The 57,671-nt window shown below is 52.2% G+C and carries 48 protein-coding genes, 2 tRNA genes and 1 riboswitch (2 of these 51 running past the window's edge); of the genes, 24 read left to right on the top strand and 26 right to left on the bottom strand.

The annotated features are described in order from the left end of the window. The 5 genes from IPQ00_04255 to IPQ00_04235 form a co-directional block, all read right to left on the bottom strand. Window positions 1–1,630, bottom strand: partial view of an NAD(P)H-hydrate dehydratase gene (locus tag IPQ00_04255; protein ID MBL0239770.1) — the 5' portion only. It extends 68 nt beyond the left edge of the window; the window shows 1,630 of its 1,698 coding nt (coding positions 1–1,630); the start codon lies at window positions 1,628–1,630; the stop codon falls past the left edge of the window. A gap of 343 nt (window positions 1,631–1,973) precedes the next feature. Continuing rightward, window positions 1,974–2,050 (bottom strand) — tRNA-Arg (locus IPQ00_04250). Window positions 2,051–2,083: 33 nt separating this feature from the next. Continuing rightward, a complete protein-coding gene (locus IPQ00_04245; protein ID MBL0239769.1) occupies window positions 2,084–2,605 on the bottom strand; it encodes an adenine phosphoribosyltransferase in 522 nt (173 codons plus the stop codon). Window positions 2,606–2,607: 2 nt separating this feature from the next. After that, window positions 2,608–2,883 (bottom strand): acylphosphatase, encoded by a 276-nt coding sequence (locus IPQ00_04240; protein ID MBL0239768.1) that lies wholly within the window; start codon window positions 2,881–2,883, stop codon window positions 2,608–2,610. Next, on the bottom strand, window positions 2,883–3,638 hold the full coding sequence (locus tag IPQ00_04235; GenBank protein ID MBL0239767.1) for a chlorite dismutase family protein: 756 nt from the start codon (window positions 3,636–3,638) through the stop codon (window positions 2,883–2,885). The genes IPQ00_04240 and IPQ00_04235 overlap by 1 nt, the downstream gene beginning before the upstream one ends. A gap of 225 nt (window positions 3,639–3,863) precedes the next feature. Between IPQ00_04235 and IPQ00_04230 the strand changes: the two genes are divergently transcribed. Continuing rightward, a complete protein-coding gene (locus IPQ00_04230) occupies window positions 3,864–4,655 on the top strand; it encodes a hypothetical protein (GenBank protein ID MBL0239766.1) in 792 nt (263 codons plus the stop codon). A 7-nt stretch (window positions 4,656–4,662) separates the two neighbouring features. Here IPQ00_04230 and thiD read toward each other — a convergent pair whose 3' ends face one another. The 4 genes from thiD to IPQ00_04210 all read right to left on the bottom strand — a co-directional run bounded on the left by thiD (window position 4,663) and on the right by IPQ00_04210 (window position 8,499). Beyond that, complete coding sequence (thiD, locus tag IPQ00_04225; GenBank protein ID MBL0239765.1) at window positions 4,663–5,469, bottom strand: bifunctional hydroxymethylpyrimidine kinase/phosphomethylpyrimidine kinase; 807 nt, start codon at window positions 5,467–5,469, stop codon at window positions 4,663–4,665. After that, window positions 5,466–6,095 carry a thiamine phosphate synthase gene (locus IPQ00_04220; GenBank protein MBL0239764.1) on the bottom strand — a complete coding sequence of 210 codons (630 nt, stop codon included), beginning with the start codon at window positions 6,093–6,095 and terminating at the stop codon, window positions 5,466–5,468. The genes thiD and IPQ00_04220 overlap by 4 nt, the downstream gene beginning before the upstream one ends. Next, entirely contained in the window at window positions 6,092–6,388 is a 297-nt protein-coding gene (locus IPQ00_04215; GenBank protein MBL0239763.1) for a hypothetical protein, read from the bottom strand. Before IPQ00_04215 ends, IPQ00_04220 begins: the two co-directional genes overlap by 4 nt. Window positions 6,389–6,450: 62 nt before the next feature. After that, on the bottom strand, window positions 6,451–8,499 hold the full coding sequence (locus tag IPQ00_04210) for a tetratricopeptide repeat protein (GenBank protein MBL0239762.1): 2,049 nt from the start codon (window positions 8,497–8,499) through the stop codon (window positions 6,451–6,453). 279 nt (window positions 8,500–8,778) lie between these two features. On the opposite strand from IPQ00_04210, the gene IPQ00_04205 reads away from it, so the two are divergent. The 4 genes from IPQ00_04205 (at window position 8,779) to IPQ00_04190 (ending at window position 13,669) form a co-directional block, all read left to right on the top strand. Beyond that, on the top strand, window positions 8,779–9,819 hold the full coding sequence (locus tag IPQ00_04205) for an NDP-sugar synthase (protein ID MBL0239761.1): 1,041 nt from the start codon (window positions 8,779–8,781) through the stop codon (window positions 9,817–9,819). Window positions 9,820–9,828: 9 nt separating this feature from the next. After that, window positions 9,829–10,662 (top strand): bifunctional DNA-formamidopyrimidine glycosylase/DNA-(apurinic or apyrimidinic site) lyase, encoded by an 834-nt coding sequence (gene mutM, locus IPQ00_04200; protein MBL0239760.1) that lies wholly within the window; start codon window positions 9,829–9,831, stop codon window positions 10,660–10,662. A gap of 111 nt (window positions 10,663–10,773) precedes the next feature. After that, window positions 10,774–10,849: riboswitch (SAM riboswitch) on the top strand. A 38-nt stretch (window positions 10,850–10,887) separates the two neighbouring features. Then, a complete protein-coding gene (locus tag IPQ00_04195; GenBank protein ID MBL0239759.1) occupies window positions 10,888–12,744 on the top strand; it encodes a bifunctional homocysteine S-methyltransferase/methylenetetrahydrofolate reductase in 1,857 nt (618 codons plus the stop codon). 100 nt (window positions 12,745–12,844) lie between these two features. After that, window positions 12,845–13,669, top strand: coding sequence for a hypothetical protein (locus IPQ00_04190; GenBank protein MBL0239758.1), 825 nt, complete (start codon window positions 12,845–12,847; stop codon window positions 13,667–13,669). Window positions 13,670–13,676: 7 nt separating this feature from the next. Here IPQ00_04190 and IPQ00_04185 read toward each other — a convergent pair whose 3' ends face one another. The 4 genes from IPQ00_04185 to IPQ00_04170 all read right to left on the bottom strand — a co-directional run bounded on the left by IPQ00_04185 (window position 13,677) and on the right by IPQ00_04170 (window position 19,127). Beyond that, window positions 13,677–14,639 carry an NADPH:quinone reductase gene (locus IPQ00_04185; protein ID MBL0239757.1) on the bottom strand — a complete coding sequence of 321 codons (963 nt, stop codon included), beginning with the start codon at window positions 14,637–14,639 and terminating at the stop codon, window positions 13,677–13,679. 160 nt (window positions 14,640–14,799) lie between these two features. Continuing rightward, window positions 14,800–16,662 carry a glutamine--fructose-6-phosphate transaminase (isomerizing) gene (gene glmS, locus IPQ00_04180; GenBank protein MBL0239756.1) on the bottom strand — a complete coding sequence of 621 codons (1,863 nt, stop codon included), beginning with the start codon at window positions 16,660–16,662 and terminating at the stop codon, window positions 14,800–14,802. A gap of 8 nt (window positions 16,663–16,670) precedes the next feature. Continuing rightward, a complete protein-coding gene (gene glmU / locus IPQ00_04175; GenBank protein MBL0239755.1) occupies window positions 16,671–18,062 on the bottom strand; it encodes a bifunctional UDP-N-acetylglucosamine diphosphorylase/glucosamine-1-phosphate N-acetyltransferase GlmU in 1,392 nt (463 codons plus the stop codon). Between the two features lie 30 nt (window positions 18,063–18,092). After that, the gene (locus tag IPQ00_04170) at window positions 18,093–19,127 is read right to left on the bottom strand and encodes a YvcK family protein (protein MBL0239754.1); all 1,035 of its coding nucleotides are present in this window, start codon (window positions 19,125–19,127) and stop codon (window positions 18,093–18,095) included. 325 nt (window positions 19,128–19,452) lie between these two features. Here IPQ00_04170 and IPQ00_04165 point away from each other — a divergent pair, with 325 nt between their 5' ends. Further along, window positions 19,453–19,935, top strand: a complete 483-nt coding sequence (locus IPQ00_04165) for a roadblock/LC7 domain-containing protein (GenBank protein ID MBL0239753.1) — start codon at window positions 19,453–19,455, stop codon at window positions 19,933–19,935. Between the two features lie 72 nt (window positions 19,936–20,007). Continuing rightward, window positions 20,008–20,592, top strand: coding sequence for a GTPase domain-containing protein (locus IPQ00_04160; protein MBL0239752.1), 585 nt, complete (start codon window positions 20,008–20,010; stop codon window positions 20,590–20,592). Between the two features lie 114 nt (window positions 20,593–20,706). Here the strand turns inward: IPQ00_04160 and IPQ00_04155 are convergent, their stop codons facing one another. From IPQ00_04155 to IPQ00_04130, 6 genes are all read right to left on the bottom strand, one after another. Further along, window positions 20,707–23,991, bottom strand: a complete 3,285-nt coding sequence (locus tag IPQ00_04155; protein ID MBL0239751.1) for a thrombospondin type 3 repeat-containing protein — start codon at window positions 23,989–23,991, stop codon at window positions 20,707–20,709. 150 nt (window positions 23,992–24,141) lie between these two features. Continuing rightward, window positions 24,142–24,987, bottom strand: coding sequence for a nuclear transport factor 2 family protein (locus IPQ00_04150; GenBank protein MBL0239750.1), 846 nt, complete (start codon window positions 24,985–24,987; stop codon window positions 24,142–24,144). Between the two features lie 2 nt (window positions 24,988–24,989). After that, entirely contained in the window at window positions 24,990–25,190 is a 201-nt protein-coding gene (locus IPQ00_04145) for a hypothetical protein (protein MBL0239749.1), read from the bottom strand. A 268-nt stretch (window positions 25,191–25,458) separates the two neighbouring features. After that, window positions 25,459–25,698: a hypothetical protein gene (locus tag IPQ00_04140; protein MBL0239748.1), complete on the bottom strand. Its 240-nt coding sequence runs from the start codon at window positions 25,696–25,698 to the stop codon at window positions 25,459–25,461. 71 nt (window positions 25,699–25,769) lie between these two features. Next, complete coding sequence (locus IPQ00_04135; GenBank protein ID MBL0239747.1) at window positions 25,770–26,861, bottom strand: VCBS repeat-containing protein; 1,092 nt, start codon at window positions 26,859–26,861, stop codon at window positions 25,770–25,772. Between the two features lie 10 nt (window positions 26,862–26,871). After that, entirely contained in the window at window positions 26,872–28,842 is a 1,971-nt protein-coding gene (locus IPQ00_04130; GenBank protein ID MBL0239746.1) for a tail fiber domain-containing protein, read from the bottom strand. A gap of 301 nt (window positions 28,843–29,143) precedes the next feature. Between IPQ00_04130 and IPQ00_04125 the strand changes: the two genes are divergently transcribed. From IPQ00_04125 to IPQ00_04110, 4 genes are all read left to right on the top strand, one after another. After that, window positions 29,144–31,318, top strand: coding sequence for a PD40 domain-containing protein (locus tag IPQ00_04125; GenBank protein ID MBL0239745.1), 2,175 nt, complete (start codon window positions 29,144–29,146; stop codon window positions 31,316–31,318). A gap of 49 nt (window positions 31,319–31,367) precedes the next feature. Then, window positions 31,368–33,287: a winged helix-turn-helix domain-containing protein gene (locus IPQ00_04120; protein ID MBL0239744.1), complete on the top strand. Its 1,920-nt coding sequence runs from the start codon at window positions 31,368–31,370 to the stop codon at window positions 33,285–33,287. A gap of 186 nt (window positions 33,288–33,473) precedes the next feature. Next, window positions 33,474–34,235 (top strand): DedA family protein, encoded by a 762-nt coding sequence (locus tag IPQ00_04115; protein MBL0239743.1) that lies wholly within the window; start codon window positions 33,474–33,476, stop codon window positions 34,233–34,235. A 24-nt stretch (window positions 34,236–34,259) separates the two neighbouring features. Then, window positions 34,260–35,288 carry a GHMP kinase gene (locus IPQ00_04110; GenBank protein ID MBL0239742.1) on the top strand — a complete coding sequence of 343 codons (1,029 nt, stop codon included), beginning with the start codon at window positions 34,260–34,262 and terminating at the stop codon, window positions 35,286–35,288. 88 nt (window positions 35,289–35,376) lie between these two features. On the opposite strand, the gene purQ is transcribed toward IPQ00_04110, so the two are convergent. From purQ to purS, 3 genes are all read right to left on the bottom strand, one after another. Beyond that, entirely contained in the window at window positions 35,377–36,084 is a 708-nt protein-coding gene (gene purQ / locus IPQ00_04105; GenBank protein MBL0239741.1) for a phosphoribosylformylglycinamidine synthase subunit PurQ, read from the bottom strand. Beyond that, the gene (locus tag IPQ00_04100; protein MBL0239740.1) at window positions 36,081–36,491 is read right to left on the bottom strand and encodes a four helix bundle protein; all 411 of its coding nucleotides are present in this window, start codon (window positions 36,489–36,491) and stop codon (window positions 36,081–36,083) included. Before IPQ00_04100 ends, purQ begins: the two co-directional genes overlap by 4 nt. A 78-nt stretch (window positions 36,492–36,569) precedes the next feature. Continuing rightward, window positions 36,570–36,818: a phosphoribosylformylglycinamidine synthase subunit PurS gene (gene purS / locus IPQ00_04095; protein ID MBL0239739.1), complete on the bottom strand. Its 249-nt coding sequence runs from the start codon at window positions 36,816–36,818 to the stop codon at window positions 36,570–36,572. Between the two features lie 148 nt (window positions 36,819–36,966). Here purS and IPQ00_04090 point away from each other — a divergent pair, with 148 nt between their 5' ends. Beyond that, window positions 36,967–37,368: a DUF4870 domain-containing protein gene (locus IPQ00_04090; protein ID MBL0239738.1), complete on the top strand. Its 402-nt coding sequence runs from the start codon at window positions 36,967–36,969 to the stop codon at window positions 37,366–37,368. Here the strand turns inward: IPQ00_04090 and IPQ00_04085 are convergent. Together IPQ00_04085 and IPQ00_04080 are read right to left on the bottom strand one after the other, a co-directional pair. After that, window positions 37,365–38,657 carry an adenylosuccinate lyase gene (locus IPQ00_04085; GenBank protein ID MBL0239737.1) on the bottom strand — a complete coding sequence of 431 codons (1,293 nt, stop codon included), beginning with the start codon at window positions 38,655–38,657 and terminating at the stop codon, window positions 37,365–37,367. The two genes, IPQ00_04090 and IPQ00_04085, sit on opposite strands and share 4 nt — an antisense overlap. A 428-nt stretch (window positions 38,658–39,085) precedes the next feature. Beyond that, complete coding sequence (locus tag IPQ00_04080; protein MBL0239736.1) at window positions 39,086–40,357, bottom strand: pentapeptide repeat-containing protein; 1,272 nt, start codon at window positions 40,355–40,357, stop codon at window positions 39,086–39,088. A gap of 89 nt (window positions 40,358–40,446) precedes the next feature. Here IPQ00_04080 and IPQ00_04075 point away from each other — a divergent pair, with 89 nt between their 5' ends. Beyond that, the gene (locus IPQ00_04075; protein ID MBL0239735.1) at window positions 40,447–40,686 is read left to right on the top strand and encodes an acyl-CoA/acyl-ACP dehydrogenase; all 240 of its coding nucleotides are present in this window, start codon (window positions 40,447–40,449) and stop codon (window positions 40,684–40,686) included. Between the two features lie 79 nt (window positions 40,687–40,765). On the opposite strand, the gene IPQ00_04070 is transcribed toward IPQ00_04075, so the two are convergent. Beyond that, the gene (locus tag IPQ00_04070; protein ID MBL0239734.1) at window positions 40,766–41,086 is read right to left on the bottom strand and encodes a DUF3298 domain-containing protein; all 321 of its coding nucleotides are present in this window, start codon (window positions 41,084–41,086) and stop codon (window positions 40,766–40,768) included. Between the two features lie 113 nt (window positions 41,087–41,199). On the opposite strand from IPQ00_04070, the gene IPQ00_04065 reads away from it, so the two are divergent. The 5 genes from IPQ00_04065 (at window position 41,200) to IPQ00_04045 (ending at window position 46,025) form a co-directional block, all read left to right on the top strand. Further along, on the top strand, window positions 41,200–42,177 hold the full coding sequence (locus IPQ00_04065) for a transposase (protein MBL0239733.1): 978 nt from the start codon (window positions 41,200–41,202) through the stop codon (window positions 42,175–42,177). Window positions 42,178–42,261: 84 nt separating this feature from the next. Beyond that, window positions 42,262–43,185, top strand: coding sequence for an IS110 family transposase (locus tag IPQ00_04060; protein MBL0239732.1), 924 nt, complete (start codon window positions 42,262–42,264; stop codon window positions 43,183–43,185). A gap of 1,259 nt (window positions 43,186–44,444) precedes the next feature. After that, window positions 44,445–44,531 (top strand) — tRNA-Leu (locus tag IPQ00_04055). A gap of 95 nt (window positions 44,532–44,626) precedes the next feature. After that, the gene (locus tag IPQ00_04050; GenBank protein MBL0239731.1) at window positions 44,627–45,217 is read left to right on the top strand and encodes a hypothetical protein; all 591 of its coding nucleotides are present in this window, start codon (window positions 44,627–44,629) and stop codon (window positions 45,215–45,217) included. A 193-nt stretch (window positions 45,218–45,410) separates the two neighbouring features. Next, window positions 45,411–46,025, top strand: coding sequence for a hypothetical protein (locus tag IPQ00_04045; GenBank protein MBL0239730.1), 615 nt, complete (start codon window positions 45,411–45,413; stop codon window positions 46,023–46,025). A gap of 112 nt (window positions 46,026–46,137) precedes the next feature. Here the strand turns inward: IPQ00_04045 and IPQ00_04040 are convergent, their stop codons facing one another. Beyond that, complete coding sequence (locus IPQ00_04040) at window positions 46,138–47,652, bottom strand: amidohydrolase family protein (protein ID MBL0239729.1); 1,515 nt, start codon at window positions 47,650–47,652, stop codon at window positions 46,138–46,140. A gap of 98 nt (window positions 47,653–47,750) precedes the next feature. On the opposite strand from IPQ00_04040, the gene mdh reads away from it, so the two are divergent. The 6 genes from mdh to murJ form a co-directional block, all read left to right on the top strand. Next, a complete protein-coding gene (gene mdh, locus IPQ00_04035; GenBank protein MBL0239728.1) occupies window positions 47,751–48,686 on the top strand; it encodes a malate dehydrogenase in 936 nt (311 codons plus the stop codon). A 275-nt stretch (window positions 48,687–48,961) separates the two neighbouring features. Beyond that, entirely contained in the window at window positions 48,962–51,571 is a 2,610-nt protein-coding gene (locus IPQ00_04030) for a S8 family serine peptidase (GenBank protein ID MBL0239727.1), read from the top strand. A gap of 46 nt (window positions 51,572–51,617) precedes the next feature. Then, window positions 51,618–52,520, top strand: coding sequence for a GNAT family N-acetyltransferase (locus IPQ00_04025; GenBank protein MBL0239726.1), 903 nt, complete (start codon window positions 51,618–51,620; stop codon window positions 52,518–52,520). A 175-nt stretch (window positions 52,521–52,695) separates the two neighbouring features. After that, window positions 52,696–55,203: an EAL domain-containing protein gene (locus IPQ00_04020; GenBank protein ID MBL0239725.1), complete on the top strand. Its 2,508-nt coding sequence runs from the start codon at window positions 52,696–52,698 to the stop codon at window positions 55,201–55,203. A 240-nt stretch (window positions 55,204–55,443) separates the two neighbouring features. Further along, complete coding sequence (locus IPQ00_04015; GenBank protein ID MBL0239724.1) at window positions 55,444–56,823, top strand: D-alanyl-D-alanine carboxypeptidase; 1,380 nt, start codon at window positions 55,444–55,446, stop codon at window positions 56,821–56,823. A gap of 107 nt (window positions 56,824–56,930) precedes the next feature. Next, window positions 56,931–57,671, top strand: the 5' end (the start) of a protein-coding gene (murJ, locus tag IPQ00_04010; GenBank protein ID MBL0239723.1) for a murein biosynthesis integral membrane protein MurJ. It continues 1,005 nt past the right edge of the window; only the first 741 of its 1,746 coding nucleotides appear in the window; it begins with the start codon at window positions 56,931–56,933; the stop codon falls past the right edge of the window.

The following is a 57,671-nucleotide window of genomic DNA, read 5'->3' as shown; positions in this document are numbered from 1 at the left end:
GCTTGCCGTATTTTTGCTCAGCCACATCTCCCGCCATTCCGGCAATATAGACGGCGGCGACGACAGTGGAAAACATATCTATCTCATTTTTTACGGCCTGTGCTGCAAATCCGGTGAGAATGCCGGTCAAAGTATCACCGTTGCCGGCCTTACCTAGTCCGGAATTCCCTGTTGGATTGACCACGACCCTGCCGTCCGGGGCACCGATCAAAACGCGTTCACCTTTCAAAACAAGTATAACGCTATGCCGGACTGCAAAATCACGAACGGCTTCGACACGGTCTTTGATCAACGCCTTGTCGTCCGTGCCAAGCAAGCGCATAAATTCGCCTTCGTGGGGCGTCAATATCAAGGCACCGCCGCTTTCGTTTGCAGGCTCCCAGCTATTCAAAGCCGGCGACAGCAAGTTTAAGGCATCGGCATCAACGATCACCGGACGATTACGGTTCGTGATCACTTTCTGAACAAACCTGTGCGTGCTTTCATCCTGCGATATTCCGCTTCCGATAGCGACAGCATCGGCCTTTTCAAGCAGATCGCCGATCTCTTCAAACGCCGACTCGGCGAGTGATCCACTTTTGGTCTCAGCCACCCCGCGTACCATCACCTCCGGCAGCACGCGCGCTGCGACCGAGTCTTTGGAACTCTTCGGCGTCGCTATCGTCACTAGCCCGGCGCCCGAACGCATCGCCGCGTTACCGCACAGCACCGCCGCACCCGAATAGTTGTCCGAGCCTGCGATCAACAATGCGTGGCCGCGTTTGTTTTTGTACGAATCGCCCTGAAATTTGCATTCTTCGAGCCATTCAACGGCATCTGATTCATCTGCCAGAAAAAGGTTCACTTCCAGACTCTCCAACAGTACCGATGGCGATCCGATATCTACAACGATCAACTCGCCGATCGCATTCGAGGCGGGCGGCAGTACTTGAGCGGGTTTGGGCGCAGTAAATGTGATGGTGACCGAAGCCCGAAGGTGCGGGCCGTCTGCATCGGCGTGATCCGAACGCAACCCTGATGGCATATCGATCGAAAAAATGGGCAAACAGTCGCCAAGTCCTTTGATCTGATATTTGTCCCATTTGGACAACTGTTCCGTTATTTCCCCAACCATTCCCCTAAGTTCACCGTTTAGGCCGGTTCCGCATATCGCATCGACCAAGGCGACCCAACCAAGTTCCCAACCTTCACTAAGCATTTCATAGAAAGTCTCTTTATCCGTGATCTCTATGAAGTTGATACCGCCGCCCTCGTTTCGGTACGTCCACCGCATCGGCTGCCAATAAACTACGTCATCCCGATATTCGGCATCGTTGAGCCTTTTGCAGATCTCAAAATTTGTTCTGGCATCACCGACCGTATCCTCGATCTCGCCGAAGAGAAATACGTCAACATTAGCCCCGGCCATTGCGAGTAACCTGGCGATAGCAGCACCGTCGCCACCATTATTCCCCTTGCCGCAGAGTAACAGTATCGAATTGGCCCGAACCGATCCGCCCAGCCTTTCTATAATGATACGCGCCGCCGCCTGGGCGGCATTTTCCATCAGAACTATCGACGGAATACCGAATCGTTCGACCGTCTTTCGATCGACCTCTCGCATTTGTTCTGCGGTCAAGACATACTGCATATCCCTTAATCTAACACAATACGGAATTGCCCACGAAACACTTAAAAGCGCAGATCTTTGCCCATCTTTTAGGACTATTAGCCACGTTCGTCTGCAACGAAAAAAACCGCAACGCTCGCTACGTTGCGGTTAAAAGGTTTGATTTGGAGATCTGTGAATAGACTTCGAGAATGCCGCAGCCCGGCCTTTTTGCCTGCCACTGTACTTGAACACCCTTTTCTTCCGTTCATTAAGTAAAAAGGGTCATTCGGCTCCGGCTTCCACAAAAGCTCAAAAATAACTCACAAAATACCGGATAACTGTTGCGGCTAAACGCTCAATTACAGTTCAGCCTTAATAAAAGTGGTGATCCCGGGTGGATTCGAACCACCGGCCTTTCACTTAGGAGGCGAACGCTCTATCCAACTGAGCTACGGGACCACATCACGGTTCAGACACTAGGTCGGCACCGAATTAAGAATCATAACGCATCAGCGACCGAACGTCATATCCGGCAAACTTGTCCCTGCCCTTTAAGAAATCGAGTTCGATAACGAACAACAATCCGGCAACCACTCCGCCAAGGCCCTCAACGAGATCGATCACGGCACGCGCGGTCCCGCCGGTCGCAAGCAGGTCATCGACGATTAAAACTCGGTGGCCTTCGCCAACGGCATCCTTGTGGACTTCAAGCGTGTCCTGACCGTATTCGAGATCGTACGCGATCGACACCTTTTCGGCGGGCAGCTTTTTGGGCTTGCGCACCGGCACAAAACCGGCATTTAGCCTAATGGCGAGCGGCGGCGCAAATATGAAGCCCCGTGATTCGACGCCGATAACAGTGTCGATCTTTTCGTCGCCACATAGGCCGTACATTGCTTCGACCGTATTCGCCAGGCCGTCCGGATCCTTAAGCAACGTCGTAATGTCATAAAAATTGATACCCGCCTTGGGAAAGTCGGGCACCTCTCGTATTAACTTTCGTAAATGTTCCATTCTTATTTTTCGATCCTGAATGCTGAATAAAGTCCGCAAGGATCCAGGACCAACTCCTCGATCGGCCCGACCCTTGCATTTATCGGCCCGGCGGCAAGGTCCGCTCGAAACGAATTGACTGCCTTTTCGCTTCCCTCGACCAGAGCCTCGACCCGGCCATCCGCCAGATTCCTAATATATCCGCGCACCTGATACCGCGCAGCGCTGCGCTGGGCAAAAAACCTGTACCCGACACCCTGAACCTCGCCGCTGATAAAGAATCGTCGTGCTATCGTCATTAACCGAGAGCGTCCAAACACTCTAAGAGCGTCCGTTGCCGGCAGGTGTATACCGGCAATCCCTCCCGCGTAAATTTACTTCCGGCCGTCTCTCGTAATTCGGCGGCAAGAGCCAAAAAATCGCGCGGTTCATCCGTTTCGAATGAGATCAGATACTCTTTATCGCTAAAGCCGATGGCGTGGGTCATATGGATCCGAATGTTCGGAAATCTCTTTCCGACCATAAAACTCTCTTCGATCATCGCGTCTCGCTCCGCGGCGGGCATTTCGTGCCACTCTTTCTGCTTCGAGCAGGGATAAAAGAAATGGTATTTCGATTGGCCCGCGAGCACGTGATTGCGATCTTCGGACGAGTCGGCAACGAACATTCGAGATCTCGTGACCGACAAATAATTGTCCGAAGCCGAAAGATACCCACCCAGTTCTGTACGATTAAGAGCGACGGTCATCTCCTGTAATCGGTCAAGCGAGTCGCCAATTCGCCAAAACATCAGGTCGGCGTTGGAATCAAATCCGACCAGCGAGTAGCTAAAGAGCAATAGATCCGGGCGATAGCTGTCAAAGGCCTCAACGAATCGAGCCTTATATTTCGCTTTAGCGTCGGCCTCTAGCTTACGCCAACCGGGATCTACCTTAAAGAATACAAAGTTAACAAACTGTTGTTCGAGTTTGACGATATCAAACTGATCCGCCGGTTCAGGCACCAACCGCAATCCGGCGTCCACCGGCTCTTTTTGAAAATTGACGATCTCCATTTGTGGGTACTAATGCTTTACGGACACCAATTCATTCAACAAGATTTCATCCCCCATTGTGTCAATTTTCGAGTTCAAAGTCCAAATAGTCACTCAACATTGGTTAGGTTTCAGGCATTTACATTCATCAAAAATAATGCCAAAATTTGCGTAATGTTGCGTGTGTGCCGGTTAGTATTGGTCCTCTGTGTGTGTAGCTTAATGGTGGCGGCACAACAGCGCCCATTGCTGACTGACGATATTGATATCACGCCCGCCGGTTCTTTAGAGATCTCCGCCGGGATCGACTTTTTTCAGAATGCGAAATTTCCGCTCTCGGGGATAAAAGGCGATCTTTCGAGGGTTGGCGACATCCGTATAAAAACGGGCCTTGCTGCCAATGTCGAGATGCAGATCGAGGGGACTATCCAAAACTTCGTTGCTTTTAACTCGCGGACCACATCCGCGATCCCACTCAATATCAGCGGTAATTCGACCAACGACTTTGACGATTTTATCGTGTCGGCCAAGATAAAACTGCGAAACGAAACCAAAACTCTGCCGGCATTGGGACTTAAATTTGGCTTTCAAATGCCGAATACTGACCAGGCCAGAGGAATCGGCACGAACCAGATCAACATTTTCAGCAAGGTGATCCTGCAGAAAAAATTCGGTTCGCTTTCTAATAAGACTCCGCGATTTAATCTTTACGGTAATATTGGACTCGGGATTATGACCGCACCGATGTCGCGGTTTACTCAAAACGACCTGCTGCTGTATGGCTTGGCCGGAATTTACCGTTTGAACGACCGCGTAAATATTGTCAGTGAAATAAATGGCAGGGCGAATACTCGAAAAGGTGACGCTCCTTTAGGTACCGAAAGCATCGGCCAGTTTCGCGTCGGAGCTCAGATCAAAGCGTCTAGTCTGAGATTTGATACCGCGGCAGTATTTGGATTGACACGGTTCAGCCCACGAACAGGCGTCATTTTTGGCGTCACTTACCTTACGCCGACGATCTTCACCCCGGCCAAGTAGTTAATTGTTAAATATTGATCGGTGAGTTTCCCTTGCCCAGATTTGGCGCGGTGCGGATAGCATCGGCGACAAACTGCTTTGCGGTTTGCACAGATTCTAAAAGCTCTTTGTCGAGAGCCAGATTCGCCGCGATCGATGCGGCGAGTATGCATCCGGTCCCGTGCGTCGCGGTCGTATCATAATACTCACCGTCGATTCGATGAAGTGTCTCGCCTAAAAACAAAAAGTCTCGGGCGATCCTTCCAAGGCCGCGTTCTTCGCCAAAGTGCCCGCCCTTTATCAGTACATTTCTTGCACCCATCGAACGCATTGCCGTAGCAGCATCGCTGACGTCGGACTCTGTCCGTATCACTAGCCCTGTTATCCTTTCGGCCTCGGGCACGTTTGGCGTGACGATATCCGCGATCGGAAAAAGCCGTTCGATCACCGACCGCAAGGCTTTTTCATCAATTAGATCAAACCCTGAAGTGGACCGGACGACGGGGTCGACCACGACGTTCTTAAGCCCGTTTTGAGTGATCAACCGGGCGGTCTCGAGGATGACTTCATCGGTGGGGAGCATACCGGTCTTAACTGCCGCCACCGACATATCATCGATCACCGGTTGAACCTGATCGCGCACAGCGTCGGCCGTCTGGTGGAGTGCCCCGAATACACCGGTTGTATTTTGAAACGTGATAGACGAGACCGCTGCAGTTCCGAAACATCCAAACGCACGAAACGCCTTGATGTCCGCGATGATACCGGCGCCGCCCGAAGGGTCAAGGCCGGCGATCGAAAGGCATACGGGCTGCTTACTTTGAAGTTCGCTCATACCTTCAGGGCAGACGCCAATTCTGTCGCGTCGGAAAATCCGGCAAAAAGCCTGATGGCGGCAAATCCGGATGCACCTACCGACACGGCCGAACGCCAGTTATCATTGTCTATTCCACCTAACGCTAAGACCGGAATATTGCCCGCCGTCTCGCAAACCGCACTCAACGCATCGAGTCCGACAGGCTCGCCTTTGCCGGGTGAGGGAAATACCGGGCCGAACACGATGTAGTCCGCCCCATCTTCCTTTGCTTTTAATACTTCGTCGGCAGTATGCGTCGAGATCCCGACCAATAGATAACCGCCAAAGGCTTTTCGAATTTCAACGGAGTCAAGTGACGTACTCGTCAAATGTACGCCGTCCGCTCCCGCTGCTGCCGCGATGTCAGCACGGTCATTGATAAAGAGTAAGGCCTTGGCACCTTTTACGATCGGAACAGCCTCGAGCGTCAATTCGAACAACATCCGGGCGGTGATCTGCCTTTCGCGGATCTGTATGATATTGACGCCGGCATCGACGGCAGTTTTGATCGCATCCAGTACGCACGACTTTTTTAGATCAAAATCCGCCGGTGTTAGAGTTCCGTCAGTAATAAGACAGGTTATCGGTTCATTATGGCAATTCACTTCTGCCCCCCATCGAGATCGCCGGCGATCATCTTTACGCTTTCACTAAAATGGGCGAGCTCCCAAAACGCGACGCAAATATTTAATACTCCAAGCCCCGTGACGGCGCCTCTGAACCACATCGACGCGACAATTGTGTGAATTGCCGGCATTCCGAATTTATCGGAAATGAACGCCAGCAAGTAATTTTGGCCCCAAGGCCCAAAAAGAGTGTCCCACGGAGCGAGTATTAGATACATCCCAAGCAGCAAGCAGAGGATTATAAAAAAAATGACGGTAAGGCGTTCAACCATACCGTCAGATTATAGACTCTCGATCAGAACTACTACAAACTCATTTCGCTACGCTTTCGATCTTAGTGACTGATATAAATGTTCTTGACCCTTTGGGCGACGTCACGAAAATCCACATTTTCTGCGTACACCATCTCGAAGTATTTTGCCGAGTTGGCCGCATCGCGTTCAGCGTCATACGCAAGTGCCAATTCGTACCAAAGGCCCTGCTTCTCATCATCACTCAGTTCGGAGGATTCGAGAGCTCGCAAATACCACGTGACCGCAAAACTCGGCATTTGATTCTGCATAAAGCAATGGCCCAAAAGATTGGCACAGTGAAAGAATCTTCGCGAACCGTCGTTTGGTGAAGCGAGATTTATCGCGTCCTGATATTCACGGATCGCTTTCTCCATCAGGCCCATCTCTTGATAGGCGACCGCCGTCGCAAAATGCGTCTCGTAGTCTTCGTCTGATCTTGGCTCTCCGTCATCGAGCCCAAACTCCAGACGCATTTCTTCGATTCCGATCGGATGCGCCTCAACGTGAACCTCGGGTTCTACGGTTCCCAAGGCTGCGAATTTAGCGGAAACGGCTCTGATCTCAGATCTGTCGCCAAATTGTTCGGTCAGAGCCGCGATAGCCTTTTCTGCTAAGTCACGATAATTATTCTCGACGTAAAATTTGACGCTCTCAAGTTCTTTGGCGAAAAGTGCGTCATCTGCGGGATCGAGATGTACGTTCTCGTCGTCGAGCGGGACGTGGTAATCGGTCGCGTCAGGAACTTCGGTATCTTCGCGGCCCGAGCGTTCGACTTCGACGCCGCTCATATGGCTTTCGAGTTTTTGGTCGAATAGGTCGCCGGCGTTCACAAATCCAACTTGTTCGACGACTGAAACCTCGGCCACATCTTCCTGAGCATCAATGGGCTGTTCGGTAAATTGAGCACGGACCAGTTCTGTATCGACTTCTTCATTCTCAAATCCGTTCTCGTCATTGACCACCGAGAGCCGTTCGGCAAACCCGGTTTCCAGAGGTCTGATCGCGACGAGAGTTGAGAGTGCGAATCGTTCATCTTCGGCGGAGCCCTGATCTTTGGCTGCCTCGGCAAGCCTTACAAGTGCTACAACATAGGCTTGTTCGTCCTTGACCCAAGAGCAATACCGTACAAGTAGTCGAAGAGCAGACAAATGTTTGGCGTCACGCTCGAGAATTTCGGTGATCCATCTGTTACATTCGTCACCCTGACCTGCCGCGAGCAGATACTCCGAAGACATCGAGAGTATTCGTGTGGCTGAGTCAACATCATCGGCATTTAGATAGATCCTAATCAGATCGAGTAACTTAGGATAGTTCGCCGGTTCGAGTTCGACGAGTTTGACGACGGCTCGTTCCGCCCCGGCGGCATTTTGCGAGTCGATGTGGCAATCGATCAGCAGATATAGCACGTCGCGGTTATACGGCTCTTCGGCAAGTATGTCCTCAAGCAGCGTGACCGCTTTACCAACACGTCCGAGTGCGGAATATGCTTTCACCAGGCCGTCCAATATCCTTAGATCGTTTGGCCTGATAGTGTGGCCCTTCATCAGGACCTTTATTGCGTCTTCGTTCAGGCCCTGTCTACTAAAGCGCGATCCTGCCTCGGCGTATGCCTCGGCGGCCTCGTCGCGGTGGCCTTCGCGAAAGTACGACTCGGCGAGGTTGATACACACGTCCGTATTGTTCGGATCGAGCAATGCGATCTGTTTCCACATCGAGAGAGCCTCGATCCGCCGACCGCTTTTCTCGTAGTGTTCGGCGAGCGTGGTGTAATGAGCACGCGCCTCTGATAATGAGCCCTTTAGCTTATATAGCTCTGCAAGTTTTGTAGAAACTTCGATCGACTCCGGTTGGAGCCTTGAGATCTTGTTGTAAATTGCTATCGCCTTTTGAGCAAACCCTTGCGTACTGTAATGCTCAGCAACGGTTAGGTAGCAATCGACAGCTTCCCGCTTTTCCATATTCTTGGCATACAGATCGCCAAGCATATTCAGCGTCCCGATATCTCTCGGGTCGTTGCCAACGACTGCTTTGTATTCCGAGATCGCCGCACGAATTTTGCCTTGAACGACAAACTTCTCGGCATTTCGCATGGCCTTTGTCTTATCGAAAATCATGTTGAAAAAATATCGGAAATGATCGCTAATTTACTTTTGGCGGCGGTTAAGTGTGACAGCCTTGAAAGGTGCAGGAGATCGGAAAGTTCCTAAATCCGCCTGTGGATATAAAGTTACCATAATGACCGAGAATCTGTCAACATTGTTATACGTTGTTGTTTATAGCAATTTCGTTGACTGTAAATCGGTCATTTTGATTTTTGCATCACATTCCAATAGTCTTAGAGTTTGGGCCGTACGGTCCGATCATTGACTATGCAAGCTCTAATTTTAGCAGGCGGTAAAGGCACCCGATTACGTCCGTTAACGGTCTACACGCCAAAGCCTATAGTGCCGTTCTGCAATCGGGCATTTCTTCTATACCAGATCGAGAATCTACGTAAGGCCGGCATCACGGACATCACGCTGTCGCTGAGCTATCAGCCCGACAAGATCGAGCACGTTTTGGGAAATGGTTCTGATTACGGTGTCAACCTTCGTTTTATTACGGAACCGGCGCCGCTCGGTACGGGCGGAGCTTATCGTTTTGCGGCCGCTGACATTCGCGAGACTACGGTCGTATTTAATGGTGACATACTCACCGACTTTGATATCGGGTCTTTCATAAGGCTCCACAAGGAACTCGGATCGGCGGCGACACTTGCTCTCAAGCCTGTCGAAAACCCTTCCGCTTACGGCCTTGTTGAAACCGACAGTGAATCCAAAATTCTCAGATTTTTGGAAAAGCCGAGCGACGACGAGATCAAGCGCCTCAAGATCAACACAATAAACGCCGGGATCTACGTGCTTGAGCCGGAGATACTTGACCTAATGCCGCTGGGTGAGAACCGTTCGTTCGAGTACGACATTTTCCCGGAGATACTAAAAAGGGAGATGCCGTTCTATGCCGACGTTATGAAGGATGACTACTGGCGTGACATCGGCACACCGGCTAGTTATCTGGCGGCACATATGGACTTTCTAAATGGCGACATACGTGGGTTTGAGACAGAGCCCTCGGATCGGTCAGATGTCGCCACCAAAGCCGTGATCGATTCCCGTTCGATCATCGGTTCCGGCTGTGTAATCAAGTCCGGAGCCCGCGTCACAAACTCGGTGATCGGCCCGGGCGTACAGATCGAAGAAAAGGCGATCGTCGAGGATTCTGTGCTGTGGGCACACTCACGAATTTCGACCGCGGCCGAGATCCGCGGTTCCATCATTGGCCGCAGTTGCCACGTTGGCCGTAATTCAATTTTGGATGCCGGTTCGGTTATTGGGGACAAGTCCACATTGACCGACTACACCCGAGTCTAGTTTGAGATTATGCCTGAGTTGCCCGAGGTCGAGCTGGTTTCATCTTCGCTCAATACGCTTATTCTGGGGCGCACGATCGTCAGTGCCGAGCTAATCCGCCAGAGACTCGCACCGGACACTCCGGTTGCGGATTTCGCCAATGCTTTGGCCAACTGCCGCGTAACCTCGGTCGGTCGGCGCGGAAAGCACATTCTCATCGGCATTGATCGATCCAAGACCCTGATAGTCCACCTTCGTATGAGCGGCCGATTCTGTCTTGTGCAGGCCGAGACAGAAGCCCCAAGATTTACGCACGCGATATTCACCCTCGACGGCGGCGAGCGGCTTTTATTTAGCGATCAGCGGCACTTTGGATTAATGAAGCTCGTCGATACCGACCAACTCGCACAAGCAAAGGAGATCGCCAAATTAGCCCCTGAACCATTTTCGGAGGAATTTTCGATCGACTATTTTCGCAGAGCGTTAAGCTCGTCCGCCAGAAGCCTGAAGGAAGTCCTGCTCGACCAAACTAAGGTATGCGGACTTGGGAATATTTACGCATCGGAGGCTCTGTTTGCCGCCCGGATCGACCCGACAACACCTGCAAATACGCTGGGGGCAGTTCGAGTTAAACGACTCTATGACAGCATTAAGGCCGTCCTGCACGAGGCGATCAGTCACAATATCGGCAGGCCGATCGATCCGGAAAACCTGGAAGGCAGCTATTTCAGCGGCGCCGGCAGTGCCGGTTGGTACGTTTACGGCCGAGAGGACGAGTCTTGCACAAATTGTGAAACGCCGATCGTCAGGCTGAAACAAGGCGGTCGTTCAACATTCTATTGCCGACGATGCCAGCGAAAGTAGAATGTGCAGATCGCATTGTTCTCCGCGATCATCACCTCGACGTCGTCGAAGCCCGCCGTGCAACTAACCGGCGTTCTACTTGACACTGTATTTCAAAAGGAACATCATCGTTATTAAACTTGTGGTGAGTTAGTGCGACTTGCGACCACGTTAAATAATCCGCTAAACAGCTGAAAGACCGTTTTTGTTTGAAAAGTCTCGCTGTTTAGGCGAGGCTTTTTTTGTATGAAAGATTTCCGCGAATTACTAAACTCTAATGGCGTCTATGTCTTTGACGGAGCGATGGGTACGCGCCTGTACGACAAGGGTGTTTACATCAATCGCAGTTACGACGAGTTGAACATAACGGCTCCCGATCTGGTCCGAGAGGTACTTGAGGAATACGTCGCTGCCGGGGCTGACATCATCGAGACCAACACGTTCGGAGCCACGCGTCACAAACTCCTCGCCTACGGACTCGAGAGCCGATTGCGCGATATCAATGTCGAGGGCGTTCGGCTTGCTCGCGAAGCCGCCGGCGAAAAGGTCTTCGTTGCCGGTGCGATCGGCCCGCTCGGGCTGCGTTTGGAGCCATTTGGCCCGACATCTTATGAAGACGCGCGAGTGATGTACAAGGAGCAGGTCACTGCCCTGCTTGAGGGCGGCGTGGATCTTTTTGTACTTGAGACATTCTCAGAGCTTGCGCTGATCGAGCAAGCGATCCACGCGATCAAGGAGCTTTCCGATCTGCCCATCGTCGCTCAGATGACGGTGCAAATGGACGGCAAGACACTATATGGCGACACGGCCGAGCACTTCACACAGAAACTCGACAGCCTTGGCGTTGACGTCATCGGCCTCAACTGCGGTGTCGGACCGACACACGTCCTGAGCACGCTCGAAAAGATGCGTGAGGTGACGGACAAACCGCTTTCTGCTCAGCCGAACGCGGGCTTACCGCGTGACGTGCAAGGGCGGCAATTTTATATGGGTTCGCCGGAGTATATGGCGACCTTTGCCAAGCGTTTTGTCCAGGCCGGGGCGACATTTGTGGGCGGTTGCTGCGGCACGACGCCTACGCACATCAAACTGATCTCGGACTCGATCCGCTCGATCAGCCCGCGTCAGATCCACGAACTTCACAAACATCACGCGATCTCCGTTCAAGAATTAAAGCCCGCAGACGTTCAGGTCGTCGACCCGCTCGAACGCTCACGCTGGTCTGCAAAGATCGCCCGTGGCGAATTTGTCACATCGGTGGAGGTTTTGCCGCCGAAAGGCTGCGATGCCGATGCGACGTTGGACTCAATTCGCTTATTGAAAGATGCCGGTGTTGACGGCGTCAACATTCCCGACGGCCCGCGGGCCCAGACACGTATGTCCGCTCAGGCGACCGCCGTGCTTGTCGAACGCGAGATCGGTATCGAGGCGGTGCTGCATTATTGCTGCCGCGACCGCAATCTTTTGGGCATGATGTCCGATCTGCTCGGAGCGGCGGCGTTGGGGCTGCATAATCTGTTGCTGATCACCGGCGACCCGCCAAAAATGGGACCATATCCGGACGCGACCGCGGTTTTCGATATCGACGCGATCGGCCTGACCAATATGGTCAACAAGCTCAACCACGGACTCGATCTCGGCAACAACCCGATCGGCAAACCGACAGCATTCTCGATCGGCGTCGGCGTCAATCCGGGAGCGGTGAATCTCGACGAAGAGATCAAGCGGTTTGAGTGGAAGGTTGCGGCCGGTGCGGAGTACGCGATCACTCAGCCCGTCTTCGACACCGAGCAGTTACGCGTATTTCTCGACCGTATCGCTCACGTGCGCATCCCGATCGTCGCCGGTATCTGGCCGCTGATCTCGTACAGAAACGCCGAGTTTATGCACAACGAAGTGCCGGGCGTAAATGTACCCGCCGACATACTCGAACGGATGCGTGTCGCTTCTGAAAAGAGCAAAGAGCACGCCCGCGAAGAGGGTATAATAATCGCACGCGAGGCCCTTCTAGAAGTCCGCGACGACATTCAAGGTGCTCAAGTCTCGGCTCCGTTCGGAAACGTCAAGTATGCCCTTCAGGTCTTTGAGGCACTCGAGAATTGATTCGTGATCGATATGTGCGTATAGTCGACCAATCATTGTGCTTCCACTTTACAATATCTGTGCATCTGACAATTTCAGTCGACGTCATAGCCAAACCAAAATGAATAAATTCACACTTTTCCTTTTTGTCGCAGTAATACTGTTTTTATCGGTTCAAGCTGCTTTCGGATGCTCGTGCATCGTCGACCCGAACAAGCCCGAAGTCGACTACGGTCAATGGGCCAAGGATTTCAAGGGCATCGCTTTTTCAGGGCGTGTCGCCAAGATCGAACCATTCGGCGAATACGAAGTGAAAGTCACCTTTAAGGTAGATAAATTTTGGCGCGGTGCGGATACTACGCAGGCGATCATATACACTGCTAAAGATTCCGGGCTTTGCGGCGTGACATACGATGAAGGCAAAGAATATATCGTTATTACCGAAGCCACCGGAGATAGATATGTAACCTATCTCTGTCCTGACGTGGAATACGTCACTCATCGTGCCGAGTATCTTAAAGCCTTAGGCCAGGGCTTCACGCCGGCTGACCGACCGGCTCAAAAAGCCGTCAAGTTTCAAGAATTTGGCAATATCAATTGTGAAACCGAACTCGCCTATCTCGATGCCCTTGCGACCCAAATACAAAATGACCCCAACAGCATGGCCTACGTCATCATCTACGGCGGGCGTAAAGGCAAGCGCAACGAGGCAAAGGCCCGACTAGCACGTATGATGCACTATTGGGTCGTCACACGCAGAATGGACGGGGAGCGGTTCAAGCGAATCGACGGTGGCTATCGCGAAACGCTCGCCGGCGAGATTTGGCTCGCTACACCTGACGACGCCGCTCCAAAACCGACCCCGACCGTGGATGCAAAAAAAGTAAAACTCAGGGGCACTGAAAAAGTTCGCGGCTATAACTGCGGCAGCGAGATGGGGCTCTGATCGCCGATCACGGAATAATTACGATCTTGCCGAGGCCCTTATCTTCGATGACCGCACGATGGGCGGCTGGCGCTTGTTCGAGTGAGAATTTGCGGCTAACGATCGGCGAAATGTAGCCTTCGCTAAGCCAGGCAAATATTGCCTTGTGAATGTCGTCTCTCAGCGATTGAGGCGAATTAAAAAGTGACATCCCGTAGATCGTCGCGTCTTTTGTCATCGCAAGCCGCGGCGTAAATGTGAGGCTACCGCGATTACCGACGACGGTTATACGGCCGAACATCGCCAAACACTCGAAATCGCGTTCGAGATTCACGTTTGCAAGCATCTCGATGATGATGTCCACGCCGCGGCCTTTGGTAAATTCGCGGATCGCTGAGTAATGATCCTCGTCCGTGTGGTCAAAAACCACGTCTGCTCCCTGCTCGGCGACCAACTGCTTTCCTTGCTCGGAACTCGCCGTACCGATCACTGTCAGCCCGGCGTTCTTCGCCCATTGCACCGCCGCGATCCCGACCCCGCCTGACGCACCGTGGATCAAAACAGTTTCGCCCGCTTTCGCAACGGCCTTTTGAAACAATGCCCGATAGCTGGTCGCGTAAGGCGTCCAGACGCCGGCACCTTGCTCGAAGCTGACGTTATCCGGCAGACGTCCAAGCTGTTTCTCCTCGCACAGCGAATACTCTGCGTACGTTCCGGTCAGCGAATCTGCCGTGTAAACGCGATCGCCCGCTTTCCATTTTGTCACTGCCTCACCGACCGCCTCGACGACGCCCGCCGCATCTTTGCCCGGTGTATAGGGCAGTTTCGGTGCGTGAGCATGAATGCCCGATCTTAGATAGGTATCGACGGGATTAACGCCGGCAGCGTGAACTCGGACGAGTATTTGTGTACCGGTGGGTTGGGGTGTTGAAGTGTCTTCCACTTTCATCACCTCGGGAGCTCCAAATTCGCGTACGATTATTGCTTTCATATCGAATGTCCAACAAACTTCAGTTTGTTGCCCTCTTCACAAACACCACTCATCCCAGCCCCGCACAAAATGTCCAACAAACTTCATTTGCGTAAGTACCACGCATCTCAACCTAACGTTGCGTGTTCGACAAACTGAAGTTTGTCGAACATTTACGGCATTATTCCACCGTCACCGATTTCGCCAGATTTCGCGGTTGATCGACGTCGCAGCCTCGGCGGACGGCGATGTGGTACGAGAGCAATTGCAGCGGCACGATCGAGAGGATCGGGCCAAGCAGATCGCTGGTTTCGGGTATCTCAATTACGTGGCTTGAGACTTTCGAGCTCATCGTGTCGCCCTCGGTCAGGACGGAGATGATAATGCCGTCGCGTGATTTAACCTCGACGATGTTCGAGTGAGTTTTCTCGTATCTCAGTTCGCTTCCCGCATTGCCGGTCTCTTTTGTATTAACGACAACGACTGGTAGTTTCTCATCGATCAGGGCATTTGGCCCGTGCTTCATCTCGCCAGCCGGGTAGCCTTCGGCGTGGATGTAGCTGATCTCTTTGAGTTTCAACGCCCCTTCGAGAGCGACCGGGAAATTGATCCCGCGGCCGAGATACAGGAAATCCTGCACGCGGAAAAACTCCTTAGAAAGCTCCTCGATCAAGTCCGCATCGTTCAATAACTGCTCGATCTTAAGCGGAAGCTCGGCGAGATCCTGAGCGAGCTTTTTGGCGCGCGGTTCGTCGATCTTACCCCGCACTTCGCCTAAATACAGGGCGAAAAGATATACGGCGATCATCTGAGCCGTGAACGCCTTGGTCGATGCGACACCGATCTCCGGCCCGGCGTGGGTCAGGATCGTTCCATCGGCCTCACGGGTGATCATTGATCCGTGGACGTTGCAGATCGCCAAGACCTTACAACCCGAGAGCTTAGCCTCGCGCATTGCCGCGATCGTATCGGCGGTCTCTCCTGATTGTGAGATGACTATCAGCAGGTCGGTTTCGGACAAAACCGGATCGCGATAGCGAAACTCGGAGGCGTAATCGACATCGACGGGAATGCGTGCAAGGCTCTCGAGCATATATTTGCCCGCAAGGCCCGCGTGCCACGACGTGCCGCACGCAGCGATCTTGATCGACGTCAGATTACGAAATTCATCCTCGGAAATATCCATCGGCTCGAGATACACCTTGCCGGTGTCGAGCGAGACGCGTCCCTGCACGGTGTCGCGGACGGCACGCGGCTGCTCGTATATCTCCTTGAGCATAAAGTGCTTGAAGCCGCCCTTTTCCGCCATTATCGGATCCCACGTGATCCTTTGCTGCTCGGGCTCGATGACATTGCCGTCAAAATCCGTTACGCGAACCGAATCCTTGGTAAGTATTGCGATCTCGCGGTCCCCAAGAAAAAACACGTCGCGGGTATGTGCCAATATCGGCGGTATGTCGGACGCGACAAAATACTCGCCGTCGCCCATTCCGATGACGACGGGCGGGCCTTCGCGAACGGCAATTATCGTGTCGGGCTCATCGACAGAAATGATCGCGAGGGCAAAGATGCCCTTAAGTTCGGCGACTGTCTTGCGAACCGCAGGTTCAAGTGCGAGGCCTTCGGTATCGACGTAATGTCCGATCAGATGTGCAACGACCTCGGTATCGGTTTCGGTATAAAATTTATGGCCGTCCGCCTGCAGACGCTCTTTGAGCGTCAGATAATTCTCGATAATGCCGTTGTGAACGACGACGACCTTGCCGGATTGGTCGCGATGCGGATGAGCGTTTTCCTCCGTGGGGCGCCCGTGGGTCGCCCAGCGTGTGTGCCCGATGCCGTAATTGCCGTCAAGCGGATTGAGCCGGATGGATTCTTCCAGATTTCGCAGTTTGCCCTCGGCCCGCCGCAAACTGAGATGATGGTCATCATCAACCACGGCAATGCCCGCCGAGTCATAACCGCGATACTCGAGCTTCCTTAGGCCGTCTATAATAAGCGGCACAACCTGTTTATTTCCAACGTATCCGACTATTCCGCACATAAGTTTCGTTAACCGTCACTTTTCGCATTTCTGATCGCCCGGGCCGGTGCCCCGACCACCAATGTGTTCGCCGCGACATCCTTGGTCACCACACTTCCCGCTCCGGTCATCGCTTCGTCACCGACACTTACCGGGGCGACCAGCATCGTGTCCGAACCGATCCTAACACCGTCGCCGATGTGGGTTTCGTGTTTGTTCTTGCCATCGTAGTTGCAGGTGATCGTGCCGGCACCGATGTTTGTTTTTTCGCCGATGGTGGCATCACCGAGATAGGTAAGGTGGCTGGCCTTGGAGCCTCGGCCTAGCGTGGTTTTCTTGAGCTCGACAAAGTTTCCGACCTTTGAGCCGTCCATCATTACCGCGTGGCCGCGGAGGTGTGCCATCGGGCCGACGGTACAGCCTTTGCCTACACTCGAATCGGTTATAAACGTATTGTCCTTGACCTCTACGCCGTCGCCGATCGTCGAATCGACGATCCGCACACCCGGACGGAGCACACAATTCGCACCGATCACGGTTTCGCCTTCGATCGTTACGTTTGGATAGATCACAGTGTCACGGCCGACATTGGCGTCCGCGCTGACATACACTGCTTTGGGGTCGATAAATGTCACGCCGCTCTCCAGCATCAGACGCTCGACGGTTCGCCGGCGGAGCGTCTTTTCCATCGCAGCGAGTTGGCGTCGGTCATTCACGCCTTCGATCTCGGAAGGATCATCGTGGAGATAGATCGCGATATCTTCGCCGGCGGCGCACAGGATCTGCGGTACGTCGGTCAGGTAATATTCGCCCTGCGCGTTCGTATTGCCGACCTTTGAGAGTGCGGCAAACAATTTTCGCGTGTCAAAGCAATAAATGCCGGAGTTGATCTCGTTGACCGCAAGCTCCTCGGTACCGGCGTCCTTTTGCTCAACGATGCGGTCAAAAGTACCAAGTTCATCCCGGATCACACGCCCGTAACCGGTCGGGTCCGGCAGTTTAACCGACAGAACGGTACAGGCGGCTCGGCGTCCGTGATGATCATTGTGCAGACGGACGAGTGCCTCGAGAGTGGTCTGTGTGATCATCGGTACATCGCCCGAGAGCACCAAGAGTGTCGAGTCAGTGTCGGCAAGCAGTTCGCGTGCCGAATTTACAGCGTCGCCGGTACCGAGCATTTGTGTTTGCCACGCAAACCCGGCGATGGAATCGTCAAGTTCGTCTAGAACGGCCGACTTTACATCATCGCCCTGATGGCCGACGACGGTGTATATCTTTTGCGGGCCGAGTGTAAGGGCAGTTCGGTAGACGTGGTTGATCAGCGGCCGGCCGTCCAGCCGATGCAAGACCTTTGCGAGATCAGACTTCATTCGCGTCCCGAGGCCGGCGGCAAGAATGAGGATGTTGAGTTCAGTGTTCACTTTGGAAAGATTTTCGATTCAAGGTGCGTCTTAGCCGCCAACCGCCGCTACGCGAGGCTGCAGTGCACACAACAAAACTACCTGAGCCAATCGCTCGGAATCGTGGCGAACCATCTCGCCTTCGTCCAACAGATTACCATAAACGATCTCGGCTCCCTCAATAGTTTTCGGCGAGATCGAACCGTGCACGCCGATCTGTTCGGCTCCCTCGCTGGCGTATTTTTCTAATTGACTTTCGCTGATCGGATGATCGTTAACGATCACATAGTCAAAATCGATCTGCGGCGCGTATTGCCTGACAAGTTCCAGGTGGAGTCGCGACGAGAGTCCGTCAGTTTCGCCCGGTTGCGTCATCAGATTACAAATAAATATCTTTACTGCACGGGATGCCGCGATGGCCTCGCTTACGCCCTTGACCAGGATCGGCGGGATGAGGCTCGTAAATAGTGATCCGGGGCCGACGGTTATGACGTCAGCCGATGCGATGGCCGTTAGGGCTTCGGGCAGAGGTTGGCAGTCCTCAGGTTCGAGGAAAAGCCGCTTGATCATCGGCCCGACGTGTCCGATCTTGGTCTCACCGCGAACGGTCTTACCGTCCTTGAGTTCGGCCGCGAGCCGCACATCTGCTACGGTGGCCGGATAGATCTGGCCCTTGCTGGCAAGTATCTCAGACGAGAGTTTGACCGCCTCTGCAAAATCGCCCGTCACCTCGGTCAGAGCCGCCAGAAACAGATTGCCGAAATTATGTCCGCCGAGGTCGCCGTCACCGCTAAATCGATGCTGGAATAACTTCGAAAGCGTCAGCGAATCTTCGCTAAGGGCCACCATACAGTTGCGTATGTCACCCGGCGGCAACATTTGCAGTTCGTCGCGAATTCGTCCCGAGCTGCCGCCGTCGTCCGACACTGCGACGATCGCCGAAAGGTCGTCGATCCAGATCGGCTCGTCCGCTCCCGCATCGACGAACCGTTTAAGTCCGGAGAGTAGCGTCGAAAGGCCGTTGCCGCCGCCTATGGCGACAAACTTTAGTCCTGATGTATTGTCGGAAAATAAATGATGCTTCATTCTTGACGGGAAACTCTCCCGGGTCCGGAAGGCACGATCGATCGAGATAACAGCTTGTTTTACAAGGAAGTCGGCGAGCCTGCCGACTCTGCCAATATTATCATTTTTTTCTACACCGTATCAATCTTTCTTATGGCGAAGGTCATTTTGACCGCATCCGAATGCCACAGGTCGAATGTCGTTGGCTAAAAAACTCTTGTCGCACGGCGTGTCGGTGTGCTAAATTTAATGGTATGGAGCGATTCAGTTCGTCCATCCGCATTGTCAATTACAATTCACTGGATCTAATATAACCCTCGGTCGCGCTCTCGGGCAGACAAACCAGATGGCAGAAACGCCCTTCATAATACAAGAACATCAATTCCATAGGATCAAGATAATCCTGGCAAGACTCTGTGTCGAGTGTGCGGCCAGGGTCGTGTTTCTAGTTGACCGCGATGGTCAGCCGATCGCCTTTCACGGGGACATCGGCGATATGGATACTACCAGTTTTTCGAGCCTGGCTGCCGGCAATGTAGCGGCAACCAGCAGTATGGCCAAGCTAATCGGCGAAGACACTTTTCCGGCGGTCGTCCACGAGGGCGAACACGAGAGTATTTACATTAGTGTGATCGGACGCAGCCTGCTTGTGATAGTATTTGACGAGCGCTCGACGGTCGGGCTTGTCAAGATCCGCAGCAAGCGTGCGAGTTTTGAGGTCGCCGCTCTATTGGATGAAGCGACACGCGACTCGGCCAACTATCGTCTCAACCAAAACTCTTTTTTCTCGGAGATCACCGACGAGGATATTGACAGCTTGTTTAGCTAGTAGTCAGTAGCCCATAGTCAGAAGTCAGAAAAGCAGATGAACGCCGACAACTGACCACTGACCATCGAATTTATGACCTTTATTAACTACGCATCACGTGAGATCAATTGCAAGATCGTCTATTACGGGCCGGGACTTTGCGGCAAGACGACCAATTTGCAATACATCTACGATTCGACGGCGCCGCAGGCAAAAGGAAAACTCATCAGCCTGGCCACCGAGACGGACCGCACGCTGTTCTTTGATTTTATGCCGCTCGAACTGGGTACGGTTCGCGGATTTAAGACGCGTTTTCATTTATACACGGTCCCCGGTCAGGTCTACTATGATGCGTCGCGAAAGTTGATCCTCAAGGGCGTTGACGGCGTCGTATTTGTCGCCGACAGCCAGGATGAGCGTATGGATGCGAATATCGAATCGCTCTATAATCTCGAAGAAAACCTCGGATCACAGGGCTACGACCTTAAAAATATTCCGTATGTTCTGCAATTGAATAAGCGCGACCTGCCCAACGTAACGCCGATCGAAGAGCTTTCGCAGGAACTTGCCCGCAAGGGTGAACCGGTATTTGAGGCGGTCGCCACCAACGGCACCGGCGTCTTTGACACACTCAAGGCCGTCGCCAAACAAGTGCTGACAGAGCTTCGCAAAGGTTGATCCGTATACCGTTTGACGGTGGCGTTTACCACCTAATTCAAAAGCCGTCTGAAAATATATTCAGACGGCTTTTTTGCATTTGAACGCCCGTCAGGCGGGCTGATCGGGCACCTTTTAACGAGAGAGACCCTGATTCGCGGGCTCGAAATTGAAATCCGTCACGTTATCAGCAACATTTACAACTCTCGAGATGAATTGGAATGTCTTGTGCCGAACACTTATCAGATAAGTGCTGCCGGCCTCGACGTCGTCGAAGCGGTAATAGCCAAATGCATTCGTGATCGCGGTCTTTGTCTCATTCGTTCCCGGATCGACCATTTGCACTGTTGCACGAGAGATCCCGAAGCCATTTGACTGCACTACCCGCCCGCTGACCGAGACACTGGCTGCCGTCGGGGCCAGATTCTCGGCCAATATAAACGGTGAAAGTGAAGAGACCTCACCGCATACCAGACGCGGTTCGCCTCCGTTTGTTACGTGTTCCGTTGTCCTATCTACGAACACGCCATTTTCGCCGTGCATCAGCCGGAGCGATAAGAATTTCGGCTCGCTAAATGATGTGGGAACAGGCAGGCAAACCTTGATCGGCGGCGTATATGTGGCAGTAGTCTCGATCTCAAATGCCGGACACGTTGGACAAAGGGCATAGCCCGTCGGCAGATCGCCCGCGGCAGGAGTGATCGCCGAAAACGTCGTCATTCCCTCGACGGAAACGGTGCCAAACTCTACCGTCGCTTCGCCAAGGGCGATGGAACTGTTCTCACCTTCGGGCGTATTGACGCCGGTCGACGCGTCACAGTAATCGCCGATCTCGTCTCCATCAGCATCGGACTGGGTTGGATTAAAAATTAGTTGGCAGTTATCACCTGCATTATCAGGGATGCCATCATTATCGTCATCAGTGTCGCACGTGTCTCCGATACCGTCCGAATCGTTATCCGCCTGATTCGTGTTTGCCGAGAATGGGCAATTATCAACCGTATCGAGAACGCCGTCGTTGTCGTCGTCCGGGTCGCAGGCGTCGCCGATATTGTCGTGATCGTTATCGGCTTGATTTGGGTTCGAGATCGTCGAGCAGTTGTCACAAGCGTCGCCGAGTCCGTCACCGTCGGTATCGGCCTGACCAGGATTAGCGGCCGAACAGTTGTCACAAACATCCCCGGCACCGTCGCCGTCGGCATCTGCCTGTGGAGCAAATGATGGAGATGAGTCTCCGACGACTCCGCCTGGCAGTTGAGTCACTTCCGAACCTTCTATCTTAACGGTATAGATTCCGGCTAGGCCGCTCTGAGTATTGCGGAACGCGATCCGATCCCCGTCCGGGCTGAACGAGCACTGTGACGCGCTGACACTTGTCCCACTTGTGATCTGTTTTACATCCGACCCGTCGGAATTTATTGTGAAAATATGACTTCCGCCGTTACGTCCGGAGGAAAAACAAATTTTAGCCCCGTCGCGACTATAAGCGGGGGCACCGTCTGAAGTGCCCGTTGTTAGCTGAACTACGTTCGTGCCATCGATATTCATTCTGAAAATATCACGGGGAACGCCATATGTGTGATCGAATAAGATGCTCGTGCCATCCGGGCTGAAGCTAGGGTTATATGCTCGGTTAGAAGAATTCCCATTTGTAAGCTGCACTGGGTTCGTACCGTCCGAATTCATGATGAAGATATTTTCACGGCTGTTGACACGATTTGAGGTGAATACGATTTTTGTGCCGTCGGGACTAAATGCTGGCTGTGTGTTTGTACCCGGGCCATTAGTCAGGCGAATCACATTCGACCCATTAGCATTCATCGTGTAGATATCATTGTTATAGGAGTAAACGATCCTTGTACCACTTCGATCAAATTTTGGGTCGGCCTCGCCAGCGGCGGTGGTGGTAAGCCGGATCACACCCGAGCCATCGGCATTCATCGTATAGATCTCTGGATTTCCAGTTCCATCGCGTTTAGATGAATACGCTATCCGATACTGGTTCGCCGTCAGCGGGCAATTATCAGCGGTGTCGAGCGCTCCGTCGTTATCATCGTCCGGGTCGCAGGTGTCGCCCATTCCGTCATTATCGTTATCGGCTTGATCTGGATTAGAGCGTAGCGGACAATTGTCCACATTATCGAGAACGCCGTCGTTGTCGTCGTCAGGATCACAAGCATCTCCTAAACCGTCCCCGTCATTATCGGCTTGGTCTGCGTTCGCAACTGCCCGACAGTTATCACACTCCTCGCCTATTCCGTCCTGATCGGAGTCTATGAACACAAAACTGGGGCCATAATCAGGGTCATCATCGGGTTGACCGCTGATGTTTGTTACGTTTGTACCATCGGCGTTCATCGAAAATATCTGATATTCTGTTTGCCGATCCGAGCCGAAAACAATTTTACTTCCGTCAAAATTAAAGCCTGCCGCACCATCCGATGCCGGATCATTAGTTAGATTCACCGGATTCGAGCCGTCAGCGGCTATCACATAAACTTCACCCGCGTCGCTTACATCTTTTGTGAAAACGATCTTACTTCCGTCAGGGCTAAAAGATTGGCCATAGATAGAACTTGAATGGCTATAAAGCTGTGTGCGGTTTGAACCATCGGGACTGATCGTTTCAAGGTAAGACGTGTCGTTATTAAAATTGTTCGAACGATAGACGAGCTTGCTTCCATCGCTGTTGAACTTAGGCTCGAAGATGTCGTAGCCTTGCGCGAATGTCAGTCGTGTTACATTTGAGCCGTCCGCGTTCATTGAAAACAATTCGGTAGCAGAAAATTCACCTAAAAGATCATAAACTGCCTGCGTAAAGAAGATCTTCGACCCGTCGGGGCTAAATACCGGATCGAAGTTGAATTTCGGATCCGGAGTAAGGTTTGTTAAACCGCTACCATCAGTATTAACCGAGTAAATATCATTTCTTTCACTACTTGAATCACTTATAAATAATATTTTGCTTCCGTCAGGGCTGAAGTTTAGCGCACGGTTTTGAATATTTACCGTATTTCTGTTGGTCAATAGAAGCAGATCTGAACCGTCGCTGTTCATCACATAAAGATCCTTGAAAGAATGTTCGACATCTCCCTCGATCCAATCGAGAAATGCTATTTTGTTCCCGGCCGGACTAACTCGCGGGTTGACCGCATTAAATTCAGAAGGAAGCAGACTGGTTTTGCCGGTTCCGTCAGGGTTGATCAAAACAACATCAACGTCACCACCAATACCACTTCTAGCCTCAATGAACATTATCTTTTGGCAAGATGCCGGAACGCCGTCAAGACAAATTCGTTTAGGTTGGATCAACGTAGCCGCTTCTGTGATTGCAAAAGCCGTCGGTGATATTAACCACGCACATACCGATATGAACATAAGTGCCGCGAACGTTGAAATAATTGTAAATTTCCTTTTCATACTACTTCCCCTAATTTGTCTTTCTTCTGAACCCGAATTTCTCTTAAATGCATGTGCTGCAAGCTATTCATTTAGCTAAAGTGCCCAAAACTCAACGGATCTGCCTATAGAAATTTGGGCGGCGAAGTTTTAGGTCGCCACCCCGCAGGTTTATTTGTTCTTGATCGTCGTGGTTTGGTCAGCAGCGATCTGCCATTGGCCGTTTCGGGAGACCCAGGTGGTCGTAAAGCGTCCGGTTTCCTCAAATGGCTTACCGTTGTTCGATCCCTTGGCAGTGTAGGTGCCGGTTTCGATAGCGGCATTGTTGCCCAGAAGCCGGATCTTTCGATCGGTCACCGCTGCCGAATCGATCGTTAGCCCAGCTCGCATCATATGGTTGATGTCGGACACTTTGTCGCGAGTCGAGCCGTCCTCGTCCGTGACGGAATATTTGTCATCGAGCAGACGTTCGAGCATTTTGCGGTCTTTGCTCTTAATTGCCGCGGTGTAGCTATCGCTGGCCTTAATAAGGTCGGCTTCCATTATTTTCTTGTCGTGGTTTCCCTCGCTAAAATGCTCACTGATGACCATCCACTTGCCATTCTGCTTTTCCAGCAAGATCGTATAGCGGCCTTTATCGAGGTGCGGCGTTGCCGTCGGATCATCTCTTGGAATCATCGATGTTGAATACGACCCGGCAACCGCGGCATTAACACCTGACAAATGGATCCAATCATTCACGGTCGTATAAGAGATCAGCTTCCATTCCGGGTTTGGGTCTGACCAGTCTTTTTTTAACCCTTCTAAGGCCACTGCGCGGTCATATTTCGTTCCTGACTCGGTTGAGACCAGATAATTTTTTGCCCAGATACGTTCCGGAACGCTTATATCTTTTGTGAGGTACGCTGCGTCATAGTCGGCCAGGAATTTTAAAACCTCTTTCTCGTCCTTCGACTGGGCAAAGGCGGCAAATGCCAGAATCGCGACCGCAATAGCGGTAAGTAGTATCTTTTTCACTTTTATTTCTCCTCGTTGTCTATATGTTTTAGATCTGTGGTGAGCAGTTTTGTATCAGGGCTTTCAATGACCGTCCGAACTCCCACCTCGATCGCTCGATGGCACAGATCGCAATAAACGGGCTCGCCGCTCTTATGCCTGACTGTCGTTACCATTACGCGTTCAAGCGTAATGCGAGTGGTCTTGTGATCGTTGGTATCCATTAAAAAACCTTTGTTCGCTTCACCGTTACGTCTGATCTGTTCCGGCCGTCGTCAAACTGCTACGACCCCGGGTTTGGTTCAGCGTACGAACATCAGTTTGCCCAAGCCGAATGCCTAAAGTCCTTAAAATATGTGCTAAACGTTATTAAAAAATCCTAAATTGCATACGAACGCCGTTCTTAAGCCAATGTGGCAGCGATCTACCATTGGCTGTGAGCAATACTGTTAGGGTCACGCAATTTTTTATTTCTCTGATCTATTGCCTTTCCTAAAAATTTTCGGGTGCTTTCAGCCGCAGGATCTGTGGATCGGCTACTTCGTCATTTGTCAGGATCCGTGCTTCCGCGTCTATGGCAACTTGGTTCGATCCCGGTTGCAAAGTCCCTTGTTCGATCTGGCTTCTGCATATGTCGCAATAGATCCCCGTATCGCCGCCGCGTCGCCGGATCGTTGTGACGCTGATGCGTTCCAAAATTATTCGAGATTTACCGTCATTGTGTTTATGCATAACTGAGTTAAATTACCGGGCTATATTCATTGTTTGACGTTGGGTTAACTGGCAATGCGTTGCTCCGATCTCTATCTGACAAACGCGTTCGGCAGAGGCGTGTCGCCGGCCTGGCCGAATTGTTGGATCAGGACGCCTGCGGTCGAGCGGTTGATGTACCAGTTAAGGGTTGAGGGGCGATAGACTCCGGCGTCGGTCTTGCCGTCGCCGTCGTAGTCGCCGGGAACGGGAATATCGCCAACGGTACCGAACGGGAACGCATAGAACGTCAGGTCTTCGCTCCTAAGCACGAACCACTGTCCGGTCGAAGGCCGCCAGTACGCCACATCCGTCTTGCCGTCACCGGTGAAGTCTCCGGGCACGGCCTTGTCGGTCGGTTGGCCGAATTGGGTGGCAAAGGAACCGCCCGTGCTCTTGAGTATCCACCACTCGGCACCGCTTACGCCGGTCGGCCGCCAGACGGCGATGTCGGCCTTGGCGTCACCGTCGTAATCGGCCGGAACGGGCAGATCGGTCGGGATGCCAAAGGCCTGGATCGTAGTGCCGCCAGTCGAGCGGCTAATATACCAAGTCGTCGACGATGCCCTAAAGACCGCCGCGTCCGCCTTGCCGTCGCCGTCATAATCCGCCGGTGCCGGAATGTCGCCATTCGCCCCGAACGGAAACGCGTAGAACGTGAAATCCTCACTTCTCAGCACAAACCAAAACCCGGTCGAAGGCCGCCAGTACGCCACATCCGTCTTGCCGTCACCGGTAAAGTCCACCGGCACGATCTTGTCCGTCCCGGCCCCGAACTGCGTCGCAAAATTGCCGCCGTTCGAGCTGTTCAACACCCACCACTCACCCGGCCCCGGCCTGAAGATCGAAATGTCGGTTTTGGAATCGCCGTCAAAATCGAACGGTGAACGCACAATGGCTGCGTTATTTCCACCGCCGCCCCAGAATCCGCTCGTCAGGTTAAATGACCCGCCAGTCGATGTCGTCCCGGCGACCGCCTCGCCCATCGTGCCGTCGAGCGTGAAAGTCCCGCCCGCAGTTCGCCCCCCGCCTCCGCCTATCACCGACTTGGTGATCGTAAAACTGCCGCCCGACTGGCCGATAATGGCGAGCGTAGAGAGCGACATAATGACACTGAGTTGAACAAACAATTTAATGAACTTCATTTTGACCCCTCTATTTGGACGGATGACAAACCAGGGCCGTCGGCGACATCGAACAAACGTATGCCTTTAGGAGTTCGATCTCCCTTTGTTGCCTCTCGATCATTGTTCGTTGAGCCGTTATCTCAGTTTTTTGTGAGTTGATCTGTTCCTGCTGTTCTTTGACGGCGTTTACTAGAACAACACCAATGCGGTCATATTTGACGCCTTCAACCTCGCCCTTTGCGTTATATGTCACAAGTAATGGTTCGATCGCCGCGACGTCCTCGGCACCGAGGCCGAGATCGTGCATGCCGCCGTCTTTCCAGTCGAAGGTGATCGGGCTTAGACGCCTGACGAGATCCAGGCCGAAGCCGAATCGGATGATGTTCGTTTTATAACGTAGCGAAGATGAGCAGGTCGACAATTGATTTGAGGCATTTCGGCAAACCGCCGTGCTCCCCGCCGATCCCAGCGAAGTGACCGTTATCGGGCTCTGAAACAATGCCGTATTACCGCTTGCAAAGATCAGATTGCCGTTCATCGCGGTCGCTCCGGTGATGTTCAGACTTCCGGGAATGCGAACAGTATCTTCGCCGCCCGGGCGCCCGAGATATACCGAATTGCTGAGGCTTGCGTACGATTCGGATCCTATCGCGGTCGCAAAACTGAGGGCGTTGGAGGCTACATCTGAGTAGTTGCCGACGAGGGTGTTATTGCTGCCTGTCTTATTGGTGGTACCTGCATACGTGCCGATGAACGAATTGCCACTTCCGGTTGTATTCGAGTCCCCGGCATTCGTGCCGACAAAAGTGTTGCCGCCGCCACTCGTGCTCGAGCCACCGGCCAAAACACCGAAATACGAGTTATTTCCGCCCGTTGAGTTCGCGTAACCCGCATTCGAGCCGACAAACGTGTTGCTCAGGCCCGCGGTATTGGCTTGACCGGCATAAGCACCGAAGAAGGAGTTCCCAAAGCCCGCCGTATTTGAGGCACCGGCATTTCCGCCGAAGAACGAGTTGTTGCCGGCGGTTGTGTTCAACTGCCCCGCATAGATTCCCACGAACGAGTTGTTGGTGCCCGTCGTGTTTAAGTTTCCGGCATTCGTGCCGAAAAATGAGTTACCGCCGCCGGTCGTGTTTGCTCCCCCCGCCAACGTACCAAAGAACGAGTTGCCGCCGCCTGTCGTATTTGAGGCTCCGGCACTTCTGCCGAAGAAGGAGTTGTCGAGGCCGGTCGTGTTCGCTTGGCCTGCACTTGCTCCAACGAAGGAATTGTTGATACCACCCGAGTTCACGGTACCTGCCCCGACGCCGGCAAAAATATTACCGCTTCCGGGGTTGCTCAATACGCGGATGCCGCCAATGTTGTAATGCGAGGTCGCATTGACTACGTTTCCGCTGAGTATTCCACCGACGATGCCATTCCCCGATATATTAAGATTTGTAGCGGCCTGTTGACTGGTCGTGTTCTGAACATAATTCGCACTTCCGGCGGTCGGGGTTCGGGGATCGGTCATTCGGGGATCGGTCGTGACAACATATTGATTTGCCGCAACGCCGCCGAGTTGGAGGGCGTTATTTGCTGTTGCGGCACTGTTTGCGTTATTCGCAGTTTCAGCCAATAGGCTCTTGACGGCGTAAGGCGAACTACCGATACGCTGACGCGGGTCGAGTACGGTATATCCCGTACCGCCGGCATTGCGTACACGTATTTCCAAAAATCGGTCTGCACCATTGAAAGGATTGGCAAAATCGAGTTTTACAGAAAAGATCCCGTTCGCGACAACGACGTTCGCACGAGTCAGTAGCGAGCCGATCTGGGTCCCCGCGCTGACGTCGTCAAAGATACGGAACTCGAAATCAAAGTTGCCGTTAGCTACATTCGCTCCGTCTTTGAGCGTCCCTTGATAGTTAAATTCCGTCGTTTGAGCGGAGATCGCCGCACTTGTAAAAAACAGAAAAAGCATCGTGCTGACCAATTGACGATATGTTTTGCTATCCATAATTGATGTCTTCTGAAAAGTCTTAATGATTGTTCCGTGCGAGTTTTCGGATATGAGTTTCGTGCGACTATGTGTATCAACGAAACGTCATCGGCCGTACCGATATATTCAACTCTGTTGCCTGCCCTTTTCTATATCCCGTTTCCACCGGTCCCAATAAATTCGTTGTCGCCCGTTTCCGCCCTGTGGTAAAATCGGCAATAGTTCCCGGCATTTTCTGAACACAAGCAGTTTTGCCCCATTGATCGCTAAAAGTCCTTAAAATGCGGGTTAAAAATTCCTAAAAATTCCTAAAGCGCGTATGAACGGTGATCTCTCAAGACAATTTCGATTCGGTGAATTCGAATTGGATCAGGCGCGCCGCTCACTGAAACGCAACGGCATCGACCTCTCCCTCAATCCGAAGGCGTTCGATCTATTGGTGGAATTATTGCTTGCCTCGGGGAGCATCGTGACCAAAGACGAATTGCTTGAGCGCGTCTGGCCTGACCAATTTGTCGAGGAGAATAATCTTTCAGTACAAATATCAGCGTTGCGAAAGCTGCTCGGCGATGGTAATGGCGGCGGCAAGTATATTGCGACCATTTCGGGGAAAGGATATGCGTTCGTCGCTCCGCTCGAAAATGCTGACGAAGAGTTCATCATTGAACATCGAACTATCGAACGGATCTTGATCGAACGCGATGATCTCGACAATCATTCGGAGCAACTGGCTCTTACCGGCAAAAGCAGCAATTTTCGCCCGATGGTCGTCGCTGTCATTTTGTTGTGTGTAGTCGCAACGATCTTTGGGGTTATATTTTGGAGGCAAGTTTCTGCCAGGAGCGGTTTCGCTCCGGCGGCATTCACCGAGCGGAAATTAACTACGTCCGGGCGGGTCAATATCGCCATCGTATCTCCGGACGGTAAGATGTTCGCCTATTCTGTTCGCGAGGCAGACACACAACACAGTTCGATAAGGATCGGCCAAACCAATGGATCGAGTGATCTGGAGATCCTCCCGACAAGGGCAGAATTATACGATCCGATTGCCTTTTCTAACGACAGTCAATATTTGTATTACGTGGACTACAAACCTCGCCAATTTGAGAACGCGACTTTTTATAAAATGCCGGCTATCGGCGGCGTACCGCAGAAGCTTTTCGCCGGCATAAACATATATCCCGCACTATCTCCGGACGAAAAAAAGCTCGCTATTGTCAGAACTGACCGTGAGAATAAGACTTCGACATTGGTTGTCGCTCATTTGGACGGGTCCGGCGAATCGATTCTCGTGACCCGACCGATCGACGCCCCAATTCGAGCCCAGACGCTTGCTTGGTCCAAAGACGGTTCAATGATCGCTTTTGGAGCAAAAAAAGAAGGCGAGGGCTTTTCCGAGATCTTCGTTACCGACACTGCAACCGGCAATTTGCAGCAGTTAACCGCAGGCAAGATCCAACGCATATTTCGACTAGGCTGGTTGAGCGACGGATCGGGCCTGATCGGAATAACAAGTCCGGTCGAGCGATCCTGGGGAAAGATCTGGCACATCCGGTATCCGGATGGAGAGCTATCTGAAATTACGCGGGACCATAAGCAATATGTCAGCGTGTTAAGCCTCACTGCGGATGCTCGTTCCCTTTTGTCGGTTGAGGTGAGTTCGGAAAGTAACATCTGGACGTCACCTGCGGACTCCTTGGCCGATATTACCCAAATAACATTTGGCGGTCTCGGAAGACAGGACGGGTGGGGTGGGCTTGCTATTGCTGCCGATGGAAATATCATATTTACTTCCAAGAAAGATCTCCGTGCTTCGCTCTGGACAATAGATAGTGGAGGGCAGAATGCCAAACAACTGACCCCCTGGGATGCTCTCGACGCCAATCCGTCCGTCTCATCAGATGGCAATTACGTGATATTTGATTCAGATCGTTCCGGTAGATCCGAGATCTGGCGCGTTCGCGCGGACGGCAGCGAACTTACGCAAATAACCGCCGACGGTGAGAATAGCGATCCCAGTTTTCTTTCTGACGGCCAAAGTATTCTCTACCGGCACGGCGGTGTTGAGGCATCGTCGCTACGTCGAATCTCGCTGTTCGGAAATAATATGGCGGTGATCTCCGACGCCGGAGGGTCAAGCCCGCGCGTTTCACCAAATGGCGAATTCGTCGCCTGCGGCCGCACAATTGAGGGCAAGGATATACTGGCAGTTCTCTCCACATCGACCGGTGAACAGGTTAGGCAATTTCCATTACCTCAAACATTCAACTTAAATAGTGGAGCAATACGCTGGTCGCCCGATGGCCGCTTTATCTGCTACCGGGATTGGTCAAACGGCATTTGGAAGCAGAATATTGAGGGCGGCGAACCTGAGCGGATAGTGAACCTGCCCGATGAGAAGTTTTACCAATACGTCTGGTCTGCTGACAGCAAGCAGTTTGCCCTGACGCGAGGTCGTGAATTGCGAGATGTGGTTATCTTAGACCGACAGTAGGAGATCGTGGGAACAGTGAGCATCCTCGCCGCATTGGGTTACCCTCGCTATGAATGAGAACCGTATGGAAAAGGTGTTTGTATTCGACGAGTTCTCGCTCGACGCACGGCGACGCGCGTTATATCGCGATGGCAAACAGGTCGCTCTCAATGCTAAATCATTCGATCTGCTATTGCATCTGGTTGAAAATAGCGGCGCCGTGGCCACAAAGGACGAGTTACTCGCAAGCATCTGGCCCGATCAGTTTGTCGAGGAAAATAATCTTTCGGTACAGATATCGGCGCTTCGCAAAGCTCTCGGCGAGTCCAAAGATCAACGCAATTACATCGTGACCGTGCCGGGCAAGGGCTATAAGTTTGTAGCTCCGGTCGAGATCATCAATGCATCGGATGACATCATCATCGAGCAACGCACCATCGAACGCGTCATAGTCGAACAGGTTGATCCACCGCCTCCGCAGCAGTTGCAACTTGCCGGTAAGACGGCTCCGCGATGGCCTTTGATCGCTGCCGCCGCTTTACTGATTGCTCTGATCGGGGGCGGCATTTGGTGGTGGGGCATTCGCAGAGTCCCTGCAAACATCGATTCGATCGCAGTAATGCCTTTCACTTACGAAGGCGGTAATGCCGATTCAGACTTTTTGTCGGACGGTGTGACGGAATCATTGATAAACAGTCTTTCGCGGCTGCCGAATCTGACGGTAAAGGCCCGCTATTCGGTTTTCAGTTACAAGGGCAAGGAGATCGTGCCGGCAAATGTCGCTAGAGAACTTTCAGTCCAAGCCTTGCTACTCGGCCGCATCGTTGAACGCGGCGACCAGATCACGCTGAATCTCGAACTCGTCGATGCGGCCTCCGGCAACCATCTGTGGGGCGAAACGTATATGCGAAATGCGTCCGAGATATCCACCTTGCAGTCTGATATTTCGCGCGATGTCGCTGATAAACTTCGAACCAAGATCGCTGGTAACTCCACACTTGTAAAAGGTCAGACCAATAACGCCGAAGCATTTCAGCTATATCAAAAGGCCCGATTCTTCTGGAACAAGCGCCGTCAGGAGGATCACGAAAAGGCGATCGAACTCTACCAACAGGCCCTTCGACTAGACCCAAACTTCGCTCTTGCATACGCCGGACTGGGCGATGTCTATACCGTTGACAGTTACCGGCCCGAAAATATCGTGGATCGTGACGAGACCGGCCGCCGCTACGCGCTCAAGGCACTTGAGATCGAACCGGAACTCGCCGAACCGTATGCTGTGCTTGCCAAGATCGAATGGAATCGTCGCGATCCGGTCAGCACAGAACGAGATTTCCGGAGGGCGATCGAGATAAACCCGAACTATGCCTCGGCGCGACAATGGCACGGCGAGTTCCTTTCCCAACACGGCCGTCACGACGCCGCCCGCTCCGAGTTGGATCGAGCAATGGAGCTCGACCCGCTGTCATTGGTCATTATGTCCGACTCGGCTTGGACATATTACCAGGCCGGCGATTATTCGTCCTGCATTCGCCAAACCGATAGGACTCTGGAATTTGAGCAAACGTGGAAGGCCGCGATCGGAGCAAAGATCGGCTGTTATGAGGCTCTTGGTGATTTCGAAGCCGCTCTCGACTCTTACGCTCTCCTTATTCCCACGGAAAAGTCTGATGCCGATCGTAAACGCCTCGTCGAGGATATTGACTACGTGCGAAAGCTTACAAGGACTGATGGAGCGAAAGGTTATTGGAGGGCTTACCTCGAAATCGAACGAAGAAAGCCTGCGGAGCAACAGGAGCACTTGTTTCTGGCGACCTGCTTAACCCAACTCGGTGACCTCGAGGGTGCTCTAGTCGAATTAGAAAAGGCTGTCGAGACCGACGAAAGCTCTACCGGTACAATGAAGGTCGAACCTATGTTCGCCCCGCTTCACGACCAACCGCGATTTCAGGCTATGCTGGTCCGTCTCGGCCTAAACACCGAGTTTTAGCTCGGACTAATCTGAAAAACCTCACTTCGCCACTACGGATACGATTATTCCGAATCAATTTCACTACATTTAACCGGCACTACAGCATTCATTCTTGACGGCAAAGCTTTGACTGTTAGACGTACGAAAGTTAATCTTTCTAATGCGGCACGCAACAGGACGGACGGTCTTGTCTGTCTTCTGTCTATGGATCATCCCTTTTTCGAGATAATTGCACAGTACGGCGTTTACGCCGTTTTCCTTTTGTGCACGGTCGAGGGTGACATCACGCTACTGATATCCGGCGTTTTGGCTCATAGCGGTTTTTTCGGTTCCTACAGTTTTATCAAGGTGCTCTTTTTTGGCACACTCGGCGGTATGGTCGGCGACTGCTTCGGCTATATGGTCGGACGCATCTTTCACGAAAATGCCAAACATTACCGCTTTTATCAGGTGGCTCAGCCTCGAGTCGAAAAGCTGATCGAGAAATTTGGCGGATTTGCGATCATTATTTCTAAGTATATATATGGAATCCGAGTCGCAATGTGCGTCTTTTATGGCGTCGGTAAGATGCCGTTTTGGCGATTTCTGGGCCTAAGTGCGATAAGCTGTCTGACATGGGTTACACTGCTTGCCGGCGTGGGTTATTTCTTTAGCGGTGCGATCACCTCGATCATCGGCGACTACAAAAAGATCGGTATCGCCCTTTTCTTTATCGCTTTGGTTCTGGTCATTGTTTTTTACGTGATCGAGCGATACTGGCTTTCGGAAAAGGTCGAGGACGCGAGTGCCGAAACGATCCAGAAGATCGAAGAAAAGCTCCTTGCGGTCGAGGAGGTCGCACAGGAGAAGTTTCACGATCTGAGCGAGAGATTGCACCTTACGCGCGACATGAACCGCGAAGAGTCGGACGAAGGGTTAAAGCAGGACGGCGGGGCGAAAAAAAGGCGCGACGACGACAAAACTTGAACCGCTGCCAGTAAACTATTGAATATGATCATCGAATCTTCAGCTCCGACCAGGGTCGACCTGGCCGGCGGTACCATCGACATTCCGCCCCTTTTTCTGTTTCACGAGGGTGCGGCTACCGTGAATTTTGCCGTCAGCCTGATGGCCAAGTGCCGCATCGAAACGCGTGATGACGACCGGATAATTTTGGAGTCGATCGATCAGCATTCGCGGCTCGAAACGACCGTCGGCGAGATCGACAGCCTCAAAAATGAACCGCGGCTCGAGCTACTTTCAAAGCTAGTTTATTTCTTCAGACCCGAGACCGGATTTCATATGACTACCGAATCCGAAGCCCCCGCCGGTGCGGGTCTCGCGGGTTCATCAACGCTGAATATTGCCTGTATCGGCGCATTGAATAAGCTCGTCGGCGATCGCTATTCCCCCGAACGTTTCATCCCGATCGCTGCCGCGGTCGAGTGCCAGGTCATCAAGGTTCCGACCGGCTATCAGGATTATTATTCGGCACAATACGGCGGCGTAGCGAGCATCCATTTCAGCCCCGCCGGGATAGAGCGTGAGGCTCTGGACGTTGACATTGCCGAGCTCGAAGCCCGCATTGCCGTTTGTTACACCGGCCAACCGCGAAATTCGGGCACCAACAACTGGGAGATCACCAAACGCCATATTGACGGTGACGCCGAGATCTTTGAGATATTCGAAGGCATCCGAGACGCTTCGCGTGATGTGAGGTCGCAGTTGCTCGCGGGCGATTGGGACGCTGTCGGCACCACGCTCGCTAATGCGTTTCCTAATCGCAAACGGCTCTCGCCCAATATCACAACGCCGCAGATGGACCATCTGATCGAAACCGCGTATGCGAACGGCGCGATCGCCGCCAAGGTGTGCGGTGCGGGCGGCGGCGGTTGTATCGCTTTTTACTGCGAACCGGGCCGACGCGGCGATGTCGAACAAGCATTGTTAGCGCAGGACGGTGCCGAAGTCCTCGAATGGTCGGTTCAAACGGGCGGTTTGACCGTCAATGTTTCGGGCAATTCGACGGCTGCGGTCTAGCTGCCGTTCACGCATTATTTCGCATCGAAAAAGGGCAGCCATTCGGCCGCCCTTTACTTATATATTTCATCAAAGACAAATTCCGGATCTACGCCATAGCCTCGATCGCGGCTATCGACTTGGTCAACGAGCGAAATATCTCGCGGCCGTCGTTGGAGCCGAGCAGTTCTTCGCAAGCTCGTTCGGGATGCGGCATCATACCGAGTACGTTGCGGTCGAGATTGCAGATACCGGCGATGTTTGAGCGGGCACCGTTCGGATTCGACTCGGGCGTCGCATTGCCGTCTTCGTCGCAGTATCTAAAGACGATCTGGCCGTTCTCTTCGAGCGACCGATACGTCTCATCGTCGCAGGTGTAATTGCCTTCGGCGTGAGCGATCGGGATCGACAGGACCTTGTGAGGGTCGACCTCGGTCGTAAACGGCGTATTTTGATTTTCGAGTTTCAGGCCGATGTGTTTACAAATAAAATGTAATCCCGCATTACGCATTAGCACGCCCGGCAACAAACCGGCCTCGCACAGTATCTGAAAGCCGTTGCAGATACCAAATACAAATTTGCCCTCAGCCGCAAACTGCTTGACGGCCTGCATCACTGGCGAAAACCTAGCAAGTGCTCCGCATCGCAGATAATCCCCGTATGAGAATCCGCCCGGCACGATAACGGCGTCAAAACCGCTGAGATCCGTTTCCTTATGCCAAATAAAATCAACCGGCTGGCCAACGTGCTTTGACACCACGTGATATGCATCGTGGTCACAATTGGAACCGGGAAAAACTATTACGCCGAATTTCATAGGTTTGTTGGTTGATCGTCGTTGGTTGTTCGTTGCTGTTTCTCTCCAACCGCCTTGATCGATTTTATATAGGCATTCAATTTCGGACTAAGCTCGTCCAAAATGGGTTTTAGCCTTGTGACCTCGTTTTCACTCAAAAGATTTCGCTTGTAAGCCCGCCTGAGCCAATGCTTGGTTTCGTTTAGCGAGCCTCGCGCAATATACGCAAATCTCTTATTGTCTTGAATTCCGTAACGGCCGGTCCCTTCCGAAATATTCGCGCCGATGCTATCCGCAGACCTGACGATTTGCTTGCCGACTGTATCGCGATCAAAATGCGGCCACTTTGAGGCAATCTCCCAGATCAGATCCGCAAGGTCTTCGGACAAAACATACACTCTCAGATTTTCAAAATTCGTTTTGCTCATAAACGAACGACTTAAAAGGTCAGTGTAAAATTGTCCGCTTCGACCAACAACGAACAACCAACAACGAACCACCAACTGCTACCCACCGACAATCTCCACTCGATAATCTTCGATCACCGGATTTGCCAGGACGTCGGCGGCGATCCGCTCGACCGATTGGCGTGCTTCGGCCTCGGAAACCGTTTGATCGATCGCGATCTCAAAGTATTTGCCCTGGCGGATATCGGCAATGCCGTGATAGCCGAGCGATTCGACAGAATGATGTATTGCTTTGCCCTGTGGATCAAGCACACCGGGCTTTAGAGTCACATAAACCTTTGCTTTCATTTGTTACACCTTGTATCCGTTCCGAAATAAATTGTAGATTGTTACGCAAAATCTTGTCTTTATCAACGTCTTGTGTTAGATTTCACCTAATTTTACGAACAGGCAATTGTTTCAAAACTAAACCCTTCAAAGGAGATTACAAAATTTTATGCAAAACACCGGTGGTAAAACCGCACTCGGATTGGACAACAACATAGGAGCGATGCTCTGCTATGTTGCTAACCTCGTATGTTATCTCGGACTCATCTACAGTATTATAGTTTTGGTAACCGATAAGGAAAACAAACTACCTCGATTTCATGCAATGCAGTCGATCACATTGTTTGCGACGTCATTGGTACTATTCATTCCCGGCTACTTGATCTCGATCGCGTTGGTGATGATGCAATCGTCGATCACATCTCTACTGGCGACATTGGTCTGGCTGGTACTGATGCTTATCGGCATCGCTATGTTTGTATTTATGGTCATCTCCGCCATCAAGGCCTATAACGGCGAGGTCTACAAGATCCCGGTTATCGGAAACCTTGCGGACAAATGGTCAAACTAACCAAAAACACGTTCGAATACCCGATCTACATTTCGTAGATAGTGTTTCAGATCAAAGACGCGGGCGATCTCTTCAACCGACAGGTGCGAAGAGATGTCCGCGTCTTCTTTTACCAACGCCGCATATTCGCCGCCCTCGTCCCAGACCTTCATCGCATTTCGCTGTGTCCAAGCGTACGCATCTTCACGCGTTACGCCCTTATGCGTCAGTGCGAGCATTAGCTGGCCGCTGAACACAAGTCCGCGAGTGAGATCGAGATTCTTGAGCATATTCTCAGGATAGACGACCAGCGTGTCGAGCAGGCTCGTTGTCTTGGCGAGAATGTAATCGAGTGTAGCGGAGGAATCCGGCAATACGATCCGCTCGGCGGACGAATGCGAGATGTCGCGTTCGTGCCAAAGGGCGACGTTCTCAAGGCCGACGATCGAATTTGCCCTTACCGTCCGTGCCATTCCGCAAATGCGTTCAGAGAGGATAGGATTGCGTTTGTGCGGCATCGCCGACGAGCCTTTCTGGCCAACCTTGAACTTCTCCTGAGCCTCGCGAACCTCCGTTCGCTGCCAGTGACGAACTTGCAGAGCGATCTTTTCCAGCGTCGAGGCGATTATCGCCAGCGTGCAGAGATATTCGGCATAGCGGTCGCGCTGTATGACCTGCGTCGAAACGTCCGCCGCTTTTAGCCCCAGACGCTCGCAAACGCGTTCCTCGACGTCCGGTGCCAGATGTGCGAACGCACCCACAGCACCGCTGATCTTGCCGACAGCTATCTGCTCTTTTGCTTTTAACAGCCGTTCGCGATTTCGCTGCGTTTCCGAGTACCAAAGTGCCCACACCAGACCGAACGAAGTCGGCTCGGCGTGTATGCCGTGCGTACGGCCGATCTGCGGCGTCTCCTTAAATTCAAACGCACGCCGTTTCAGCACATCGAGCAAAGCGTCGAGTTTCGGCAAAAGGACATCGCACGCCTCACGCAGTAAGAGAGCGTTGGCCGTATCCACAACGTCGCTCGACGTCAGTCCGTAATGCACGAACCGCGACGCCGGGCCGATGTTCTCCGCGAGGTTGGTCGTAAAGGCGATAACGTCGTGGTCTGTCGTCTTTTCGATCTCGTTGATCCGTTCGACCGTAAACGCCGCCTTGGCTTTGATCTGCTCAAGAGCCTCCGCCGGTATCGTTCCGTCCTCAGCGTGCACCTCGCACACTGCGACCTCAACGTCGAGCCATTTTTGAAACTTGTTCTGGAGCGACCAAATCGCTCCCATCTCGGGTAATGTGTATCTTTCGATCATCTACATCCAAGTCTATTCGCCCAAACCCAAATCTCAAAATCCAACGGTCGTGACGCAGTTAAGATCGCACGCTTGTAAGCACGGTGCGAGACTCGCAACATTGCAAAGGAATACGCGGTCAATTGTGCCAACGCCCAGCCTGACCCCGATTCCCCCGTCGCCAGCCGCTCGAACGAAGCTGTGCACGAAAAGATGATGGGATTCGCTAATAACAGCGATTCAAGATTAAAAAGAATCTAACTAAAAACGGAGGCGCCGGTTGTTCTCTTTTGTCACCCAATCAAACGCACCAACCGCATCCCAAAGATGCCACAATACCCGTGCGCTTGACTTGAGTACTTACTTCATAGATGACCCCAACACTTCCGTTGAATTTTCCTATTAACGCCTGCTCGGTGCTCGTAATCGATGGTGGAAGTTAGATGTTATCATTTGCCAAGTGTTTCATTTAGAACTTGATTATGTAGCAATTTCGCATTTTCTTTGGAAAACGCTAAAAGTTCGGATCGATTTGGCTCAAATGGAGCCGGTAGGATAGTCCTTTCCGAAATGATCGCAAGCTTCAAATTATCGTAAGTTAGTCCCGTAACCTCGCTTAAATCGCAATCGGAAAAATTTGCTAGGTCGAGCTTTGCTCTTTCAAGCGCCGCTCCCTTCAAGTTCGCGCGAACAAAGCTTGCGCGCGAAAGATCGGCTTGCCCAAAATTTGAATCAGTCGCGTCTGAGTTGCTAAAGTCCGCATCTGATAAATCGACCTTATATAAAATTGCCGATCTTAATATTGCATTTCGGAATTTGGCCCCTTTGCAAATCGAAGCGGTTAAATCGGCGTCGGTAAGATTCGCATCTTCGAAGTCCGCCTGTGAAAATATTGCTCGTGCCGCCTCAGGCGTAATCAGTGTTACAAGGGATCGACCAATTTCGACGTGTTCAGCAATGTCGGTCGACGCGCGGCTAAGATTCGACTTGCGAAAATCAGCGCCCTTAAAATCTGATGCAAACAGTATCGCCCCGGTCAGATCTGTATTTGAAAAATTCGCGTATATATATTTGCCACGCGCTAGATTCCTATCTGAAAGATCTAGAGATCTCATGTCTAATCTTTCAAGATCATCGGATATCGATTGAATGACGTTGATAATTGTCTGGAGTTCAGATGGAGATTGAAAATTTTCAATTGAAAGTCCATTTGAATTTTTCCGAACAACGGATGCTTTCGCTGGCTTGCTACTATCAGACTTCGAATTCGAAAAATTATTATGTAGGTAAGCATAAATGAGTTGTTTAGTGGTCGGGGCATCTTTTGGAGAATCAATCGCAATCCTTTCAAGTTCAAACAAACCACCAATTCGTACGACGAGCTTTTCGTCACTCAAGTGTGTGATCGCCTTAGAAAATCGATCGGTCATTTGTGCATCGCGATCCAAATCTTGTTTTTGAACGCTAACCTGGTATGCATTGAACGTTACAATCAGGCCAATCAGCACAAATATGCCTCCGATGATTTGAGCTAATGTCTTGCGAGCCTCATCTTCCATTCGGAACCGCTCGGAGTTTGTAAAGCGGTTGATCACTCGTTCATTATTCGATTCCGAATCAGTAAAGGTACCCGCCTGCCATTTTGGAACAAAGATCAACACCGCCAATATAATTGCAAATAGGAGAATTCCACCAACTAATAACATGTGTGTGCTTTGCATAGGCAGTAAGAGTCAAGGAAACGTTAAGATCCAATATAATATTAGGCACTGTAACATAACTCGTCAACGGTGCCGCGAGCCTCGCGAAATTGCAAGCGACCATCCGCAGCGAGACCGCCGCTTCGATGGCGATCGAGGTCCATGGGGCCAACGGCTACACGAACGACTATCCGGCCGAACGCTACCTGCGCAACTGCAAGGCCGCGGTCATTTACGAGGGAACCCGCGATATCCACACGCTGATGCAAGCCCACTGGGCGCTCGGTGCTAAAAAGGAAAAAGCTGCAAGAGTGATCCTGCCGCCATACGCGGCATCGGCGAGTGCCTAGTATTTCACTTATCGATCAACAAAAAAGGCGGCCGCGAATTTGTTTCGCAGCCGCCTTCTTATTTGCCGTGTGCCGGAATTTACTTCGCCGATTTTCGCAGCGCACCATCGGGGCGGACGATGTCTTTTAACGCTGAGTACGGGACGATCACGGTCTGCGGGCCGTAGGCGTAGGCGGCGACCTGATATGCCGGGAAGGTGATCAGCAGACCTTTTTTCGTCACGTTCCAGTTAGAGTAGTTGTCCGCTGTCGGTGCGGCACCTTCTTCCCAGATGTCCTGCGCGATGCCCATATTCTCGCCGGTTTCCGGATCTTTACGGTTTTTCAGGTCGTTTAGCGAATATTCGGCGATCTTGTTGAGGTATTTCGAACTGGGCTTAAACAGGTCGGCGAGCTTCAGTTGGCGGCCGGCTTTTAGATCGTAGGTGAGCGTCGTCGTGCCGCTGTTCGAGGGGGAACGGGGTCAGACATGCGATTGTGCGATTCGTGCGATTGTGGTAGAGTGCTTGTCAAATGGCAAGGAGACCTAGGGTTGAGATCGAGGGCGGGCTTTATCATGTGATCGTGCGTGGTAACGACAGGCAGGACATTTTTCATTCGCGAGAAGATCACCTGAAACTCATCTCGCTCATCGAAAAGGCGAAACAGAATTTGGGGTTTTATGTTTATGCCTATTGCCTGATGACCAATCACCTACATTTGCTGATCGAGCGTCGTTCGGAGACGGTCGGTCGGATCATGCAGCGGGTGCTGACGGGCTATAGTCAGTATTACAACAAGCGTTACCACAAGGTCGGCCATCTATTTCAAGGGCGGCACAAATCGATACTTTGCCAGTCTGACCCGTATCTCGCGAAGTTGGTAAGGTACATTCATCTGAATCCTGTTCGGGCGAATATGGTCCCAACGCCCGACGAGTACGAATTCAGCAGCCACCGGGCGTATCTTGGCACCGAACCTTATGGCGTCATCGATGTCGATCCGGTGCTGCGGCGTTTCGGTCCGCATAAGCGAAAGGCCCACGAACGCTACGCTGCATTTATGGCAGCCGCCATGAACCAGCCCGATGACGATATCGAGACATTCTACGCAGACGTTAAGATCGTCGGTTCTAAAGAGTTCGTCGATGAAACGATCCACCGAATGGGCGAAGCCGATAAATGGGCCGGCAAACACAGAGACGTGTTGCCCTTTGATGCGGATCTGTTGCTGAACGTGATCGAACAGGTATTCGAAATGGAGAGAGAGAATTTCTTCGGATCCGGCAAGAATAAGCGTATCATTACCGCAAAGGAGGTGTTCATCCTGATCGGCAAGGAATCAGGTGCGACCATCACCGAGATGTCCGGGATCGTCGGCCTCCACCAGTCAAACGCCGGCCGCCGATTCGACGCCGCGAGACAGAAATGCAAGACCGATCCGGAGTTCGAAAGCACATGGAAGAAAGTACAGGAGAAGTACAAACAGAGAATCGCACTATCGCATGTCTGATGCTATGAAGTGTTGACCTCGCGGGAGTCGAGTTTTGTGTAAACTCGAATTCTGACAAAAGAATAACAACCCGCGAGATCAACAATGGCAGTATACATTGGGGTTGACTTTCATCCATATGAGCAGACGCTTGCTTTTGTGGATGAAGCGGATGGAGAGATCAGATATAAGCGGTTTCTTCATAGCGATAAGGCGGGGATAAAGGCGTTTTACCGCAAGTGCGGAAAGGACGCGGTTATTGGAACGGAGGCCACGGGATCGCTGTGGTGGTTTGAGAAGTTGCTCTTTGACAATGGAATGACGCTCAAGATCGGAGATCCGAGGATGATCCGTCGAGCAGCGTTATCGAGGCACAAGAACGACCACAGGGATGCGGAGACGATCCTGGATCTTTTGATGCGCGGGACATTTCCGGCGATCACGCCGAGGAGCGAGCAGAGCCGGGAGATGCTCGATCTGCTGAACTATCGTCAGTCTTTGGTGAGCAAGCGGACATCGGTGGTTAACCAGCTGCAGGCGTTCGCACGATCGAAGGGCTTGCCACGGTTCCGTTTGCCGGCGGTAAAGGCGAGAAAGAAGATCGAGGAGGTTGAGACGACACAGGTCGAGCGGCTTCTGGTCAGCTCTCGATTTGTTCTTTGCGACGAGCTGACACGCCAGATCAAGGCCGTGGAGGCGAGGCTCGAGGAAGAGGCGAATAAGGAAGAGCGTGCTCAATTGCTAATGACGCATCCCGGCATCGGGCTGATCAACGCCATGGCACTTGTTCACACGCTCGGCGATGTTCGACGCTTTCGCCGTAAGGAAGAGGTCGTGGCATTTGTAGGACTCGACCCGCTCGAGAAAAGCTCGGGCGAGACGAGGCGGATCGGTTCGATCAGCAAGCGAGGTTCGCGGCTCGCAAGGTACCTGCTCGGGCAGGCAGCCCAGGCAAGTCGCGAAAAGCAATCGGGGTCAGGCATGCGATATTGCGATTCTCTTTCAAATCCATACTGCTCGACCGTTTGACCGATCCGGGTCGGCGTACTTGCCGTGTCGATGCAGCGATGCGGGTCACGACTTCGGTACTGTGATCATTCATTAAACTTCTCCGGACATTGACCTTCTACTTCGATGCGATCGAGCGAAAGCGTGATGTCTTTTGGCCTGTACGCCGTCCGTGGGATTTATCAGATTCCCCTCCTTACCAAGGAGGGGTGGCAGTGGCCGTCTTTTGGCCGCTGACGGGGTGGTTCTCTCACGGTAATAAAGATTCACCGTGCACCAGACTCAGGGCGTCAACCAAGCTGAATTCCCGTTCGACGCTTGAGAACCACTCCGTCATCCCGATAGAAAGCATCGGGATGCCACCTCTCCTTTGTAAGGAGAGGAGTTTTTCAGACCATAGCTGATCTTTCGTGACGGGCGTTGCATCTATGCGACATTACTGTATCCCTGCAATTTATGATATAATTTAACTAATCAACAGATCTTTGAAAACTAAAGACTGATGCAACGCCCGTTCGGGCACCAGCACCACGTGAGTACTCGGGAGAAATGGCGAATAACGAATGTCGAGTACGGAATAGCAACAGTCGCTGTTTCTGACCGACAGAAAAACGGCAGGTTTAGCGGAAAACAGCCGTGCCATTTTTGAAGCGGTGTTACTTGCACAACGTAAAAATGGCACGATTTGTGGCTGCAAATGCCCTGCTACCAATGGGTTACAAGCGTCCCGCATGTGCAAAAATGGCACGATTTATGGCACGAATTTTGGCACGGCCAAGGCCGTTACATTTCACAATGTTCGTTTGAGAATTACTGAATGCAGAACAAAGATTGTCCCAATTCAGATGGATAGCAATACTCGGATACCGGGAATTGTATTGTGAAACAGCACGATCTCGCTAAACGCTACAAACGCACGTGTTACGGCATTTCCGAACACATTTTGTAATAAACCTGAGGGGAAGGAAATTAATTAGGGACACTTTGGGTGGTTAACTTATTTATTCAGAGCATTTAGCCTGTCCCAAATTCGCCAATAACTCGAAATTAATTAGGGACACTTTCCGCCCGTAAATAATAGAGATCACACGGCTTAGCATTACAGAATATGTAAGCCGACTGTTTCAAATTAAATTGACCTAATTTGGGACAAACGTAGCGGATCGATCACGCCCGGACGGACGACTCTGCCGATTTTCGATAGTACCGGCGAATGTGGGAACGATTTGTTAAATGCCTTTTTTGATACCTTGGCTTAGGAATGTTAATCTTTCACTCGTGCTGGGGTGGCGGAATTGGTAGACGCCCAGGACTTAAAATCCTGTGTCCTTAGGGACGTACGGGTTCGATTCCCGTCCCCAGTACCATTTTTTTAACGACGGAAATAGCGGGACGCCGGGACATTTTCCCTGCGTCCCGCTTTTCGGTACGGCGATTGCAACATTTGTGTTGGGTGAAGATTATGAAACTAAAGTATTGGATCTCCGCGAGTATGTCGTTCTTGGTTTTGGCCGTCGGAATGGTCCAGATCGCCGACGCTCAAAATCGCACAGTCCTTAACGAAGCACAACGGATCTCGGGCGATCAATTTACGATCGCGACCCGAACTCCCAACGGTGCACGAGTTTACGCACTGAAAACACCGTCGGCCGAGATGTTGGGAGCGATCGATCGGGGCCTCAGCGACCTTTTTGCCGTTGCCCGCAAAAACCGCTACCGCAGCCGTCTAAACTACCGCGACTACACGATCTATATCGCTAAGGCCGACCGCACAAAGGACACGGCCGGAGGTTATTCGCCGGATATTGCGGTTGGTTCCGCACAGTATAGCGGTACCGTCTATGACAAGGGTGGATACATCTACGCGGCCGGGATAGTCGTCGCTCTTAATCCGTGTGCGTTTATGATCGCAGAGCACACAAAGGACTTTGACCGCGTCGCAAACGCCGTCCGATACGAGGGCGAACATCTCGTGCTGTACCACAACGATCGTTCGCTATATGCCTCGACCGCCGATCATAGTAGGGGCGGCGGCCACCCCATACTCCAATAGCCTGACCAACTGATATCGTGCAGATATAGACGATTGCGTTAGTTAATCAGACGCGGTCGGACAACTTTCGGTAACTCTAGGACTTCAAATACAAGTGTTTTTTATTTTTTGAGGTCGATCGATGCACTGGCACGAGCATTGCATTTGTACTTCGCGGAATGGCGTCACGCACCGCGAAGCCCGGGAGCTTTAGATGAACTTCAGATCGTGGGTTCAACGCATAGCGGCTTTTACGCTCTTGATATTTGTAAGCTATTTGACCGTATCGGCACAGGCCGATTCGATCTATCGATTACCCGCGGGAACGCGGATCACACTTAAGCTCGATGCTGAGATCAACTCTCAGGTGTCGAGCGTAAATGATACGTTTCTCGCGACAATTGCTAAACCGGTCATCGTCCGTGACGTGGTCGTCGTGCCGATCGGCACCACCGTCGAGGGCCGTGTGACGGGCGTAAAAGCGGCCTCGTCGGGCGGTAAAGGCGGTCGACTCGAACTGGCGTTTCAGACACTTCGGTTTGGGCAAGACATCGAACGCACGATCGACGCCGAACTCGTGAGCAAGCTTGCAGCTCGATCAAGCGATACTTTCCGCGCATTGGCGATATTCGGCGGTGCGGCGGCGGGGGCGGTTATCGGAGCGGTGAGCGGCTCCGGCCGCGGAGCATTGATCGGTGCTGGCGTCGGTGCCGGAGCAGGCATCGGGGCAGTAGTTGTCAGGCGAGGCAACTCGGTCGGGATACGCAAGGATCAGGAGTTTGAGATCGTTCTCAAACGTGACGTAACGCTCCCGGTACTGGACTATTAAGCATTTGCAAAGATTGGCCGTTGGCGAGATCCTTCGGCCATATTGAGGAAGCCCGTCAGCGAAGGGGAGAGCGCGTCGGGCTTTTTCTATCGGCACAAAAAGAACCCGGACGCTACTGCTCTCGGTTCTGACCTTTTCTCGCATTCAACACCATTTCCCTGATCTCCTTTGAGAGCGTCGGAACGTGAAAAGGCACACCGTCGCGGATAGTCCATTCGATACCGCCGCCCCGCACCACCTTACCGTCGCGGACTTCGTCAGTGCCGTTCGGATAGAGCACCTTGAAATTCTCCAGCGGATTGCCGTTTACGACGATCAGATCCGCTTTGTAACCGACGCGAATGCGGCCGAGACTATCTTCTTTTCCAAGTATTTTCGCCCCGTTACTGGTGGCGTGCTGGATGACCTTGAGCGGACTAAAACCGGCTTCCTGATGCAGTTCGAGCTCGCGTATCAGGCCAAAGCCGTACATTTGATAAATGAATCCTGCGTCCTCGCCGGTTCCGATCAGACCGCCTTTTTTCTCAAAATCATAGACGGCTTTCATCCAGATGCGATAGTTTTCTTTCCAAAACGTCTCGTCCGTTGTTGACCAACCAATGAAATACGAGCCGTGATTAGCTGGATTCGGCCGGAAATAATCTGCGAGAACCGGATGCAGATATTCCGCAAATGCCGGATTCGTCTGAGCCCGCTGCAGATCGCGCGAGGCTTCGTAGATGACAAGGGTCGGGTCCCAAGCGACATTGGCCGCAACCATTGCATCCAGTACTTTGCTCAGCTTTTCTGGGTCTGCCTCACGCCAAAGCCGCCCGGCGTAGCGAAAGCGGTCAACTTCGTTGTTGTAGTTATAGGTGGAGGGAAAGTCTTGTCTGCCCGATTCGATCGCTGCGTCCGGAATGCCGTACCAATGCTCGATCGAGGTCGTGCCGCCCTTGATATCGTCCCACGCATTCGACTCTTCAACGCCGGCGTGGTGCATTACCCGCATTCCCTGCTTTTTTGCTTCGTCCAACATCGCCGCCATCAGATCGCGGTCCATTGTGTACAGTTTGATGCCGTCATAGCCCGCGGCTTTTAGATCGCGAACACGCTGCCGCACTTGAACTGCAGTATCGAGGTCTGCCGCCGGAAAGCCGCCGTATGGAAACAGACGCGGGCCTACCAGAGTCCCTGCGTTGATCTGATCGCGATAGCCAAGAATTTTCGGATCTGCCCAAGCGTCACGCACGGTGGTGATCCCGCAGGCGAGCCACATCTTGGTGACATACTCGACCGGCATCGGAACGCCGGCACGCTCGTCCTGCGTGTGGCCGTGGAGATTGATCAGCCCCGGCAGAACGTATTTGCCCGTCGCGTCGATGACCAGCTCGTCCGCATTACTCGCAGACGGCCTCGTTGCGGGCGAACCGACTATCCGCTTGATCACGTCATTCTCAACATATATGTCAAGCGGGCCGGCCGCCGGTTTGCCACTGCCGTCAACGACCATCGCATTGCGCACCACGATCCGCTTGACCCGTTTGCCCGAAAACGAACTCGGCAAAGCCTGTCCGATAGCCGTGGAAACAACGATCGCCGCGACAAGCACGGACGACAAAAGATTTCGAATTCGTTCGATCTTCATAATTGACTCACTGAATTTGCGGGAACCTACCACGAATAATAGAATATATCTTTTAATAACACACGTATTGAGATAACTATCTCAAAGAGAGGAAACTAATGGCTGCTGGAAGAAATAAAGTTACTGTTGTCGGAGCTGGAAACGTCGGCGCAACCGCTGCTCATTGGATCGCGAGCAAAGAACTAGCGGATGTCGTCCTGGTCGATATTGTCGAGGGAACGCCTCAGGGCAAATGCCTCGATCTGGCGCAGGCTGCTCCGATGGACGGTTTTGACGTCAAACTCGTCGGAGCTAATTCGTATGAGGAAACGGCAAATTCGGACGTTGTGATCATCACCGCCGGCCTACCGCGCAAGCCCGGAATGAGCCGCGACGACCTTCTGAAAACCAACTCCGACATCGTCGGACAGGTCACCGATCAAGTCGCGAAGTACTCGCCTAATTCGGTGATCATCGTCGTATCAAATCCGCTCGACGCGATGGCGCAGGTCGCATTTCGCCGCTCGGGATTCCCCAAAAACCGCGTGATGGGAATGGCGGGCGTGCTCGACAGTGCCCGTATGCGCTGCTTTGTCGCTGAGGAACTCGACGTGTCGGTCGAAAATGTTACCTGCTTTGTACTCGGAGGTCACGGCGACACGATGGTACCGCTGCCGCGTTACTCGACGGTTGCCGGTATCCCGATCACCGAGTTGATCTCAAAAGACAAGCTCGACGCTATCCTCACCCGTACCGCTAATGGCGGTGCAGAGATCGTCGGATTGCTCAAGACCGGTTCGGCATACTACGCGCCAAGCTTAGGTGCCGTCGAGATGACCGAGGCGATCCTCAAGGACAAAAAGAAGATCCTGCCCTGTGCCGTCTTTCTCGAAGGCGAGTACGGCGTCAGCAATCTCTTTGTCGGCGTGCCGGTCAAACTCGGCAAAAACGGTATCGAGCAGATCATCGAGATATCGCTCACCAACGATGAACGCACCGCTCTCCACAAGAGTGCCGCCGCCGTCCAGGAACTTGTCGATATCCTGAATATCTGATCTAGAAACGTTGGATCGTTGTGCTTGGCACATAGAAACAAAAACTACCCGATAACTGAGTTATCGGGTAGTTTTTTTTGCGCCAAAATCGGTCACTATGACGGACTGGCTCGGTCAGACTGAAGGATATTTCGACTGAAGCCAGACACCCCAAACGGCTAACCACTGTATTTACCACACTTACGTGTCTGGCATACTTCTTGACATAGAAGTGTGGCAACAATTGCCATATTTCTTTGTGTACAAGAAAGGGAACACGGATCCTGAGGAGCAAAATGATGAGTTTGTCCAACACCAATAGATCGACGATAAGAGCAGCGGTTTCGCTGATACTCGTATTGTCGATCGTCTTAACCAACGCTATTTCAGCGTTTGCCGCACTTACACCGCAATCGGTGATAAATGCTTCGGCAACGACGAAATACACCACCGATCTTACGCAGCTAGGCCGTCAAGGTAGATTGCGTGAGAACCTAAACTTTGAAAACGAGACCGCACGTCTCATCAAGGTGTTAGCCGAAGGTGGAATTCGTCAGCCGGTCATCGTTGATAGCACCGGCGAGAATCAGGACGCGGTGGTTGAAGAAACCGCTCGCAGGATCGCTACAGGAAATGTGCCTGACAGCCTGAAGGGAATTTCGATCGTCAAGCTAGAGGTCGCGACACTATATTCGAATGCAAAGTCCGACGCCGAGGTTGTCGATCTGATCGGCACGATCCTCAATGAGGTGACGGCATCGCAAAAGGGTTCGGTCCTTTATGTAAATGAGATCGCAAACCTTCTTGAGTCGCAGGCGGTCGGCGAGCAGTTGCTCGGAGCGATTAGCTCAGGCAAACTCGCGATCATCGGCGGATCGACCCGGGAAAGTTACACGGATAAGATCGAACGCTCCGAGGCCTTTGCGGCTGTTTTTCAGCCAATCACATTGGACGGGATCATTATTTCTGGCCAGGCTTCGAATCAGGATGCCAATATCCTGAAGGGCGACGGCTTTGCAGGTGACAATATCTCATCAGAACTGCGTGAGATGATGGCCAATGATCCGAGCGGAAAGACCCGCGTAGATGTGATCATACAGGCTAAGGACGCCGACAATGCAGCACTCCGTTCATTGCTCAAATCGGGTGAAGCTCACGTTACCGACCGAATCGGCAACACCGAAACGATGGTCGTAAATCTGCCGTTGTCTTCGCTCGAATCACTTTCGAAGAGCGGACTGATCAACTTTATATCCCCTGATCGCCCGACGACGGTGACCGGCCACGTCGAAGAATCAATCGGCGCGGACATGATTCGCTCTCAGGCCGCCCTCAATGGACGATCTGCATATACGCTTGACGGCTCGGACATCGGTGTTGCCGTGGTCGACTCAGGGATCGCCTCCACGCACAATGGATTTAAGAATGGTGCCGGAGCGTCACGGATCGTGGCAAATGTTAATTTCACAAGCGGCACGCTCACCGCGACCACGGACGGATACGGGCACGGATCGCACGTCGCGGGACTCGCCGTCGGCGACTCCACACAGAGTAGCGGTGCATATCGCGGTGTTGCCAAAAACGCCAAGGTCATTAGCGTCAAGGTACTAAATGATCTGGGCGAAGGCACTTCGTCCTGGCTCCTCAATGGCTTGAATTGGATCCTCCAAAACCGAGTGCAGTACAACATCAAGGTCGCGAATCTTAGCCTCGGCACGACTGCCGTGGATTCGTATCGAAATGATCCGATCTGCGTCAAGGTCAAGGAGTTGGTTCAGGCCGGGATCGTAGTTGTAGTAGCCGCCGGCAACCTCGGCAAAACCGCAACCGGAGCCAAGACCTATGGCCGCATCCACTCGCCCGGAATTAGCCCTTATGCTCTGACCGTTGGCTCAACCAACTCAATGGGCACCGCGACGACCGCTGACGATTCGATCGCCACGTTTAGTTCGCGCGGCCCGACACGCAGTTTCCTGACCACCTCAACGGGATGGAAGGTGTTCGACAATAACATCAAGCCGGATATCGTTGCTCCGGGCAACCGACTTATATCGTATAAATCCGCTAATAATCGGCTGGCCCTCTTGAGCCCGACGCTTTCGCTCGACGCGACCAATAATAATGATTCGATGATGTATATGAGCGGAACATCGATGTCTGCTCCGGTGGTCGCCGGTGCCGCCGCACTTCTGCTGCAGGTCAACCCGAATTTAACGCCGGGTATGATCAAGATGATAATGCAATATTCAGCCCGCCCGATCTCAGGTGCCAATACCTTTGAACAGGGTGCTGGGGCATTGAATATCGAGGGCGCGGTGCGACTCGCACGATCGCTCCGCACGGACATCGATTTTCAGAACGCGGCAAACGGTTCGTCGACCGTCGCACAGGGTTGGACGATGCCGACCACTTCGACGACGATCGGCGGCAATACGTTTCAATGGGCTCAGGTGATAACCGGTAATCATAATATTATCACCGGGGCGAACCTCGTTTCCAAATTCCAGGCCGCCTACAAACGCGAGAATATCGTGAATGATGGCGTCACGTTTGGTAACGGCAACTTTACGCTCAATACGGCCACTCACTTTACCGCTGGGTTAGGCGTTAACCGAAACGTCACCACGAGTAACGGCGGTTCTTTAGGTGCCGGATCGATATGGATGTCATACGGCGTGTTAGTCGGTGACGGTGTCTTAATCGGTGACGGTGTGCTCGTCGGTGACGGTGTCTTGGTCGGCGACGGTGTGCTCGTTGGTGATGGTGTCTTGGTCGGTGACGGCGTGCTCGTCGGCGATGGTGTCTTGGTCGGTGACGGCGTGCTCGTCGGCGACGGCGTTTTGATTGGTGATGGAGTGTTGATTGGTGACAGCGTATTACTTGGCGATCCTACGCCCTCGATGTAAGCGCAGATCACCAAAACATTAACACTAAGATCTAAGGAGATTATCCATGCTAAGCCAATTACATATGAAGACTGCTCACGCCGCAGCACCAACGAGAACAATGGGCATTGTGCCCGACCTCTCGCGGGTCTTCAACATCGATGAATCATTACGGACCGAGACCTTGGCGTTCCTGGCAGAACGCCCGGTACACACGGTCGTAATGACGAGCTTCATTCACGACAACGGTTTTGACAACGAACTGAACCGTGGAACATTCTACGGATACAGGAATGAAGCAGGAAGACTAGAGGGAGTTGCACTGATCGGGCACTCGACACTGTTCGAGGCTCGAACTGAAATGGCTATCGAGGCACTGGCATTTACCGCCCGCACCTCTGAACGGCCGATACATTTGATAATGTCGTCCGGTGACGCCGCCGAACGATTTTGGGATCACTACAACACGACCGCCGCTGCTCCGCGGCTACGTTGCGAAGAGGTTCTCTTTGAAGCCGCATTTCCGCTTGCAGTCCAAAACTGCGAATGGGACGTGCGGACCGCGGACAAGGCCGACCTTGTCGAACTTGCTGAAGCTCAGGCCGAGGTCGCGTTCATCGAGTGCGGAGTCGATCCGATGGCACGGGACCGCGAGGGATTCCTCAAGCGTGTCTTACGCCGAATCGAAATGGGTCGTGTTTTCAGTGTCAAGATCGATGGGAAACTGGCGTTCAAGGCGGACATAATCGCAGAGACGCCTGAGGCCATCTATCTCGAAGGTATCTGGGTCGCTCCCGAGTTTCGCGGACAAGGAATGGGTTCGGAATGCCTGTCCGAATTGACAGTCAAATTACTCAACCGCGCAGAACATATCTGTATGCTCAGCAACGTCGAGTTTGCCGGTGCTCACAAGAGCTTTCAGAAAGCCGGATATCGGGCGGCAGACAGGTGCGTAACATTATTCGTCTGATTAATAATCGTGGACAACAATGTTTAATTAGTGCATAATAAGCTGGGTTCGAATTTCGAATCCAGCTTTTGCTTTTTATCCCTGACCTTCCAACCGCATCACACATTTCACTGATCGACATCGCATTTTGCCCATCAAAAGAATAATTGCAGCTGTTTATATCCGACATTTCTAGATGACAAGCAAGAAAATAACAGCGTGGTACATTGCGGCGGTGATCATCATCGGTGCGGCTTGCCTGCTGGCGGCAGTTATTCTGATGCCGGTCGCTCGGATAGATAGTTACCTTGTGTTGCTTGCTGGGCTGACCGTGGCGCTCGGTTCGCGGATCACTATCCCGATACCGCGTTTCAAATCTCACATCGCCGTTTCTGACACATTTATTTTCCTAACGCTCCTACTCTATGGCGGCGAATTTGCGATAATTCTCGCCGCACTTGAGGCGTTTGCCTCCTCTTGGCGTTTCTGCAATAAAAAGCAAACGGTATTTTTTAACTCGGCAACAATGGCGATCTCGACATCGCTTGTTGTACTAATGCTCAATGCTTTTTCGCTCTATCACGTAGACACGCTACACGGTCAGATCGGGAACCACGCAAATTTTGTGATCGCTCTCTCCGTTATTGCCCTCACACAATTTGTCGCCAACACATCGATCGCGACGGTCTACGACGCGATCAAGAGTAATTTACCGGTTTGGGAAACCTGGAAGTCCAAATATGTTTGGACATTTTTCTCATATTTTATTGGTGCCGCCGGAGCCGGAATTTTGATCCAGATTGCAGATACGGCCGGAGTGGGTGTCATCTTTGCGACATTCCCGGTGATGTACTTCGTATTTCTGTCGTACAGAATGTATATGAAGAACGTCGAGATATCGATCCAGCACGCCGAACAGGCGGAACAATACGCCAAGGTGATGGAATCGCAATCTGATGCTCTGCGTGAATCCGAAGAACGGTTTCGAAGCGCATTTAACTATGCCCCGATCGGAATCGCTCTTGTGAGTGCTACCGGACAATGGCTAAAGGTAAATCGTGCTCTCACAGATATTCTCGGTTTTTCCGAAGAAGAGTTTCTAAAGGTCGATTTTCAATCGATGGTCGTTACGGAAGACCTCGGGCCGACACTCGTCAAATTGCACGAACTAATATCCGGTAAGATCGCCAACTGCCAGTTGGAGCACCGGTATCTGCACAAAAATGGCGATATCGTATGGGCCTCCTGGAGTGTGTCGACCGCCGGCGATGGTAGCGTGGCAAATCAGAGACTTATCTTTCAGATCCAGGATATCACCGACAAGAAGGTCGCCGAAGAAAAATTGCAGCACGAGGCAACGCACGATGCCCTGACCGGCCTTCCGAATCGGCCACTGTTTATGGCTCGGCTGACTTCGGCTCTTGAGCGACGCAAAATGTCGCCGGACTATAAGGTCAGCATCCTTTTCATCGATCTGGACCGATTCAAGTACGTCAACGATAGTCTCGGCCATCTCGCCGGCGATCTATTATTAGTAGGTATATCTGAGCGGCTACGCGAATGTCTCCGGCCGTCCGATCTCGTTGCCCGACTCGGCGGAGACGAATTTACGATCCTCGTCGAAGGCTCTCATATCGACGAAGAGGTCACGCGGATCGCAGAAAGGATTCAGGCAAAGTTCAATATTCCTTTCGGGTTGAACGGGAATGAGGTCTATAGTTCGGCAAGTATCGGCATTCTACACGCGTCCGGCAACCACCTTACATCCGAAGACATTATGCGCGACGCCGATACGGCAATGTATCAGGCCAAGCGAGCCGGTAAGGCACGACACGAGGTGTTTGACGAGAAGATGTTCAGGGCCGCACGCGAGACGCTTCGGATCGAGACCGATCTTCGCCGTGCGATCGAGCGGTCTGAGTTATCTGTGGTTTATCAGCCGATCTATTCACTTGAAACCGACACGATCGAGGGATTTGAGTCTCTGGCCAGGTGGAATCACCCGGAACTTGGTCATATTTCTCCCAGTAAATTCATTCCGGTTGCCGAAGAGATCGGTATGATCGACCGCTTGTGCGAATACGTGCTTCAGGTCTCGTGCCGCGAAATTCGCACAATCCAGGACGCGATGCCCGACGGCCGAAAACCCAAATTGAGTGTCAATCTTTCGTGTAAGCAGTTTGCCCAGACCTCGCTGGTAAGGAACATCGAGCGCATCCTGGACGAAAATTCGTTTTCACCTCACCTTTTGAAATTTGAGATCACCGAGTCTGTATTTGTGGAACATCAAGCAAGGGCGATCGAGATGCTCAAGCAGTTGCGCGATAGCGGCATCGACATACATATCGATGATTTTGGTACCGGATACTCAAATCTCAGCTATCTGATGAAACTCCCAATAACGACGCTTAAGATCGATAGATCATTCGTCAGTATGATCAACGACAGCGGAGGAAACGACGAAATAGTGCGTGCGATCGTATCGCTTGCCAAAACACTCGACCTGCAGGTGGTTGCCGAGGGCATCGAGACCGAGGCTCAACTATCGACGCTACGCTCGCTCGGTTGCGAATTCGGTCAAGGCTTTTTGTTTGCTGCCCCGATGACCTTCATTGACCTATGCTCATACCTTAAGACCGAGTCGGTTATCGGTCAGGCCGATCGACGATTCGGCGATGTCGCTCACCTCCAACAACTCCAGTAGCTCGGATTCCCTAAAAAAAGTGTTTTAATTACCGTCGATTTGTTGTATAACAATTTTGGATGGTATGTATAAGCCAGTGTTTTGAATGCATCCATTTCGCTGCGTTGCTGAATCTAAATATCGGTTGCCATTTGGGCGTCCTTAGTGGCGGGCGAGACTCCGATGTAATGGTTTCAGGAATTGTGTTAATATAGTCGTTGGGTCAACCTGCCTAGCAATTGCCGTTGCAAAATTTAATCAATGACAAAGAACCTTAGACAGTTTAATAAGCATTTTAGTCTGCTGATCGTGATTATTTCGTCTGCGTTTGCTGTTATTGGACAAACTCAGCCACTGCTTCAGGATATCAAGATCTATCGTGAACCGACGCCGACGCCTGCCGCCACACCGTATGTCCAGCGCACAGGAAGTTCGACGGCCGTTTCCGGCGGAATGCGAACCAAATTCCCGGCCTTGGCTGAAGTGTCAGTACCGGGATATTCGGGAATCCTGATCGAATCGATGGACGGAAATGTCGTCGTCGAAAACAACTCGACATCTGTATTCAATCCGGCTTCAAACGTTAAGATAGCGACGGCGTATGCCGTTCTCAAAACATTCGGCCCCGATTTTCGGTTTATGACCAGCGTTTACACGGATGGAACGATCGACCTTTCGACGGGTACGCTTAACGGCAATCTGTACGTTTCAGGCCGCGACCCTATGTTTGGATTTGAACACGCGGTAGCGATCGCCAATGAATTGAATCGGCTCGGTATTCGCACGATTAAAGGCGACCTGATCGCGACGGATAATTTTGCAATGAATTTTTCGGGCTCGTCGCTGAAGTCGGCGGAAGCGATGTTTGCAACAATGGATGCCGGTAGGCGTTCGGCAGCGGCAACAAGAGTTTGGCTCAATTTCCTTTCAAATTCCGGACGTTTCGGCGAGGTTTCCGGGACACCGGGCGTTTCATTTACCGGAGGATATTACGTCCAGCCGATCCCGAGTAGCCTGAGTCTGCTGTTTACCCACGAATCCGCTCCGATGCGTGAAATCCTGAAGGTCACGCTCTGTTATTCAAATAATTTTTTGGCCGAACGCCTCGGCGATATGTTGGGCGGAGCGTATGCCGTGGCGCGGATCGTCCAACTAAACGCAGGTATCCAGCCGATCGAGTTTTCACTTCAGACGTCGAGCGGGCTAGGTTATAATCGCGTAACTCCGAATGCAATGATGCGACTGCTACGAGTTTTAAGGGAAGATCTGGCAAGGTACTCGATGACGTTTGCCGATATTATGCCGGTAGCGGGTATCGATAAAGGCACGCTTGCCAATCGCTTTGCCTCTGATTTTGCAACCGGCAGTGTTATTGGAAAGACCGGGACGCTTGGCAACACCGATGGTGGAGCCAGTACGCTGGCAGGCGAACTTAACACCCGCAACGGTAAGTTCCTTTTTGTGATCTTCAACCAACGCGGCAGTGTCGCCCGTTTCCGTGCATTTCAGAACAGTTTTGTTTCCCTGGTCCAAGGTCAATTCGGCGGTCCCGTATCGATCGCGTACTCACCGGTCTCGCTCGACAGCCGAATTGCCCGAACGCGTTTCAGTTACCCATCAGGCAGGAATTCAAACAACTAAGCCAATTTATCGACTGCCCAATATTTTAGATACGAATTTGTGATAGGAAGTACGTGCGTGCTTCCTTTTTTATTTTCCGGGTGCGTGCGATAATCCCAATCTGAACAATGAACGAGATCCAACAAGTTCAATCGGATGAATCCCCTGAGGAACTCGCCGAACCTACTATAAACACTGTAGACAGCGGCACTGCACCGTCGACCCGTCAGACGAGCGTTGCCCGTTCCGCCGGGATCGTGTCTATTGCCGTGATGTTTTCACGCGTTTTGGGGCTGATTCGGGAGATGATCTTCGCTCGGTATTTCGGTGCCGGATTTCTGATGGACGCTTATGTTGTTGCGTTCCGGATCCCAAATGTGCTCCGCGACCTATTCGCGGAAGGTGCGCTGTCGGTCGCATTCGTCAAGGTTTTTACCGACTATCAGATTAATAAGAGCGAAGCAGAAGCATGGCGGCTTGCGAGCATAGTCTTCAATCTGCTCGCCGTCATACTTAGCGTCATCTGTATTGTGGGAGTGATATTTTCGCGACAGTTCGTTGGATTGATTGCCAGCGGCTTCTCACCTGAGAAAGCGGCACTCGCGACGACGATGACACAAATAATGTTCCCTTTCATTCTGCTGGTCGCGCTAGCGGCCGTTGCGATGGGAGTGCTGAACACAAAAGGCATCTTCGGCATTCCTGCGTCCGCGTCGACCGTTTTCAACGTTGTCTCGATCATCTTTGGTCTCCTATTTGCCTACTGGTTGAGCGGCGGCGGATGGGCACCGTCGGGAGATCGATTGGCGATACCGGATAACGCTTCGCAGTGGGCCATCATCGGTATGTCGATCGGTACGCTTATCGGC

The organism is Chloracidobacterium sp. (assembly GCA_016720705.1).
Classification (GTDB): domain Bacteria; phylum Acidobacteriota; class Blastocatellia; order Pyrinomonadales; family Pyrinomonadaceae; genus OLB17.
The sequence above is the reverse complement of the archived record's forward strand: the minus strand, read 5'-3'. Positions and strand labels throughout refer to the sequence as shown.

Excerpts from the sequence above, each read along its gene's own strand:
- purQ (MBL0239741.1), bottom strand. The coding sequence starts at position 36,084 with ATGAAATTCGGCGTAATAGTTTTTCCCGGTTCCAATTGTGACCACGAT.
- IPQ00_04210 (MBL0239762.1), bottom strand. The coding sequence starts at position 8,499 with ATGCGAAATGCCGAGAAGTTTGTCGTTCAAGGCAAAATTCGTGCGGCG.
- IPQ00_04130 (MBL0239746.1), bottom strand. The coding sequence starts at position 28,842 with ATGGATAGCAAAACATATCGTCAATTGGTCAGCACGATGCTTTTTCTG.
- IPQ00_04080 (MBL0239736.1), bottom strand. The coding sequence starts at position 40,357 with ATGCAAAGCACACACATGTTATTAGTTGGTGGAATTCTCCTATTTGCA.
- IPQ00_04215 (MBL0239763.1), bottom strand. The coding sequence starts at position 6,388 with ATGGTTGAACGCCTTACCGTCATTTTTTTTATAATCCTCTGCTTGCTG.
- IPQ00_04170 (MBL0239754.1), bottom strand. The coding sequence starts at position 19,127 with ATGAAGCATCATTTATTTTCCGACAATACATCAGGACTAAAGTTTGTC.
- IPQ00_04020 (MBL0239725.1), top strand. The coding sequence starts at position 52,696 with ATGACAAGCAAGAAAATAACAGCGTGGTACATTGCGGCGGTGATCATC.
- IPQ00_04205 (MBL0239761.1), top strand. The coding sequence starts at position 8,779 with ATGCAAGCTCTAATTTTAGCAGGCGGTAAAGGCACCCGATTACGTCCG.
- IPQ00_04025 (MBL0239726.1), top strand. The coding sequence starts at position 51,618 with ATGCTAAGCCAATTACATATGAAGACTGCTCACGCCGCAGCACCAACG.
- purS (MBL0239739.1), bottom strand. The coding sequence starts at position 36,818 with ATGAAAGCAAAGGTTTATGTGACTCTAAAGCCCGGTGTGCTTGATCCA.
- IPQ00_04140 (MBL0239748.1), bottom strand. The coding sequence starts at position 25,698 with ATGCATAAACACAATGACGGTAAATCTCGAATAATTTTGGAACGCATC.
- IPQ00_04165 (MBL0239753.1), top strand. The coding sequence starts at position 19,453 with ATGGCAGAAACGCCCTTCATAATACAAGAACATCAATTCCATAGGATC.
- IPQ00_04155 (MBL0239751.1), bottom strand. The coding sequence starts at position 23,991 with ATGAAAAGGAAATTTACAATTATTTCAACGTTCGCGGCACTTATGTTC.
- IPQ00_04240 (MBL0239768.1), bottom strand. The coding sequence starts at position 2,883 with ATGACGATAGCACGACGATTCTTTATCAGCGGCGAGGTTCAGGGTGTC.
- glmS (MBL0239756.1), bottom strand. The coding sequence starts at position 16,662 with ATGTGCGGAATAGTCGGATACGTTGGAAATAAACAGGTTGTGCCGCTT.
- thiD (MBL0239765.1), bottom strand. The coding sequence starts at position 5,469 with ATGAGCGAACTTCAAAGTAAGCAGCCCGTATGCCTTTCGATCGCCGGC.
- IPQ00_04065 (MBL0239733.1), top strand. The coding sequence starts at position 41,200 with ATGGCAAGGAGACCTAGGGTTGAGATCGAGGGCGGGCTTTATCATGTG.
- IPQ00_04090 (MBL0239738.1), top strand. The coding sequence starts at position 36,967 with ATGCAAAACACCGGTGGTAAAACCGCACTCGGATTGGACAACAACATA.
- mutM (MBL0239760.1), top strand. The coding sequence starts at position 9,829 with ATGCCTGAGTTGCCCGAGGTCGAGCTGGTTTCATCTTCGCTCAATACG.
- IPQ00_04060 (MBL0239732.1), top strand. The coding sequence starts at position 42,262 with ATGGCAGTATACATTGGGGTTGACTTTCATCCATATGAGCAGACGCTT.
- IPQ00_04110 (MBL0239742.1), top strand. The coding sequence starts at position 34,260 with ATGATCATCGAATCTTCAGCTCCGACCAGGGTCGACCTGGCCGGCGGT.
- IPQ00_04245 (MBL0239769.1), bottom strand. The coding sequence starts at position 2,605 with ATGGAACATTTACGAAAGTTAATACGAGAGGTGCCCGACTTTCCCAAG.
- IPQ00_04050 (MBL0239731.1), top strand. The coding sequence starts at position 44,627 with ATGAAACTAAAGTATTGGATCTCCGCGAGTATGTCGTTCTTGGTTTTG.
- IPQ00_04145 (MBL0239749.1), bottom strand. The coding sequence starts at position 25,190 with ATGGATACCAACGATCACAAGACCACTCGCATTACGCTTGAACGCGTA.
- IPQ00_04015 (MBL0239724.1), top strand. The coding sequence starts at position 55,444 with ATGACAAAGAACCTTAGACAGTTTAATAAGCATTTTAGTCTGCTGATC.
- IPQ00_04040 (MBL0239729.1), bottom strand. The coding sequence starts at position 47,652 with ATGAAGATCGAACGAATTCGAAATCTTTTGTCGTCCGTGCTTGTCGCG.
- IPQ00_04125 (MBL0239745.1), top strand. The coding sequence starts at position 29,144 with ATGAACGGTGATCTCTCAAGACAATTTCGATTCGGTGAATTCGAATTG.
- IPQ00_04120 (MBL0239744.1), top strand. The coding sequence starts at position 31,368 with ATGAATGAGAACCGTATGGAAAAGGTGTTTGTATTCGACGAGTTCTCG.
- IPQ00_04235 (MBL0239767.1), bottom strand. The coding sequence starts at position 3,638 with ATGGAGATCGTCAATTTTCAAAAAGAGCCGGTGGACGCCGGATTGCGG.
- IPQ00_04030 (MBL0239727.1), top strand. The coding sequence starts at position 48,962 with ATGATGAGTTTGTCCAACACCAATAGATCGACGATAAGAGCAGCGGTT.
- IPQ00_04115 (MBL0239743.1), top strand. The coding sequence starts at position 33,474 with ATGGATCATCCCTTTTTCGAGATAATTGCACAGTACGGCGTTTACGCC.
- IPQ00_04185 (MBL0239757.1), bottom strand. The coding sequence starts at position 14,639 with ATGAAAGCAATAATCGTACGCGAATTTGGAGCTCCCGAGGTGATGAAA.
- IPQ00_04195 (MBL0239759.1), top strand. The coding sequence starts at position 10,888 with ATGAAAGATTTCCGCGAATTACTAAACTCTAATGGCGTCTATGTCTTT.
- IPQ00_04100 (MBL0239740.1), bottom strand. The coding sequence starts at position 36,491 with ATGAGCAAAACGAATTTTGAAAATCTGAGAGTGTATGTTTTGTCCGAA.
- IPQ00_04160 (MBL0239752.1), top strand. The coding sequence starts at position 20,008 with ATGACCTTTATTAACTACGCATCACGTGAGATCAATTGCAAGATCGTC.
- IPQ00_04190 (MBL0239758.1), top strand. The coding sequence starts at position 12,845 with ATGAATAAATTCACACTTTTCCTTTTTGTCGCAGTAATACTGTTTTTA.
- IPQ00_04085 (MBL0239737.1), bottom strand. The coding sequence starts at position 38,657 with ATGATCGAAAGATACACATTACCCGAGATGGGAGCGATTTGGTCGCTC.
- IPQ00_04045 (MBL0239730.1), top strand. The coding sequence starts at position 45,411 with ATGAACTTCAGATCGTGGGTTCAACGCATAGCGGCTTTTACGCTCTTG.
- IPQ00_04135 (MBL0239747.1), bottom strand. The coding sequence starts at position 26,861 with ATGAAGTTCATTAAATTGTTTGTTCAACTCAGTGTCATTATGTCGCTC.
- mdh (MBL0239728.1), top strand. The coding sequence starts at position 47,751 with ATGGCTGCTGGAAGAAATAAAGTTACTGTTGTCGGAGCTGGAAACGTC.